Annotated in this window: 56 protein-coding genes, 3 tRNA genes and 1 pseudogene (2 of these 60 running past the window's edge); 26 read left to right on the top strand and 34 right to left on the bottom strand. The window is 72.1% G+C overall.

Features of this window, described 5'->3' with window-relative positions; translation table 11 throughout:
* Positions 1-146: the end of a YaaA family protein gene (locus tag CXH06_RS09480; protein ID WP_157975685.1), read on the top strand. Its footprint begins 634 nt before the window's first position; only the last 146 of its 780 coding nucleotides appear in the window; its start codon lies beyond the left edge, outside the window; it ends in the stop codon at positions 144-146.
* Positions 147-171: 25 nt separating this feature from the next.
* On the opposite strand, the gene CXH06_RS09475 is transcribed toward CXH06_RS09480, so the two are convergent.
* Genes CXH06_RS09475 through CXH06_RS09465 form a run of 3 tightly spaced genes read right to left on the bottom strand, consistent with a single transcriptional unit; the run spans position 172 to position 2761 of the window.
* Entirely contained in the window at positions 172-1035 is an 864-nt protein-coding gene (locus tag CXH06_RS09475; protein ID WP_114854933.1) for a Nif3-like dinuclear metal center hexameric protein, read from the bottom strand.
* Complete coding sequence (sufU, locus tag CXH06_RS09470; protein ID WP_114854932.1) at positions 1035-1487, bottom strand: Fe-S cluster assembly sulfur transfer protein SufU; 453 nt, start codon at positions 1485-1487, stop codon at positions 1035-1037. Before sufU ends, CXH06_RS09475 begins: the two co-directional genes overlap by 1 nt.
* The gene (locus CXH06_RS09465; protein ID WP_232820290.1) at positions 1484-2761 is read right to left on the bottom strand and encodes an aminotransferase class V-fold PLP-dependent enzyme; all 1278 of its coding nucleotides are present in this window, start codon (positions 2759-2761) and stop codon (positions 1484-1486) included. Before CXH06_RS09465 ends, sufU begins: the two co-directional genes overlap by 4 nt.
* Here CXH06_RS09465 and CXH06_RS18610 point away from each other — a divergent pair.
* The 3 genes from CXH06_RS18610 (at position 2754) to CXH06_RS09450 (ending at position 5744) form a co-directional block, all read left to right on the top strand.
* Positions 2754-3176: a hypothetical protein gene (locus CXH06_RS18610; protein ID WP_232820289.1), complete on the top strand. Its 423-nt coding sequence runs from the start codon at positions 2754-2756 to the stop codon at positions 3174-3176. The genes CXH06_RS09465 and CXH06_RS18610 overlap by 8 nt on opposite strands.
* A gap of 164 nt (positions 3177-3340) precedes the next feature.
* On the top strand, positions 3341-4978 hold the full coding sequence (locus tag CXH06_RS09455; protein ID WP_157975684.1) for a hypothetical protein: 1638 nt from the start codon (positions 3341-3343) through the stop codon (positions 4976-4978).
* A gap of 13 nt (positions 4979-4991) precedes the next feature.
* Positions 4992-5744, top strand: a complete 753-nt coding sequence (locus CXH06_RS09450; protein WP_114854930.1) for a VOC family protein — start codon at positions 4992-4994, stop codon at positions 5742-5744.
* 63 nt (positions 5745-5807) lie between these two features.
* On the opposite strand, the gene CXH06_RS09445 is transcribed toward CXH06_RS09450, so the two are convergent.
* Together CXH06_RS09445 and CXH06_RS09440 are read right to left on the bottom strand one after the other, a co-directional pair.
* A tRNA-Val gene (locus tag CXH06_RS09445) sits at positions 5808-5881 on the bottom strand.
* Positions 5882-5929: 48 nt separating this feature from the next.
* Entirely contained in the window at positions 5930-6349 is a 420-nt protein-coding gene (locus CXH06_RS09440) for a DUF3052 domain-containing protein (RefSeq protein WP_114854929.1), read from the bottom strand.
* 321 nt (positions 6350-6670) lie between these two features.
* Here CXH06_RS09440 and aceE point away from each other — a divergent pair, with 321 nt between their 5' ends.
* The 5 genes from aceE to CXH06_RS09415 all read left to right on the top strand — a co-directional run bounded on the left by aceE (position 6671) and on the right by CXH06_RS09415 (position 13187).
* Positions 6671-9415, top strand: a complete 2745-nt coding sequence (gene aceE / locus CXH06_RS09435; RefSeq protein WP_114854928.1) for a pyruvate dehydrogenase (acetyl-transferring), homodimeric type — start codon at positions 6671-6673, stop codon at positions 9413-9415.
* 114 nt (positions 9416-9529) lie between these two features.
* Positions 9530-10483, top strand: a complete 954-nt coding sequence (locus CXH06_RS09430) for an ACP S-malonyltransferase (RefSeq protein WP_114854927.1) — start codon at positions 9530-9532, stop codon at positions 10481-10483.
* Between the two features lies 1 nt (position 10484).
* Positions 10485-11486 carry a beta-ketoacyl-ACP synthase III gene (locus tag CXH06_RS09425; RefSeq protein ID WP_114854926.1) on the top strand — a complete coding sequence of 334 codons (1002 nt, stop codon included), beginning with the start codon at positions 10485-10487 and terminating at the stop codon, positions 11484-11486.
* A gap of 134 nt (positions 11487-11620) precedes the next feature.
* Complete coding sequence (locus tag CXH06_RS09420) at positions 11621-11869, top strand: acyl carrier protein (RefSeq protein WP_114854925.1); 249 nt, start codon at positions 11621-11623, stop codon at positions 11867-11869.
* Between the two features lie 76 nt (positions 11870-11945).
* On the top strand, positions 11946-13187 hold the full coding sequence (locus CXH06_RS09415; protein WP_114854924.1) for a beta-ketoacyl synthase: 1242 nt from the start codon (positions 11946-11948) through the stop codon (positions 13185-13187).
* 121 nt (positions 13188-13308) lie between these two features.
* Here CXH06_RS09415 and CXH06_RS09410 read toward each other — a convergent pair whose 3' ends face one another.
* The 5 genes from CXH06_RS09410 to CXH06_RS09390 all read right to left on the bottom strand — a co-directional run bounded on the left by CXH06_RS09410 (position 13309) and on the right by CXH06_RS09390 (position 16256).
* The gene (locus CXH06_RS09410; RefSeq protein ID WP_114854923.1) at positions 13309-13800 is read right to left on the bottom strand and encodes a DUF3145 domain-containing protein; all 492 of its coding nucleotides are present in this window, start codon (positions 13798-13800) and stop codon (positions 13309-13311) included.
* Between the two features lie 90 nt (positions 13801-13890).
* A complete protein-coding gene (locus CXH06_RS09405; protein ID WP_114854922.1) occupies positions 13891-14382 on the bottom strand; it encodes a peptide deformylase in 492 nt (163 codons plus the stop codon).
* On the bottom strand, positions 14379-14861 hold the full coding sequence (locus CXH06_RS09400) for an OsmC family protein (RefSeq protein WP_114854921.1): 483 nt from the start codon (positions 14859-14861) through the stop codon (positions 14379-14381). Before CXH06_RS09400 ends, CXH06_RS09405 begins: the two co-directional genes overlap by 4 nt.
* A gap of 93 nt (positions 14862-14954) precedes the next feature.
* Positions 14955-15026, bottom strand: a tRNA-Asn gene (locus CXH06_RS09395).
* Positions 15027-15104: 78 nt separating this feature from the next.
* A complete protein-coding gene (locus CXH06_RS09390; RefSeq protein ID WP_114854920.1) occupies positions 15105-16256 on the bottom strand; it encodes a LacI family DNA-binding transcriptional regulator in 1152 nt (383 codons plus the stop codon).
* A gap of 180 nt (positions 16257-16436) precedes the next feature.
* Between CXH06_RS09390 and CXH06_RS09385 the strand changes: the two genes are divergently transcribed.
* Positions 16437-16510, top strand: a tRNA-Ile gene (locus CXH06_RS09385).
* A gap of 99 nt (positions 16511-16609) precedes the next feature.
* On the opposite strand, the gene CXH06_RS09380 is transcribed toward CXH06_RS09385, so the two are convergent.
* Positions 16610-16885: a stress protein gene (locus tag CXH06_RS09380; RefSeq protein WP_114854919.1), complete on the bottom strand. Its 276-nt coding sequence runs from the start codon at positions 16883-16885 to the stop codon at positions 16610-16612.
* 288 nt (positions 16886-17173) lie between these two features.
* On the opposite strand from CXH06_RS09380, the gene CXH06_RS09375 reads away from it, so the two are divergent.
* Positions 17174-17668: an ABC transporter substrate-binding protein gene (locus CXH06_RS09375; RefSeq protein ID WP_114854918.1), complete on the top strand. Its 495-nt coding sequence runs from the start codon at positions 17174-17176 to the stop codon at positions 17666-17668.
* Positions 17665-18669 carry a cation diffusion facilitator family transporter gene (locus CXH06_RS09370; protein WP_114854917.1) on the top strand — a complete coding sequence of 335 codons (1005 nt, stop codon included), beginning with the start codon at positions 17665-17667 and terminating at the stop codon, positions 18667-18669. The genes CXH06_RS09375 and CXH06_RS09370 overlap by 4 nt, the downstream gene beginning before the upstream one ends.
* A 6-nt stretch (positions 18670-18675) precedes the next feature.
* Here CXH06_RS09370 and CXH06_RS09365 read toward each other — a convergent pair whose 3' ends face one another.
* The 4 genes from CXH06_RS09365 to CXH06_RS09350 all read right to left on the bottom strand — a co-directional run bounded on the left by CXH06_RS09365 (position 18676) and on the right by CXH06_RS09350 (position 21577).
* Positions 18676-20169: an FAD-dependent oxidoreductase gene (locus CXH06_RS09365; RefSeq protein ID WP_114854916.1), complete on the bottom strand. Its 1494-nt coding sequence runs from the start codon at positions 20167-20169 to the stop codon at positions 18676-18678.
* A 13-nt stretch (positions 20170-20182) separates the two neighbouring features.
* Positions 20183-20431, bottom strand: coding sequence for a hypothetical protein (locus CXH06_RS09360; RefSeq protein ID WP_114854915.1), 249 nt, complete (start codon positions 20429-20431; stop codon positions 20183-20185).
* A gap of 40 nt (positions 20432-20471) precedes the next feature.
* A complete protein-coding gene (locus CXH06_RS09355; RefSeq protein ID WP_255411433.1) occupies positions 20472-21194 on the bottom strand; it encodes a TetR/AcrR family transcriptional regulator in 723 nt (240 codons plus the stop codon).
* Positions 21195-21274: 80 nt separating this feature from the next.
* A complete protein-coding gene (locus tag CXH06_RS09350) occupies positions 21275-21577 on the bottom strand; it encodes a hypothetical protein (protein ID WP_114854913.1) in 303 nt (100 codons plus the stop codon).
* 314 nt (positions 21578-21891) lie between these two features.
* Between CXH06_RS09350 and CXH06_RS09345 the strand changes: the two genes are divergently transcribed.
* Positions 21892-22617 carry a GAF and ANTAR domain-containing protein gene (locus CXH06_RS09345; protein WP_114854912.1) on the top strand — a complete coding sequence of 242 codons (726 nt, stop codon included), beginning with the start codon at positions 21892-21894 and terminating at the stop codon, positions 22615-22617.
* A gap of 13 nt (positions 22618-22630) precedes the next feature.
* Here CXH06_RS09345 and CXH06_RS09340 read toward each other — a convergent pair whose 3' ends face one another.
* Together CXH06_RS09340 and CXH06_RS09335 are read right to left on the bottom strand one after the other, a co-directional pair.
* Positions 22631-23836, bottom strand: coding sequence for an alcohol dehydrogenase catalytic domain-containing protein (locus CXH06_RS09340; protein WP_114854911.1), 1206 nt, complete (start codon positions 23834-23836; stop codon positions 22631-22633).
* 49 nt (positions 23837-23885) lie between these two features.
* Positions 23886-26105, bottom strand: a complete 2220-nt coding sequence (locus CXH06_RS09335) for a catalase (RefSeq protein WP_114854910.1) — start codon at positions 26103-26105, stop codon at positions 23886-23888.
* 342 nt (positions 26106-26447) lie between these two features.
* Here CXH06_RS09335 and CXH06_RS09330 point away from each other — a divergent pair, with 342 nt between their 5' ends.
* The 3 genes from CXH06_RS09330 (at position 26448) to CXH06_RS09320 (ending at position 27884) form a co-directional block, all read left to right on the top strand.
* Positions 26448-26684: a hypothetical protein gene (locus tag CXH06_RS09330; RefSeq protein WP_114854909.1), complete on the top strand. Its 237-nt coding sequence runs from the start codon at positions 26448-26450 to the stop codon at positions 26682-26684.
* Entirely contained in the window at positions 26681-26923 is a 243-nt protein-coding gene (locus CXH06_RS09325) for a hypothetical protein (RefSeq protein WP_114854908.1), read from the top strand. Before CXH06_RS09330 ends, CXH06_RS09325 begins: the two co-directional genes overlap by 4 nt.
* Before the next feature lie 145 nt (positions 26924-27068).
* Positions 27069-27884 (top strand): CHAD domain-containing protein, encoded by an 816-nt coding sequence (locus CXH06_RS09320; protein WP_114854907.1) that lies wholly within the window; start codon positions 27069-27071, stop codon positions 27882-27884.
* Between the two features lie 20 nt (positions 27885-27904).
* Here CXH06_RS09320 and CXH06_RS09315 read toward each other — a convergent pair whose 3' ends face one another.
* Positions 27905-28582, bottom strand: a complete 678-nt coding sequence (locus CXH06_RS09315; protein ID WP_232820287.1) for a response regulator transcription factor — start codon at positions 28580-28582, stop codon at positions 27905-27907.
* A complete protein-coding gene (locus CXH06_RS09310) occupies positions 28566-29744 on the bottom strand; it encodes a sensor histidine kinase (RefSeq protein WP_114854906.1) in 1179 nt (392 codons plus the stop codon). The genes CXH06_RS09315 and CXH06_RS09310 overlap by 17 nt, the downstream gene beginning before the upstream one ends.
* 232 nt (positions 29745-29976) lie before the next feature.
* Here CXH06_RS09310 and CXH06_RS18605 point away from each other — a divergent pair.
* Positions 29977-30435 (top strand): annotated as a pseudogene (locus tag CXH06_RS18605) (DedA family protein); the annotation flags it as partial.
* Positions 30436-30574: 139 nt separating this feature from the next.
* On the opposite strand, the gene dnaG reads toward CXH06_RS18605, so the two are convergent.
* Genes dnaG through dusB form a run of 3 tightly spaced genes read right to left on the bottom strand, consistent with a single transcriptional unit; the run spans position 30575 to position 35139 of the window.
* Entirely contained in the window at positions 30575-32551 is a 1977-nt protein-coding gene (dnaG, locus tag CXH06_RS09300; RefSeq protein ID WP_114854905.1) for a DNA primase, read from the bottom strand.
* A gap of 4 nt (positions 32552-32555) precedes the next feature.
* Positions 32556-33896 (bottom strand): deoxyguanosinetriphosphate triphosphohydrolase, encoded by a 1341-nt coding sequence (locus CXH06_RS09295; protein WP_114854904.1) that lies wholly within the window; start codon positions 33894-33896, stop codon positions 32556-32558.
* Between the two features lie 4 nt (positions 33897-33900).
* On the bottom strand, positions 33901-35139 hold the full coding sequence (dusB, locus tag CXH06_RS09290; protein ID WP_114854903.1) for a tRNA dihydrouridine synthase DusB: 1239 nt from the start codon (positions 35137-35139) through the stop codon (positions 33901-33903).
* 162 nt (positions 35140-35301) lie between these two features.
* Here dusB and CXH06_RS09285 point away from each other — a divergent pair, with 162 nt between their 5' ends.
* Positions 35302-35709, top strand: coding sequence for a helix-turn-helix domain-containing protein (locus CXH06_RS09285; protein WP_114854902.1), 408 nt, complete (start codon positions 35302-35304; stop codon positions 35707-35709).
* Here the strand turns inward: CXH06_RS09285 and CXH06_RS09280 are convergent.
* From CXH06_RS09280 to CXH06_RS09265, 4 genes are all read right to left on the bottom strand, one after another.
* Positions 35687-36289: a ClpP family protease gene (locus CXH06_RS09280; RefSeq protein ID WP_114854901.1), complete on the bottom strand. Its 603-nt coding sequence runs from the start codon at positions 36287-36289 to the stop codon at positions 35687-35689. The two genes, CXH06_RS09285 and CXH06_RS09280, sit on opposite strands and share 23 nt — an antisense overlap.
* Positions 36286-36924: a ClpP family protease gene (locus CXH06_RS09275; protein WP_114854900.1), complete on the bottom strand. Its 639-nt coding sequence runs from the start codon at positions 36922-36924 to the stop codon at positions 36286-36288. Before CXH06_RS09275 ends, CXH06_RS09280 begins: the two co-directional genes overlap by 4 nt.
* 75 nt (positions 36925-36999) lie before the next feature.
* Positions 37000-38046 (bottom strand): DUF4037 domain-containing protein, encoded by a 1047-nt coding sequence (locus CXH06_RS09270; protein WP_114854956.1) that lies wholly within the window; start codon positions 38044-38046, stop codon positions 37000-37002.
* A 51-nt stretch (positions 38047-38097) separates the two neighbouring features.
* Positions 38098-39489, bottom strand: a complete 1392-nt coding sequence (locus CXH06_RS09265; RefSeq protein ID WP_114854899.1) for a glycine--tRNA ligase — start codon at positions 39487-39489, stop codon at positions 38098-38100.
* Between the two features lie 174 nt (positions 39490-39663).
* Here CXH06_RS09265 and CXH06_RS09260 point away from each other — a divergent pair, with 174 nt between their 5' ends.
* The 5 genes from CXH06_RS09260 to CXH06_RS09240 are packed head-to-tail and all read left to right on the top strand — an operon-like array spanning position 39664 to position 43250.
* The gene (locus CXH06_RS09260; RefSeq protein WP_157975683.1) at positions 39664-40620 is read left to right on the top strand and encodes a metal ABC transporter substrate-binding protein; all 957 of its coding nucleotides are present in this window, start codon (positions 39664-39666) and stop codon (positions 40618-40620) included.
* Entirely contained in the window at positions 40617-41378 is a 762-nt protein-coding gene (locus CXH06_RS09255; protein WP_114854897.1) for a metal ABC transporter ATP-binding protein, read from the top strand. The genes CXH06_RS09260 and CXH06_RS09255 overlap by 4 nt, the downstream gene beginning before the upstream one ends.
* The gene (locus tag CXH06_RS09250; protein ID WP_114854896.1) at positions 41375-42280 is read left to right on the top strand and encodes a metal ABC transporter permease; all 906 of its coding nucleotides are present in this window, start codon (positions 41375-41377) and stop codon (positions 42278-42280) included. Before CXH06_RS09255 ends, CXH06_RS09250 begins: the two co-directional genes overlap by 4 nt.
* A 14-nt stretch (positions 42281-42294) precedes the next feature.
* A complete protein-coding gene (locus CXH06_RS09245) occupies positions 42295-42732 on the top strand; it encodes a Fur family transcriptional regulator (protein WP_114854895.1) in 438 nt (145 codons plus the stop codon).
* Positions 42729-43250 (top strand): DedA family protein, encoded by a 522-nt coding sequence (locus tag CXH06_RS09240; protein ID WP_114854894.1) that lies wholly within the window; start codon positions 42729-42731, stop codon positions 43248-43250. The genes CXH06_RS09245 and CXH06_RS09240 overlap by 4 nt, the downstream gene beginning before the upstream one ends.
* On the opposite strand, the gene CXH06_RS09235 is transcribed toward CXH06_RS09240, so the two are convergent.
* The 4 genes from CXH06_RS09235 to CXH06_RS09220 form a co-directional block, all read right to left on the bottom strand.
* Positions 43251-44036, bottom strand: coding sequence for an isoprenyl transferase (locus CXH06_RS09235; protein ID WP_114854893.1), 786 nt, complete (start codon positions 44034-44036; stop codon positions 43251-43253).
* 44 nt (positions 44037-44080) lie between these two features.
* Entirely contained in the window at positions 44081-44815 is a 735-nt protein-coding gene (recO, locus tag CXH06_RS09230) for a DNA repair protein RecO (protein ID WP_114854892.1), read from the bottom strand.
* Positions 44816-44907: 92 nt separating this feature from the next.
* Positions 44908-45675, bottom strand: a complete 768-nt coding sequence (locus CXH06_RS09225; RefSeq protein ID WP_114854891.1) for a methyltransferase domain-containing protein — start codon at positions 45673-45675, stop codon at positions 44908-44910.
* A gap of 43 nt (positions 45676-45718) precedes the next feature.
* Entirely contained in the window at positions 45719-46666 is a 948-nt protein-coding gene (locus CXH06_RS09220) for a LysR family transcriptional regulator (RefSeq protein ID WP_114854890.1), read from the bottom strand.
* A gap of 90 nt (positions 46667-46756) precedes the next feature.
* Here CXH06_RS09220 and CXH06_RS09215 point away from each other — a divergent pair, with 90 nt between their 5' ends.
* From CXH06_RS09215 to CXH06_RS09205, 3 genes are all read left to right on the top strand, one after another.
* Positions 46757-47803 carry a DMT family transporter gene (locus CXH06_RS09215; protein WP_114854889.1) on the top strand — a complete coding sequence of 349 codons (1047 nt, stop codon included), beginning with the start codon at positions 46757-46759 and terminating at the stop codon, positions 47801-47803.
* A 233-nt stretch (positions 47804-48036) separates the two neighbouring features.
* A complete protein-coding gene (locus tag CXH06_RS09210) occupies positions 48037-49422 on the top strand; it encodes a hemolysin family protein (protein ID WP_114854888.1) in 1386 nt (461 codons plus the stop codon).
* Positions 49419-50441 (top strand): hemolysin family protein, encoded by a 1023-nt coding sequence (locus CXH06_RS09205; RefSeq protein WP_114854887.1) that lies wholly within the window; start codon positions 49419-49421, stop codon positions 50439-50441. The genes CXH06_RS09210 and CXH06_RS09205 overlap by 4 nt, the downstream gene beginning before the upstream one ends.
* A 27-nt stretch (positions 50442-50468) precedes the next feature.
* Here CXH06_RS09205 and CXH06_RS09200 read toward each other — a convergent pair whose 3' ends face one another.
* From CXH06_RS09200 to era, 4 genes are all read right to left on the bottom strand, one after another.
* Positions 50469-51044 (bottom strand): hypothetical protein, encoded by a 576-nt coding sequence (locus CXH06_RS09200; RefSeq protein ID WP_114854886.1) that lies wholly within the window; start codon positions 51042-51044, stop codon positions 50469-50471.
* A 107-nt stretch (positions 51045-51151) separates the two neighbouring features.
* Complete coding sequence (leuA, locus tag CXH06_RS09195; RefSeq protein ID WP_157975687.1) at positions 51152-52861, bottom strand: 2-isopropylmalate synthase; 1710 nt, start codon at positions 52859-52861, stop codon at positions 51152-51154.
* A 293-nt stretch (positions 52862-53154) separates the two neighbouring features.
* Positions 53155-53436, bottom strand: coding sequence for a hypothetical protein (locus tag CXH06_RS09190; RefSeq protein ID WP_157975682.1), 282 nt, complete (start codon positions 53434-53436; stop codon positions 53155-53157).
* Between the two features lie 82 nt (positions 53437-53518).
* Positions 53519-54318, bottom strand: the 3' portion of a protein-coding gene (era, locus tag CXH06_RS09185; protein ID WP_114854883.1) for a GTPase Era. 169 nt of this gene lie beyond the right edge of the window; 800 of the gene's 969 nt are visible here — the last part of the coding sequence; its start codon lies beyond the right edge, outside the window; the stop codon is at positions 53519-53521.

Below are 54318 nucleotides of genomic sequence, written 5' to 3'. Positions count from 1 at the left end.
GCCTGGTGACCAGGGCGCTGCTGGCCGCCGACACCGTGCCGTCCACGCCGGACGAGGTGGTCGATGTGGCACGGGCCGGACTGCCGGAGGGTCTGCGCGTCGAGCTCGAGGACGACGCGCTGGTCGTCATCGATCCCGTGGACTGACCGGCCGGCACGGCGTCCGGGTCGATCAGCCGGCGCGACCGTTCCAGGGATCGCTGCGATGGGTGCTGCGCAGCACCTCGAGCTCGGGCATCGTCTCGTGCAGCAGCTGCTGCGCCAGCGGCAGCCAGAGCGCCTCGCTCGCCGCGTGCGGGACGTCGATCAGGGCCGGCACCCGCGACGGATCGGCCGCGGACTCCAGGTGCTCGAGGGCCGGGTGATGACGCAGGTCGGAGGTGATGTAGGCGTCCACGCCGGCAGCGCTCGCCGCGCCGAGGAAGGAGTCCCCGGCGCCGGGGCACACGGCGAGGGTGCGCACCATCCGGTCCGGGTCGCCGGTGTGGAGGATGCCGCGAGCGGTGGCAGGGACCAGGTGGGACAGGGCCTCGGTCAGATCGCCGATCGTCGTCGGCGCCGGCAGGGTGCCGACGGCTCCGAGCCCGATCCGGCGGGATCCGTGGGCGGCGGCCGTTCCGTCGGACTCCGACGCCCCGGGCACCAGCGGCGCCACGCCCTGGAGGTCCAGCAGGTCGATCCAGGCGCCAACGGTGCCGCGGGAGGAGCGGTCCACGTTGGTGTGCCCGCCCCACAGCGCGGTGCCGTGACGCAGCAGGGCCGTGACCACCGCTCCCTTGCCGTCGTCGGCCGGAAGGAAGCTCGCCCCGCGCAGCAGCAGCGGATGGTGGGTGATGACCAGCTGGGCGTCGCGCTCGACAGCTTCCCGGGCCACCGCCACGGTGGGATCCACGGCCAGCAGCACCCGGTGCACCTCCGCGGCCCGCTCCCCCAGCACCAGCCCGACGCGATCCCAGGGCTCCGCCCAGGCGAGCGGGTAGGTCTCCTCGAGGACGCCGGTGACGGCGCCGACGGTGGGGTGTTCGCTGCGGGACATCACGCCCCCAGCGTACGGGCCTCGACGAGCGCGGCCTGATAGGCCTTCCAGGGCATCAGCACGCACTTCACGCGCGCGGGGAACTTCGCGGCGCCCAGCAGCGCCACCCCGTCCCCGAGCAGCTCCTCGTCCCCCGCGAGGCGGCCGCGGGAGCGCATCGCCGCCTCGAGGTGGTCGCTGACCGGCTGGATCTCGTGCACGGGACGCCCGATCAGCAGGTCCGCCATGATCGAGGCGCTCGCCCGGCTCATCGCACAGCCGACGGCCTCGTAGGAGACGTCCTGGACGAGCTCGTCGGCCCCGAGTCGGAGACGGAGGGTGATCTCGTCGCCGCAGGTGGGATTGACGTGGTGGACCTCGGCGTCGAAGGGCTCGCGGAGCCCCGCGTGCAGCGGTCGCTTGTCGTGCTCCATGACGATCTCGGTGTACAGCGAGGACAGGGGGTTGCTCATGAGAGGGATCCGAAGAAGTCGATGGTGCGGGCGACGCCGGCGATCAGGGCGTCGACCTCGGAGGGCGTGGTGTGCACGGAGAAGCTGGCGCGGGTGGTGCCGTGCAGGCCGAACCGGCGGTGCAGCGGCCAGGCGCAGTGGTGCCCCACCCGCACCTCGATGCCCAGGGAGTCGAGCACCTGGCCGACGTCGTGCGGATGCCGCCCGGCGAGATCGAAGGAGACCGCGCCGCGGCGCTCGGGCCCGTCGGCCGGGCCGATCACCCGCACGCCGTCGATCGCGGTCAGACCGCGCAGGGCCCGGCGGGTCAGCTCCTGCTCGTGCGCGGCGACCGCGTCCATCCCCAGTGCCGTGAGGTAGTCGCAGGCGGCGGCGAGGCCGACGGCCTGGGAGATCGGTGGGGTGCCGGCCTCGAAGCGCGCGGGCGGCTCCGCGTACGTGCTGCGGTCCATGTGGACCGTCTCGATCATCGAGCCACCGGTGAGGAAGGGCGGCATCGCCGCGAGATGCTCGTACCGTCCCCAGAGGATCCCGATGCCGGTGGGACCGTACATCTTGTGCCCGGACACGGCCGCGAAGTCGACGCCGAGCGCGGCGACGTCGACGCTCATGTGCGGGGCGGACTGCGCCATGTCGAGCACCGTCAGCGCTCCGACGGATCGCGCGGCCTCGACCAGGCGCTCCACCGGGGTGACGGTGCCCAGCACATTGGACTGGTGGGTGAGGGCGATGACCCGGGTGCGATCGGTGACCAGGGAGTCGAGGTCCGTCAGGTCGAGCGTGAAGTCCTCGGCGACGGGGATCCAGCGCAGCGTGGCGCCGGTGCGGCGGGCGAGCTCCTGCCAGGGCACGAGATTGGCATGATGCTCCATCTCGGTCACGAGGATCTCGTCGCCCGCCCGGACGCGCAGGTGGTCCGGGACGGTCTCGTCCCCGCTGCCCAGGGAGTGGGCGACGAGGTTGAGCGCCTCGGTGGTGCTCCGGGTGATGACGACCTCGTCCGGCGAGGGTGCGCCGAGGAAGGCGGCGATCGTCTCCCGCGCGTCCTCGTAGGCATCGGTGGCAGCGGAGGCCAGGCGGTGGGCACCGCGCTTGACGGCGGCGTTGTCCCGGGTGAGGAAGGCGACCTCGGCGTCGATGACCTGGCGAGGCCGCTGGGAGGTGGCGCCGCCGTCGAGGTAGATCAGGGGCGTCTCGGGATCGAGGCGGCGTTCCAGGATCGGGAAGTCCGCCCGGATCGCCTCGAGGTCGAACGGACTGCGGGGGGTGCTCACCGGCGCGGCTCCTTCTGCGCACGGGACCGCGGCGCCGTCGGTGGGGCGATCGGGCCGTGCAGGACGGTTCTCCCAGTATAGGAACCATCCCGGCGCACCGACCGGCCATGAGATCCTGGCCTCAGTCATCGCGGCGGAGTTCCGCCCCCTGCCCCCTCGAGGAGGACTCGTCATCGAGACCCTGATCCTGGCCGCCCTCGTGGTGGCCGTCCTGACCTCGCTCGTCCTGCTCATCGGCCAGATGCTCGTGCGTCGCCGCCGCGACCGCGAGGAGGCCGAGCGCACCGGGCACTCGCCCGAGGAGATGCGCACCCCCGAGCAGCAGGCCCGTGACCGGCAGACGGCCGTGATCTGGGGCTGTGCGATCGTTCTGGTGCCGGCCTTCCTGGCGGCCGCGTACCTGCTCACGCGCTGAGGCACCGGGCGGTGGACGATCCTGGGCCGCCACGGCTCTTTACCACGATCCCAGAGGCGGCTACGATCGCGGGGCCTGCCGATCCGCACGGAGATCCCCTCGGCAGTCGGGACACCGCCTTGAGCTCCCCCCCCCGTGGCGACACCGTCGTGCACCGCGGGGCCATGCCCCCGACACTGGAGAAGGTCACCATCGCAACCCCGGACAGCCGCCGTTCCGAGCAGCCCCCGCCACCACCGCTGCGCCGCCGCGCCGTGATGAAGGGTGTCGTGTGGACGGCGCCCGCCGCGGCGTTCTCGGTCGCAGCTCCGGCCCTGGCGGCTTCGGGCGCCACGCCCACACTGGAGTTCGAAGTCCCCTCGTTCGAGATGGCGAGCTGCGGAACCCTCGAGGAGGTCGTCATCCACGCGACGACCGACGGCTCCCAGCACGTGCCGCCGGGGACGGTCATCACTATCACCCTGCCGGAGGGCTTCGAGTTCGTCGATGGCTCCACCTCCCCGCTCGAGTTGACGGTGGAGGCCGAGGGGATGGTCGTGCTTCCTGCCGTCCGGGCCCCGCTCTCCTCCGATGGCGCCGTGGTGGAGGCCCGCAGCGGCTCGCTGCTGGCCACTGCCGAGATCGCTCTGGGCCCGCCTGTCGGGACCCGGCTCTACGCCGGGAACGTGAGCTTCGTCCCGCACTTCCTCGCCCTGCCGGAAACGGGCCTACCGTCGGGTTACCGCTTCGAGAGCATCCATGCGACCGACGGCGCCGTCTTCGTCACGCTCGGCGACGGGACCTTGTGGGTGGCGCGCGAGAACCCGACCACCGGAACGGCCACCGGGCCGGTGACCTGGTACAGCACCGGCCTCGTCGCCGACGCCGCCGAGACTCTCATCTCCTCCAGTCCCAACGTCTACGACAGCCTCCTCCTGGTCGACGGAGCGCTCCACACCGTCACGGTCAGCGGCACCTGGACCACGACGCCCACCACCTCTCCCCTCGCGAACCCTCCCGGCGGCGCGCCCGTGCAAATCGGGGTGAGCAACGGCGTCGGCACCTTCTACGCCGAGACCGCGGACGGGCGCCTGTGGTCGACCCCGCGCTCCGGCGGCTCACGGGGGACGTGGTCGCAGATCACCGGGTTCCCCACGCCGCTGACGGACTGGTTCATCCAGCGCGGGAACGGCTCGGAGGTCGTCTGGGTGATCGGCGCCGACGGCGCGCTCTACTCGAACAACGCCACGACGGGAGCACGCCCCTCCGTGCTCACGAACCGCCGGCATGCGTCCGCGGCCTGGGTCGCGCCACTCTCGCACTTCGCGAAGAACCATGCGGACTCGGCCATGGGCGGCAGTGGAGCAGCCTTCGTGGACGCGGGCGGCAACATGTTCCACTCCAGCGGGGCGCAGAACCGGGACTTCAGCGGAGTGCTCGCCGGGCAGTTGGGCGATCTGGAGCTGCTGCGCACCGTCGATTCCCTCGGCGCGACGACGAACACCATCATCCACGTCGTCGACGGCGGACGGCTCTACGCCGCGGACCTCACCAACAGCGTGCCCTTCGCCGACATCACCCCGCCGCAGAGCCTGCTCCAGGGCGCCACGATCGTGGACGCGCATTCGACCGGGTCCGGTCTCAGCGGCAGAACCTTCGCGATCGACTCGAACTCCGTCGTCTGGGTGAGCAACCGGTACGTCTCCGGCACGCCGCGCTGGAGCCGCGCCGACGGGCTCCCCGCCCGCCTCGACGCGGACGGCATCGTCCAGGACGGCAAGTTCACCTACGTGCTCGGGGGCCCCGACAGCTGCCCGAGCTGAGTGAGTGACGCCCGTGACCCGGCCCGACTGGATGACCCTGTTCCTGGACACACCGATCGCCCGGTGGCGGGCAGCCGTCCGGTTCTGGGCGGCGATCACCGGAACCGCGGTCTCGCCGAGTCGCGGTGAGAACGGCCAGTTCGTCACCCTGCGCCCGCCGCACGGCGACGCCTGGTTGAAGCTCCAGGCCATCGACGCCCCCGCACCCCGGATGCACCTCGACCTGGACGCCGCTGACCGTCCGGGCGCGATCGCCGCCAGCCGCAACCTCGGCGCCACACGCGCCTGGACCTATCACGACGTCGCCGTCATGCGTTCACCCGGGGGCGTCCTGTTCTGTCACACCCTGGGCGAGGAGGGGCATCGGCCCCGGATGCAGCGGGACGGGCTCGCCCTGGTGGCCGACCAGGTCCGCCTCGCCGTCCCCGCGCGGTTCTGGGAGGTCGAGCTCGAGTTCTGGCGCGGCGTGACCGGTCTGCCGATGACGCTCGGCGCACGTGGTGAGAGCGCAGTCCTCCGCGATGACGATCCCACCGGTCCGCCGCGGATCCTGCTGCAGCGCCGGCTCGGTGACGCACCGCGCGTCCGGGCGAACCTGGACGTCCTGGTGCGCGATCTGCGATCGGAGATCCAGCGCCACGAACGTCTGGGCGCCCGCCGGCTCGCGGACGACGGGCGGCGGATCCGCCTGATGGCGCCTTCCGGGCACGTCTATCGCCTCACGGCGGGGGATCCGAGCAGCGCCCTCGTCGCGGACTCTCTGTGAACGCGCGAAAGCCCCTCCCCCGGGCCGTCCTGCTGCCCGGTGGGAGGGGCTCTCGAGTACCGGTGGGTCGTGAGGGGCTCGAACCCCCGACCTTCTGGGTGTAAACCAGACGCTCTGACCAGCTGAGCTAACGACCCTGGCGGGGATTCCCCCTGCTGCGCCCGGGCGTGGGCGCAGCGCTGAGATCAGCCGGCGCGGCTGGCCAGGCGCGTGCCCGTCCAGTCCGGGGCCAGGCTCACAGAGCTCAGCACGCGCAGGCCCGCGGTGCCGGCGCACTCCTGGATCTCACCGGGGAGCACATGGCCGTCGCGTCCGGCCTTCGGGGTGACGATCCAGACCGGGGCGCCCGGGGCCAGCGCGCGGAGCGTGTCCACCATGGCGTCGGTGAGGTCACCGTCGCCGTCGCGCCACCACAGCACCACGGCATCGACGATCTCCTGCGTGTCCTCGTCCTCGAGCTCCTCACCGATGAGGTCCTCGATCGCGTCGCGGAGGTCGAGATCGACGTCGTCGTCATAGCCGATCTCCTGCACGATCTGACCCGAAGTGAGGTTCAGCACCTCTTTGAGGGTGCTGGACGAAGGGGCGTCGGCCGACGGTGACAAGAAAGGGCTCCTCAGGGGTGGGGTCGAAAACGTTCGCGCGAGGCCTGGAGGTGCCCGAACGGGCCCAGGGCCGGGCTGCGCGCGGCCGATTCTATGTCACGCGCCACCTTCGTGCACGTCGGGACCTCCGTCCCGCCCCCGGGGCGCCGGGCGCATCCGGGAAACAGGTGTCCTGCGTGTCACATCAGGGGGCCGGTCACGGCGATCCCAGAGCCTCAGGGCGACGGTAGGCTTGCTCGCACCGAGGCCGACGGAGCCGGGCCCACCGGCGTTCCTCAGCTCCCAGGCCGGTCCATCGCCTCCCGTAGAGAGAAGGACAGTGTGACTTCGCACGAGACCCCTCGTCCCATCGGCATCAACCTGCCGAGCCATGCGCAGGACCCGGACCCGGAGGAGACCCGGGAGTGGTTGGAGTCGTTCGACGGCCTCGTCGAGCACCGCGGTCCGGAGCGGGCGTCCGAGGTCGTCCAGAGCCTCGTCCAGCACGCCCGCGACGAGGATCTCGATCTGCCGGACACGCTGATGACGGACTACGTCAACACGATCTCCGTGCAGAACCAGCCCGAGTACCCCGGTGACGTGGAGCTCGAGAAGGAGCTGCGCAACATCAACCGCTGGAACGCGGCGATGGTGGTCCATCGCGCCCAGCGGCCGGGGGTGTCCGTGGGCGGCCACCTCTCGAGCTACGCCTCCATCGCCACGATGTACGAGGTGGGCTTCAACCACTTCTTCCGCGGCCACGATCATCCCGGCGGCGGCGACCACGTCTTCTTCCAGGGGCACGCCTCCCCCGGCATCTATGCGCGCGCGTACATGATGGGTCGGCTCTCGGAGCAGGATCTCGACGGCTTCCGCCAGGAGTTCTCCAGCGAGCACGGCATGCCCTCCTATCCGCACCCGCGCGCGATGGAGGATTTCTGGGAGTTCCCCACGGTCTCGATGGGGATCGGCCCGGTCGCCGCGATCGAGCAGGCCTCCTTCGACCGCTACCTCCACAACCGCGATCTCAAGGACACCAGCGACCAGCACACCTGGGCCTTCCTCGGGGACGGCGAGATGGACGAGGTCGAGTCCCGCGGCGCGCTGCACATCGCCGCCAAGGAGCACCTGGACAACCTCACCTTCGTCGTCAACTGCAATCTGCAGCGGCTCGACGGCCCCGTGCGCGGCAACGGCAAGATCATCCAGGAGCTGGAGGCGCAGTTCCGCGGCGCGGGCTGGAACGTCATCAAGCTCATCTGGGGCTCCGGATGGGATCCGCTGCTCGAGGCCTCGAATGACGGTGCGCTCATCGACCTGATGAACGCCACCCCGGACGGCGACTACCAGACCTACCGGGCGGAGTCCGGCGCTTTCATCCGTGACAACTTCTTCGGCCGCGACCCGCGCACCAAGGCGCTCGTCGAGGATCTCAGCGACGACGACATCTGGTGGAAGCTCAACCGGGGCGGCCATGACGCGAAGAAGATCCACGCCGCGTTCAAGGCCGCCACCGAGCACAAGGGCGCGCCGACCGTCATCCTCGCCCAGACCGTCAAGGGCTACCGCCTGGGCAAGAACTTCGCGGGCCGCAATGCGACCCACCAGATGAAGAAGTTCACGCTCGAGGACCTCAAGGCGCTGCGCGACACCCTGCGCATCCCGGTCTCCGACGAGCAGCTCGAGTCCGGCAGCGTCTACGACGCCCCGTTCTACCTGCCCGAGCCCGATGCCCCGGTGATGAAGTACCTCAAGGAGCATCGCTCGGCCCTCGGCGGCCCCGTCCCCTCCCGCCGCACCGAGCACAAGCCGCTCCAGCTGCCGGGCGACAAGGCCTACGAGGTCACCCGTCGCGGATCGGGCAAGCAGGAGATCGCCACCACGATGGCCCTGGTGCGACTGCTCAAGGACCTCATGCGCGACAAGGAGACCGGTCGGCGCTGGGTGCCGATCGTCCCCGACGAGGCGCGGACCTTCGGCATGGACTCGCTGTTCCCGACGGCGAAGATCTACAACCCCGACGGCCAGAACTACCTCTCGGTGGATCGGGACCTGCTGCTGGCCTACAAGGAGTCCACCTCCGGCCAGATCAAGCACATGGGCATCAACGAGATCAGCTCGACCGCGGCGTTCACCGCGGCGGGCACCTCGTACGCCACCCATGACTTCCCGATGATCCCGTTCTACATCTTCTACTCGATGTTCGGGTTCCAGCGCACCGGCGACTTCTTCTGGGCAGCCGGCGACCAGATGGCCAAGGGCTTCGTGATCGGTGCGACCGCCGGCAAGACCACCCTCGCCGGCGAGGGCCTGCAGCACATGGACGGCCACTCGCCGATCCTGGCCTACACCAACCCCGGCACGGTCATCTACGACCCGGCCTACGGCTACGAGCTCGGGCACATCATCCGCGACGGCCTGCAGCGCATGTACGGCGAGGACGACCGCCTGCAGGAGGTCTTCTACTACATCACCGTCTACAACGAGCCGCTGGTGCAGCCGGCGGAGCCGGAGGGCCTGGACGTCGAGGGGCTGCTCAAGGGCATGTACGTCGTCGAGCCCGCGCCCGAGGGCGAGGGCCCCGAGACCCAGCTGCTGGCCTCCGGCGTGGGCGTTCCGTGGGCGCGGCACGCCCGCGAGCTGCTCGCCGAGGACTGGGGCGTGCGCTCCACCGTGTGGTCGGTGACCTCGTGGACGGAGATGCGCAAGGACGCCCTGGAGGCGGAGAAGCACAACCTCCTGCACCCCGAGGAGCCCCGCACCCCGTGGATCTCCGAGCGCCTCGACGGCGTCGAGGGACCGTTCATCGCGACCTCCGACTACGACTTCCTGGTCCCGGACATGATCCGCGAGTGGATCCCCGGTCGCTACGGCGTGCTCGGGGCCGACGGCTGGGGCTTCTCCGACACCCGCCCCGCCGCGCGGCGCCACCTGAAGATCGACGCGCACTCCATGGTCGTCAAGGCGCTGCAGCTGCTCGCCAAGGACGGCAAGGTCGACCCGTCGGTGGTGCGTCAGGCCATCGACAAGTACGAGCTGACCGACGTCAACGCGGGCCAGTCCGGCTCCTTCGGCGGCGAGTCCTGATCACGGACACCGGGCCGCTCGCCGTTCGCGGCGGCGGCCCGGTGGTCTCCCTCTGCACGGCCCGTCTCCCACCGCGAGCGGGCCGTCCCTCATCCTCACTCCCTGGAGGTACCTGTGCTCGCGTTCGTCTGCCCCGGCCAAGGGGCGCAGAAGCCCGGATTCCTGAGTCCCTGGCGTGAGCTGCCCGGGGTCGACGAGGCGCTGTCCTCCCTCTCCGAGGCCGCCGGCGTCGACCTGCTGCACCACGGCACCGCATCCGATGCCGAGACCATCCGCGACACCGCGGTCGCCCAGCCGCTGCTGGTGGCGGCGGGGATCGTGGCCGCCGGCCGGCTGCGTGCCGAGGGTGAGCCGGCGCTCCCCGCCCCGGACGTCCTGGCGGGGCACAGCGTGGGCGAGCTGACCGCCGCGGCGCTGGCCCGTGTGCTCACCGACGAGGACGCGATGCGCCTGGTCGCCGTGCGCTCCGGAGCGATGGCCGCGGCGGCCGCCGCGGAGCCCACCTCGATGGCCGCGGTCGTCGGCGGCACCCGCGAGGGCGTGCTCGCCGCGATCGTGCGCCACGGCCTGCATCCCGCGAACATCAATTCCGCCGCCCAGGTCGTCGCCGCCGGCACCGCCGAGCAGATCGCGGCGCTGGGCGAGGACGCGCCGGCGCGCGCCCGTGTGATCCCGCTGCAGGTCGCCGGCGCCTTCCACACCCCGTACATGGCCGGTGCCCGCGAGGAGCTCGCCGCCTTCGCGCCGACCCTCCCCGTCGCCGATCCCGCGGTCCCGCTGGTCTCGAACGCCGGCGGCGAGGTCGTCACCTCCGGTGCCCGCTATCTCGAGCTCATCGTCGATCAGGTGGCCTCGCCCGTGGACTGGCAGGCCTGCATGGAGACCTTCCGTGCACGTGGTGTCACCGCGCTGATCGAGGTCGCCCCCGCCGGCACCCTCACCGGACTGGCCAAGCGCGATCTCAAGGGCATCGCCCTGGCGAACCTCAACACCCCCGACGATCTCGACGCCGCCCGCGCCCTCATGCGCGAGCACGCCGGCACCAGCCCCACCGACCAGGAGCACTGACATGGCCGTCTCCCTCAGCACCACGGCACCGGTCGCCGGCTCCCAGGTCCTCGCCTACGGCGCGGCCCGCGGTGATCTGGTGGTCCCGAACGATGATCTGGTGGGTCCGATCGACTCCTCCGACGAGTGGATCCGGCAGCGCACCGGCATCGTCACGCGCACTCGCGCCAGTGCCGAGGTGGGCGTCAAGGACCTCTCCCTCGCCGCGGCCCGGGAGGCGATCGAGACCTCGGGGATCGACCTCGAGACCCTCGACGCCATCATCGTCTCGACGATCACCTTCCCCTACGCGACTCCGTCGCTCGCGACCCTGCTGGCCGGCGAGCTGGGCCGGCCGGACGTCATCGCCTACGACATCTCCGCCGCCTGCGCCGGCTTCGCCTACGGCATCGGGCAGGCCGATGCGCTGATCCGCTCGGGGTCGGCCCGCAACGTGCTGGTGATCGGCGCGGAGAAGCTCTCCGACTTCGTCTCCCCCACCGACCGCTCGATCTCCTTCCTGCTGGGCGACGGGGCGGGCGCCGCCGTCGTCGGCCCCAGCGACACCCCGCGCATCGGCCCCACCGTGTGGGGCAGCGCCGGCGACAACTGGAACACCATCCGCATGACCGGCTCCTCCCTCGACTTCCGCGACGGCAAGATCGGCTGGCCCACTCTCGAGCAGGACGGCCGCACGGTGTTCCGTTGGGCGGTGTGGCACACCGCCCAGAAGGTCCGCGAGATGCTCGAGCGCTCGGGGCTCACCGTCGAGGACGTCGACGTGTTCGTCCCCCACCAGGCGAACATGCGCATCATCGACGAGCTCGCCAAGCAGCTGAAGCTGCCGGAGGACGTCGTCATCGGTCGTGACATCGCCGACACCGGCAACACCTCCGCGGCCTCGATCCCGCTGGCCACCCACCGCCTCCTCGCCGAGGGCGCCGCGCGCAGCGGCGATGTGCTGGTCCAGTTCGGCTTCGGCGCCGGCCTCGCCTACGCCGGTCAGGTGCTCATCCTGCCCTGATCCCTGCGCGGGACCGCGGGTGGACTGTCACCCGCATCACGGCGCAGGGATGACATCCTCTTCCCTGCCCGGAACACGGCGATCTCGCGGGTAGTCTGTGAGCGCCATCCAACCCATTGATCGAAGGAGCACCCATGGCACACACCGAGAACGAGATCCTCGAGGGCCTCGCAGAGATCGTCAACGAGGAGACCGGTGTCGCCACCGAGGACGTCAAGCTGGAGAAGTCCTTCACCGACGACCTCGACATCGACTCCATCTCCATGATGACCATCGTGGTCAACGCCGAGGAGAAGTTCGACGTCCGCATCCCCGATGAAGAGGTCAAGAACCTCGCGACCGTCGGCGACGCCGTCCGGTTCATCCAGGGCGCTCAGAACTGAGCCCCGCCTGACGCCCGGGACTCCGCCGTCCCGGGCGTCGCCGTCGTCCCACGCCCACCCCGACCCGGAGGTCCGCATGTCCGCTCCCCGCTCCCGAGTCGCCGTGACCGGCCTCGGCACCGTCAACCCCCTCGGCGGTGATGTCGGCTCGACCTGGGAGGCAGCCCTGGCCGGCACCTCCACGGCGCGCACGCTGGAGAACGACTGGAAGGAGCAGTACGGTCTGTCCGTCGACTTCGCCTGCCAGCTCGCTCCCGGCGCTCTCGAGCCCCTCTCGCGCCCCGAGGCGAAGAAGCTGGACCCCTCCGGCCAGTACTCGATGGTCGCGGCCCGCGAGGCCTGGGCCGACGCCGGCGCACCCGAGGTCGAGCCCACCCGCCTCGGCGTCGTGGTCGGCACCGGCATCGGCGGCATCTGGACCACGCTGGACCAGTGGGACGTGGTGCGCGAGCGCGGCGCGCGACGGGTCAATCCGTTCACCGTGCCGATGCTCATGGCGAACTCCTCGAGCGCGCAGATCTCCATGGAGCTGGGTGCCCGGGCCGGTGCGCACACCCCGGTCTCGGCCTGCGCCTCGGGCGCCGAGGCCGTCTCGCTGGGGATGGGGATGATCCGCGACGGTCGCGCCGACGTGGTCGTCGTCGGCGGGACGGAGGCGTGCATCCACCCGATGACGCTCGCCGCCTTCGCGAACATCCGGGCGCTCTCCGGCCGGGTCGACGATCCCGAGCACGCCTCGCGCCCGTACGACGTCGACCGCGACGGCTTCGTGCTCGGCGAGGGCGCGGCCATCCTGGTGCTCGAGAGCGAGGAGCACGCCGCGGCCCGTGGGGCGCGGGTGTATGCCTACGCCGCCGGTCGCGGCATGGCCTCCGACGCCCACCACATCTCGGCTCCCTCGGCCGAGGGGCAGGCCCGGGCCATCCGCGAGTCCCTCGAGGACGCCGGGCTCGCCGCGGGGGACGTCGCCCACGTCAACTCCCACGGCACCTCGACCCCGCTCGGCGACATCGGCGAGCTCAATGCGGTCTCCGATGCCCTGGGCGGCGTCACCGACCAGCTGGTGGTGACCTCTACGAAGTCCATGACCGGGCACCTGATGGGCGGTGCCGGAGCGCTCGAGTCGATCTTCGCGACGCTCGCCGCGCATCACCGCACGGCCCCGCCGACGATCAACATCGAGACCCTCGATCCCGAGACCCCGATGGCGATCGCGCAGAACACCCCGGTGTCGCTCCCCGAGGGGGACTTCGCCGTGCTGAACAACGCCTTCGGCTTCGGCGGCCACGACATCGCGGTGGCCTTCACCACCGCCTGACGCACCTCCGCGAGTACGGTGCGGTCCTGAACCAGAATCCCCACTGATCCGGTTCAGGACTGCACCGTTCTCGTCGGCGGACCGGTGACGGACGGGCGCGGGCGTCGTCTGTGCAGAGGTCTCAGCTGACGCGGTGCAGCCAGCGCATCGGCACGCCGGCTCCGGCGTGGCGATAGATCTCCAGCTCCTCGTCCCACGGCTCGCCGAGGGCGATGCCGAGCTCGCGCCGGAGTGCTCGTGGATCGTTCCCCGCCCGCTCCATGCAGCCGCGCACGTGGTCCTCGGTGAGCACCGTGTTGCCGGCGTGGTCCGTCGCAGCGTGATGGATGCCGAGCTCCGGGGTGCAGCTCCAGCGCGCCCCGTCCACGGTCGCGGTCGCTTCCTGGGTGACCTCGAAGCGCACCTCGTGCATGCCCCGCAGCGCGCTCACCAGCTGGGCGCCGGTGTCCTCGCGTCCTCGCCAGGTCATCTCGGCGCGCTGGAGGCCGCGCTCCACCGGCTGCTCCTCCCACCGGATGCGGGCGGGCATCCCGAGGACGCCGCTGGCGGCCCATTCGAGGTGCGGCGTGAGGGCTCGCGGAGCAGAGTGAACGTACAGTACGCCCTGGGTCATCTCGATCCTTCCGGTCTCCGATGCGTCTTCCCCAACGAATCGGTGCCGTGAATGGTTCGGAGGACTTCAGGGATCCTGCCGTGGCCGAGCTTAGAGGGTCTCCCGGATCTGGCGCAACGCCTGCTTCCGCACCGAACGCTCCAGGCCGTCGATGTAGAGCTCCCCGTCGAGGTGTCCCACCTCGTGCTGGATGAGCCGTGCGACGATCCCCTCCCCCGCGAGCTCCACGTCCTCGCCCTCGAGGTTCGTCCCCACGCAGCGGGCGTAGGCGGAGCGGGTGCGCGGGAAGAACAGCTGGGGCACCGACAGGCAGCCCTCGTCGTCGTGCTGCAGCTCCTCGGAGAGCTCGACGATGACGGGGTTGAGGATGTAGCCCACCTCGCCGGTCTCCACCAGGTGCCAGGAGAAGGCCCGCTGGGCGACGCCGATCTGGTTGGCGGCGACGCCGGCCCGCCCGTCGTCGTCGACGGTGTCCAGCAGGTCCCGCACCAGGGAGCGGGTTCCCTCGGTGATCTTCGTGATGGGATCGCAGGGGGTGCGCAGCACAGGATCGCCGACGATCCGGATGGGGCGGACGGTCACGCCGAGGTCTCCTCGTCCTGCTCGTCGCCCTCGGCGCCGAGGATCTGATGGGTGACCTCCACGCCGGAGGCGATGCTCCGCTCGACCGTGCAGCCGGCGGCGACGGCGCGGCCGAAGACCTTCACCACGGTGGCGATCTCCTGGGCGCTCAGGCCCTCGAGCGGGATCTGCACCTGCTCGGCGATGGTGAGGTAGCGGTTCTCGGACTCGTCGGAGAGGCCATGGGCCCACAGCCGCATCGGGAAGTCCTCTCCGAGCCGACGGGCGAGGTTCACGTCGCTGCTCATGCCGGCGCAGCCGATCAGCGCGAGCTTCAGCAGCTCGCCGGGGCTGACCTCGCCGTCGCCGTGTCCGATGGGGATCTCGACCCCGCGCTGGGTGCGGCCCATCAGGGTGCGGTGCCCGGTGCGATCCGCCCAGACGCTGCCGGGGCCGACCTCCTCCGGGAGCTCGAAGTGGTCATCGGGGAGGGCGGGCATCGTCCTACTCCTTCATGAGCAGAGTGGGGAACCTGAGCGGAGGGTGGAAACGACGCAGCCCCGGAGTGATCCGGGGCTGCGCTCCTTCTGGGGCTCCCGCAGTTGGATTCGAACCAACAACCCTTCGATTAACAGTCGAATGCTCTGCCGTTGAGCTATGCGGGATCAACCTGGACTACTTTAGCAGGCCCCTCCGGCCCTCCGCATCTCGAACGGGCCCCTCACCGGGGACTATGACGAAGGTTACCTCGCGAGGGCTTCGTGGTGCGCAGGGTCCGTCCCGGCGGCGGTCGCCCGGTCGGCCGCGGGGTCCGTCGACCCGCGGACCACGAGCTCGGGTTCGATCACCCGGGCCTCGACCTCTGCCGGCGAGCCCGGGTGCTCCGGCGTTCCCGCCGGAACGTGCCGACCGCCCTCCCCGATGAGCTCGAGCAGGCGCGTGGCGGCGAGCCGGCCGTACTCGACGGCGGAGCGGCCGACGGCGGTGATCCGTGGTCGATGGGTCCGGGCCAGCGGAGAGTCCTCGTAGCTGGCCACGGCGATGTCCTCCCCGACCCGCCATCCGGCCTCCTGCAGCACGCGGGCGCCCGCCAGCGCCATCTCGTCGGTGTCGAAGAGGAGTGCCGAGGGCGGTTCCCTCCGCGCGAGCAGCTCCGCCGTGACGGCCTCCGCGCCCCGGGTGCCGAAGCCGGCGTGGTCCAGCGTCCCCGTGACGGCACGCGCGGTGCACCGCTCCCGGAAGGCGCGGTCGCGCAGGGCGATGTGGAGCAGCTCCGCGTCGCCGGCGACACGGGCGAGACGGCGATGTCCACGGTCCGCGAGATGATCCACCAGCAAGCGCGTGGCGTGGGCGTCGTCGACGTAGACCGCGGGCAGCGCCCCGTGGTGACCGGGCCCTCCCACCACCAGAGCGGGCTGGCCGAGGTCCTCGAGGGCGGGGATGCGCGGATCGTCCACCCGCAGATCCACGACCACCACGCCGTCGACCTTCCGCTGGGCGAACCATCGCCGGGTGGTCTCGACCTCCGCGTCGGGAGAGTCGACGATCTTCATCTGCAGGGAGTAGTCCCGGGCGCTGAGCACCTCCTGCAGCCCGGCGACGAAGGCCCCGAAGAAGGCGTCGCTGCCCAGCTGTTCCGCGGGACGGGCCAGCACCATCCCGGCGGTGAGGACCGGCGCTCCGGCGAGTGCCCGGGCTGCCGGGGACGGCTCCCACTCGAGCTCCCGCGCGATGGAGAGGATGCGGGTGCGGGTGGCGTCGGAGACTCCTGGTCGGCCGTTGACCGCGAGCGAGACGGCCGCGGCGGTGACCCCGGCACGCTCGGCGATGTCGACGATCGTCACGCGCTGCCCACGCCCGCGCCCCCGGGGCCGGTCCTGCCTGCTCGTGGTCATGGTCCGACCTCCTCGCACGAGGGCGAGCGCCTCTCGCCCGTGGTGTTGCATGACAACAGTAGCGAATCCGTCCACGCGACCCCCGCGCCCGGCAGGTCCACGGCCTCGCGAGCCGTGGCATCAGTCCAGGTCACAGGGCGCCACCGTGGTAGATTCGTCGAGGTCCTGCGCGCAGGGCACGGCCCAGTAGCTCAGCCGGTCAGAGCAGCGGACTCATAATCCGTCGGTCGCGGGTTCAAGCCCCGCCTGGGCTACGCATCCGGTGCCGCGAGACAGCGGACGGGGAGAGGAGCGCGTTCGCCTCCCCTCCCCGTCGACGCCTCGCGATCGAGCGGACGCCCGACTCCCGCGAGCTAGGCGGAGCCGCCTCGACGCCCGGCCTCGCGCGGATCGGCCGAGTTCTGCTCACCGAAGCTCCCCGAGCTCTCCCGGCCGCCCTCGCGACCGGCGTCCACGGGATCGGCGGCGTTCTCCTGCCCGAAGCTGCCCGAGCTCTCCCGGCCCGCCTCGCGCGGATCGGCCGAGTTCTCCGCACCGAAGCTTCCCGAGCTGGCCTGGCCGCCCTGCTGCGCCTGCTGCTCCGTGTCGTCCCGGTTCCCGAACTGCCCGGGGTTGTTCTGATCAGCCATGATGGGTCTCCTTTCCTCATCCGCCGGCCTGTGCCGGCCGAGCACCGTGCCCGTGACCGGAACGTTATGACCCTCGCGGCGCGGCCCTCAAGGGATGAACCGATCGGAAGGTGAGACCGTGCGGCGGCCGCGGCACGGCCGTCCGTGCACGTCTGCTCGGACCTTCGCCGGGTGCAGGCGTGCCCTCGCGACGGCCGGAGCGGCCCTGTGCCGACGTCGTGCTGTCCCCCGGCACCGGGACGGGCATAGTCTCGGGCCACACGTCCCGACAGCACTCGGAGGGCCGTCATGAGTCCCAGCACTTCCCGGCGAGGCGTCCTCGTCCTGGCCGGATCCCTCATCGCCCTCGGCGTCACCGGATGCGGCGCCGGCATCCCGCGCGATGCCCAGGGCACGCTGCGGCGCGCCACCGGCGGCACGCTCCGGGTGGGCGCCTCGCAGAACCCGCCATGGGTCGACATCACCGCCGACGGTGCGGTCGACGGCTCCGAGGCGGAGCTGATCGAGGGCTTCGCCGCCACGATCGACGCCCGCATCGAGTGGATCCCCGGCGCCGAGAGCGTCCTCGCCCGCACCATGGAGGACGACGGCCTGGATGTCATCATCGGTGGACTGACCAGCGACACACCGTTCTCCGCCCAGATCTCTCCGACCAGACCGTATGCGACCGTTCAGGCTCCCGACGGCTCGACGCTGAAGAGGGTGCTCGGCGTCCGGCCCGGCGAGAACGCCCTCCAGGTCGCGCTCGAGCGGTACCTCGCCCGGGCCTCGGGGGACCTGTGAGCGCGCGCGGGGAGCCCGCTCCCGAGTTCGCTGCGCACTCGGGGCGCGACGCCCTGCCCGAGGAGCAGAGGTCGCTGCTGTCCCGGGCGATCCGGCTCGAATGGATCTCGATCGCCTGCACAGCGGTGACGGTGACGATGGTGGCCTCGCTCGCCGGCCAGTCCCAGGCGATGAAGGCCGCCTGGATCGAGGACGCGCTCGCTCTCCTCCCGCCGATCGCCTTCCTCGTCGCCACCCGGCGTATCCGCCGGGGACCGACCCGCGACTACCCCTATGGGCACCATCGGTCGATCGGCGTCGCGCATCTGGTCGCCGCCGTGGCGCTGCTGAACATGGGAGTCTTCCTCCTCGTGGACTCCACGATCAGCCTGGTGACCGTGGAGCGTCCCCCGGTGGGCCTCACCGTCCTGTTCGGGCAGGCGGTGTGGTCCGGATGGCTGATGATCGCTGTGCTCGTGATCGCCTGCATCCCACCGGTGATCCTGGGCCGGCTCAAGCTCGCGCTCGCCGAGCCGCTGCACGACAAGGTGCTGTACGCCGACTCCGACATGAACAAGGCGGACTGGTCCTCCTCGCTCGCGAGCATCGCCGGGATCATGGGCATCGGGCTGGGCCTGTGGTGGGCGGACGCGGTCGCGGCGCTCCTCATCGCGCTCTCCATCTCCCGTGACGGGGTGAAGAATCTCCGCGCGGCGATCCGTGGTCTCACCGATGGCGTCGCCCGCACCTTCGACGAGGAGGAGCCGCATCCGCTGATCGCCCGGCTCGAGCAGCGGGCCCAGGAGGCGCCGTGGGTCCTCGATGCCGCGGGCCGTGTCCGCGACGAGGGCCACGTGTTCCACGTCGAGATGTTCGTGGTCCCCGCGTCCGGCGAGGTGGTCACCGGTGCGATGTGCGAGGACCTGCGTGCGTCGCTGCACGACCTGGACTGGAAGGTGCACGACGTCGTCATCGCCCCGGTCGCCGAGCTCCCGGAGCATCAGGCCTTCCACCGGGGCTGAGCCGGCTCACAGCGGTTCGGTCCCCAGGTCCTTCACCGCCGGGCCCTCGAGGAGCGCGCCCTCGGCCGAGAAGCGGGACCCGTGCAGCGGGCAGTCCCAGGTGTGCTCGGCATCGTTCCAGCGCAGCACACCGGCCAGGTGAGTGCACACCCCGGAGACCGCGCAGGTGCGACCGTCGACGGTCGAGACGGCCACCGGTCGGGCGCCCCGTCGGCCGACGACCCCCTCGCCTTCTGAGGGCGGCCGGGACGGGAGCGGCCGCAGTGCGGCCCCCGCCCAGCCCGTCATCGCCTCGCGACCCGCCGCGGCCGTGAGCGCCGCCATCGCCGCGACCGCGGGGAGCCCTCCGCCTGCGGACCGCAGGGCCCCGAGCCACGACGGCGGCCGGTCCTCGATCGTCCCGGTGACGGCCAGGGCGCCGACGACGGCAGAGGTCATCCCCCACTTCGCGTATCCCGTGGACGCCAGGATCCTCCCGCCGCTGCCGGGCAGCGCACCGATCAGAGGCAGTCCGCTCGCGGACTCGTAGTCCTGAGCCGCCCACCAGTGGGTGCGCTCGATCCCCGGGACGAGGGAGCGCGCCCACGTGTCGAGCTCCTGGACCGCCGCTGCGGGCTCCGCGCGCCCGGTCACGTGGTCGTTGCCGCCCACGAGCAGGAGCTCCTCGTCGCCGTATCGCGCCGAGCGCAGGCTGCGCACCGGAGCATCGACCGAGACATGCATCCCGCGGGGCACCCACCCGCTCTCCGGCACCCGGTAGGCGAGGGCGTACGAGCGGTGCGGCACCATCCGCAGGGCGTGCCCGCCGCGCCCCAGAACCGGGACGCCGGTGGCCAGGACGAGACGGTCCGCGTGCACGGTCCCCCGGGTCGTGGAGACGGTCAGGGGATCCCGGCCGGCCACGTCCGTCAGCCGGGCCCCGTCAACGATCATCCCGCCGCGCTCTCGCAGCTCCTGTGCCAGGGCGAGAAGCACCTCCATCGGATCGAACTGGGCCTGCTCGGCGAGGCTCAGCGCCCCGGCGACGGGGAACGGCAGCTCGGTGGAGTCCTCCCACCGCGCGGGCAGCCCCAGCGCACGGGCGGTCTCCTGCTCGGCCCGCAGGCGTCGCGCACCGGCCTCGCCCACGGCGTAGCTGACGGCGTCCCGGCGCTGCACCTCGACCCGGTGCGTCCGGCAGAGCTCCAGCAGCCAGTCCTGCGCCGCACGGCTCGCCGTGAGATACGCCGCCGCCGTGCCGAGCGCATGTCGCCGCCGGATCTCGGAGAGCCGCGCGCCCTGCAGGAGGCTCAGCTTCGCCGTCGTGTTGCCGGTGGCGACGGCGCCGACGGTGCGCGCCTCGAGAACGATCACGCGCCGGCCGGTGCGGGCGAGCGCGACGGCGGTGGCGAGGCCCGTGAGCCCGCCGCCGGCGACCGCCACGTCGACGGAGGCGCGCCCCGGGAGGGCATCGGTGGGCATCTGCGAGCCCTCGTGCATATCGAGCCAGAGCGAGCTCATGGCGGGTCCCTCCTCACTCGCCGCTCTCCGCGGCATGACGCGCGTGGCGCTGCTCCGCCAGCAGTCGGCGCGCGGCGGTCGCGTCCTCGTCATCGACGACCTCCTCGATGCGGGCGCCGATCAGAGCACCGCATGCACAGGCGACGATGTACGCCTCGTGGCCGCGCCAGGAGCCGTCTGCGGCCGGGCCCTCGGACAGGCGGCGGCGGATCCCGTGCGCACCGGCGGAGGTCGGTCCCGGTGCCGGCGCCCCCGCGGTCATGGCCGGTGCTCCGTGGAGGCTCCGACGGCGCCCCGGGCCGTCACGGGGCCCCCACGGCAGAGCCGCTCACGAGCGTGGAGGCGGGAGCCGAGGGTGCCCGATAGGACTGGAGCAGCTTGTGCAGGTCGGCGACCGGGGCATCGTCGTGGGCGCGGCCCTGCATGGTGCGGACCGTCCCCTCCCGGCAGGCGTGGCTGAGGACGAGGGCGAGCATCGACCGGCCGGCGAAAGCCGGGTCGATGTCCTCGCGCAGCGTGCCGTGCCGCCGCATCGCCCGGAAGCACTGCTCCAGGACGTGCTCGTGCACCCGGTGCAGCCGGGCGAGCCGGAACCGTCCGGGATGCTCCCTGCTGACCGCCTCGGCGTCGAGGGTCGCGAACAGTCGGATCGACGGCGAGCAGGGGTCCCAGGTCGTGGCGAGCGCCTCCAGGAGCGCCTCGCTGCTGAGGCACAGCTCGTCGACATGGTCCAGGACCCCCTGCGCACGCTCCTCCAGCCGCTCGATCACGGCGATTAGCAGGTCCGCCTTCGTGGGGAAGTGATGCAGCATCCCCGGGTGGGAGATCCCGATGTGCTGTGCGATCTTGCGCAGGCTCGACCCGAAGTACCCGTGCTCGGCGAACATCTCGGACGCGCCGTCGAGGATCGCCTCCCGACGAGAGGGGCGCGCGGGCCGCGGAGTCGTGGTGACCGGCGCTCTCCCGCGAGCAGAGGCCGCGCCCGGCCTCCGCCGGGACGAGACCAGCGAGAAGGGCGGCGTCACAGGCTCCGTGGCAGGTCCCGTCTCCTCACGGGTGGCTGCCTCGGCGTCAGGACGAGGGGTCGTGATGTGGATTCGATCGGTCACGGTCGATCTCCTTCCTCGACAGGAGTGACCGCCAGGCAGGACGGCAGGCGGTCGGGAACCACGAGCTCCACCGGCTCGATGAGCAGCTCGTCCTCGAGCCGGTCGGTGTCCTTGCGGAGCAGGAGCAGTCCTGTGGAGTCGATGTGATCGGCTCCGGACAGGTCGATGGTGATGCGGAACTGCGCCATGGCACGTGCTCGGCGCATCAGCGGCAGCAGGTCGGGATAGCTCTGCTCGGTCACGCACCCGGCGACCAGCAGTCGCAGCTCGGAGGTGACGGCATCAGCTCGGACGGTCACGGCGATTCGATGAGACAAGTCGGCTCTACCTCTGCACACGCGAAGGGAGTCGGGCCTGCTGCTAGACCGCACCGTTATCGTACTGTGACTCACGCCTCGCGTCCAGGAACCTGCCCGGACCGCCGACCGCAGGGACGACCACAGGCGCGGAGATGGGGTGTGACATCATCAGGGCTCCAGGCGTCGTCACCGGCCTCAGAGGGACAGGGATCCGCGCAACCACCTGCGCCGATCCTGGATTCTGATCCGTCCGACCATGCCGATCACGGGCGCCTCACTGTGCTGCCCCTCCCCTGCCGGACAGCGAGGACGCCATGGACCATCCACCGACCGACCCGGCCGCGGAGGGCCGCCTGGCGATGATCACCCGGGAGCTGATGTCCCAGCCGTTCGAGGAGATCACCCCGGAACGGGTGGTGGAGCTGGCCGTGGCGCACGTGCCCGGCTGCTCCCTGGCGAGCATCAGCCTCCGCAGCGCCGGGCGCAGGGCGGAGACCCCCGCCGCCAACGACGCACTGGCCGAGGCCCTCGATCACTGGCAGTACGACTCCGGCGACGGGCCCTGCCTGAACACGCTGGATGACGGCAACGTGCGACTGTCGGACGATCTCGCCGCCGAGACGCGGTGGCCCGCGTGGTCCCCCCGCGCCGCGGCGGCCGGCATCGCCTCCGTCCTCAGCATCCGCCTCGCGACGCCCGAACGAGTCCTGGGGAGCCTCAACCTGTACGCCCGGAAGGTCGCCGCGTTCTCCGACGACTCCATCGACATCGGTGCGGCCTATGCCCGCATCGCCTCCGGTGTGCTGTTCGCCGCCGAGCAGAACGGCGGACTGCGCACCGCGCTCGAGAGCCGCAACGTCATCGGCATCGCCCAGGGCCTGCTGATGGGTCAGTACGGGCTGACGCGTGATCAGTCCTTCGAGGTCCTGCGCCGCCTCTCGCAGGAGAACCACACCAAGCTCCGCGATCTCGCCGCGCAGATCGTCGCGCAGAACGATCGGCTCAACGCCGGCGACGACGCCAGGACCCTCACCCCGTAGCCGGAGTCCATGCTCATCCCTCGCGCCGGGGCGTCGGAGGGATCGTCGGGTCCAGGACGACCTTGATGCAGCCGTCCTGCTTGCGCTGGAAGAGGTCGTAGCCCGCCGCGGCGTCCTCGAGCGGCAGCCGATGCGTGACGAGGTCTCCCACCCCGAGCGGATCCGCGGGGTCCTCGACCAGCGGCAGGAGGTCATCGGTCCAGGCGCGCACGTTGCACTGGCCCATGCGCAGCTGGATCTGCTTGTCGAACATCCTCAGCAGCGGCATCGGGCTGGCCGCGCCGCCATAGACCCCCGCCAGGGAGAGGGTGCCGCCGCGGCGGACGACGTCGATCGCGGTGTGCAGGGCGGCGAGACGATCCACCCCGGCGTGCTCCATCAGCGGCCGGGCGAGGCCGTCGGGGAGCGTCCCGGCGATCTTCTGCGCGAGTCCGGCGACCGGGCTGTCCTGAGCCTCCATCCCGACGGCGTCCACGACCGCGTCCGGTCCGCGCCCCTGGGTCCGCTCGCGGATCGTCCCGGCGACGTCCTCGTCCAGATCGAGCACCTCGATGCCGTGGCGCTCGGCCATGGCACGGCGCTCGGGGACCGGATCCACGGCGATGACCCGGGACCCTCGGTGCCGGCCCACGCGGGCGCACAGCTGGCCGACGGGCCCGAGTCCGAGCACCGTGAGCGTCCCGCCCTCGGGGACGTCCGCGTACCGGACCGCCTGCCAGGCGGTGGGGAGGATGTCGCTGAGGAAGAGGTAGTTCTCCTCGGGCAGATCCTTCGCCACCCGCATGAGCCCGTAGTCCGCGCAGGGCACACGCAGGTACTCGGCCTGCCCGCCCGGGAGCTGCCCGTAGAGCGCCGAGTAGCCGAGCAGGGCGGCCCCCGTGCCGTGCTCGGTGACCTGGGTGGTCTCGCACTGGGACTGCAGTCCCACGCTGCACATCGCGCAGGAGCCGCAGGAGACGGTGAACGGGACGACCACCCGGTCACCGGCCCGGACGGCGGTGACCCCCGCCCCGACCTCCTCGACGACGCCCATCGGCTCGTGGCCGATCACGTCGCCCGGGGTCATGAAGGGTCCGAGCACCTCGTACAGGTGGAGGTCGGAGCCGCAGATCGCGGTCGAGGTCACGCGGATGACGGCGTCGGTGGGTTCGAGGATCCCGGGATCGGGCACCTCTTCGACACTCACTGTCCGGACGCCCTGCCAGGTCACGGCTCTCATGGTCCTGCCTTCCTGTCAAGTGCTCTCGCGGATCCGTCCACCGTCGTCCTCACGACCGGGCGGGGAAGCGGTCCCACACGCGATGGCTCCGCAGCAGTGTGGAGACCTCGGCGAGCACGGCCGCCGGATCGTCGCCGGCCACGATCCCGGGTGCCTCCGGAACGGTGCGGGAGCGGAGCGCCTCGTGGCCCGCTCCCCAGGCGCCGATCATCTTCGCGTGCCGCCAGCACTCGTCGACCAGCATGCCGACCCGCGGCTCGGTCGTCGGCGCTCCGGGCGTTCCGGCCGTCGGGTCGATCGAGGGGGACGAGTCCGGCGCCGTCAGCGGGTTCCCTCCCAGCAGGAGAGCGTCCAGCTCGACTGACGCCGCCGTGGCGAAGGTGCGGTCGACCGGCAGCCCGGCGACCTCGCCGCCGCGCGGCGCGATCAGCACCGGCGTCATCGAGGAGGCGACGATCGCCTCATGGAGCTCGACCAGGCCGGGGTTCTCCTCCTCGGGATCCACCACGATCCCGAGGCGGCGGCCGTCGACCGGCCACTCACCGCCGAGCTGCGAGAGCGGGCCGCTGGCCTCCACCTCGCCGTCGGACGTCTCCGCACCGTCGGACGCCGGGGCCGGGGCCGGCATGCCCAGCGCCTCGGCGACCCGCGCGCACAGCTCCCCGTCGATGGCGGCCAGGCAGTGCAGCTGCCGCTCCCGGATCACGGGCTCGTAGCATTTTCCCAGCTCGAAGGCGTAGGCGTCGACGATGTGGTCCTTCTCCACCGGGCTCATGCTGCGCCAGAACAGCCGGGGCTGGCTGACATGGTCCTCGAAGCTCGCCGGGAGCCGCCGCTCCTTGACCCCCTCGGGCACCTGCACGGGAAGGTCCGTGACGGCGCCGTCGGACTCGCCGGCCAGGAAGGGGCATCCGCCGTCCAGCGAGTTCGGCCGGTAGGGCGCGACGCCGGCATGGTCGGCCTGCTGACCGTATCCGTCGCGCAGCATGTCGTTGACCGGGGCGTGGGGCCGGTTGATCGGCAGCTGGGCGAAGTTCGGCCCGCCGAGCCGCGTGATCTGGGTGTCCACGTACGAGAACAGGCGGACCTGCAGGAGGGGATCGTCGGTGACGTCGATCCCGGGGACCAGATGGCCCGGATGGAAGGCCACCTGCTCCGTCTCCGCGAAGTAGTTGCGAGGGTTCCGGTCCAGCGTGAGCCGACCGATCGGCTGCACCGGCGCGAGCTCCTCGGGGACGAACTTCGTGGGGTCGAGCAGGTCAATGCCCTCGAAGGTCTGCTCCGCGGTGTCCGGGAACACCTGAATCCCCAGCTCCCAGCTCGGATGGGCCCCGGACTCGATCGCATCCGCGAGGTCCCGGCGGTGGAAGTCGGGGTCCGCACCGCCGAGGAGCTGGGCCTCCTCCCAGGTCAGCGAGTGCACTCCGAGCTGGGGCTTCCAGTGGAACTTCACCAGCGAGGTCTCCCCCTGCGCGTTCGACAGCCGGAACGTGTGGACGCCGAACCCCTCCATCATCCGGTACGAGCGGGGGATGCCGCGGTCGCCCATGAACCACAGGGTGTGGTGCTGGGCCTCGGTGTGCAGGGAGACGAAGTCCCAGAACGTGTCGTGGGCGCTCTGCGCCTGCGGGATCTCGCGGTCCGGGTGCGGCTTCACGGCATGGACCACATCGGGGAACTTGATGCCGTCCTGGATGAAGAAGACGGGGATGTTGTTCGCGACGAGGTCGAAGGTCCCCTCCTCGGTGTAGAACTTCGTCGCGAAGCCGCGGGTGTCGCGGGCGGTGTCCATCGAGCCGCGGGAGCCGACGACGGTGGAGAACCGCGTGAAGACCTCCGTGCGCTTCCCTCGGGCGAGGAATCCCGCTCGGCAGACCGTGTCCGCCGTGCCGTAGCCCTCGAACACGCCGTGCGCCGCCGCGCCGCGGGCGTGCACGACCCGCTCCGGGATCCGCTCGTGGTCGAAGTGCGTGATCTTCTCCCGCAGATGATGGTCCTGCAGCAGCACCGGCCCGCGGCGGCCGGCGGTGAGCGAGTGGTCGGTGTCCCGCAGCCGCGCTCCCTGTGAGGTGGTCAGGTGCTCACCCTGCTGGGCGGTGGTGGTCGGGTCGGCGCCCGGTGCCGCGCCGGTCGGGGTGCGGGGACGGGTGCTCTGCTGATCCGCCGGCGGCGGGAGCGGGCCCGTCGGGACCGTCGGCTCCTCGAACGAGGGGGGCCGGGTGCCGGGGCGACCGGGGGGTGGGGTGGGCGGGGTCGTGCTGGGTGACATGACGTGCTCCTTCCGCTGGCCGGGGGCGCCGCCAACGTAACGCCGCCGCACCAGCACGGGGAAGGAATGCTTCCGTCCGGTAGGCCGGCCGCACGAGCGGGCGAACAGAACGTGCTCGGGACGCGGACCAGCACTCCTCCCGGGCGCCACCATCCGATCGGTCGATCGTGCGCCGGCCTGCACAGACGGCCGCGGTCCGTTGACAGCCCACCGCAGGCGCCGTCGAATGAGGAGTGCGGAGCCGGTCCACTGCTGCTGAACGACGTCACGCGGACGCCGTCCGTCCGCAGCGGACGGGGCCGGTCCGCAGGACCGCGAAGGACACCCAGAGAGGAGCCGACCATGGCGAACACGGGAGAGACCGGAGAGGTCACCGGCACCGTCGATGCGAACTACAACCTGATCTGGTTCACCGAGAAGTGCCTGTCCAACGCACTCCGCCTGGAGACGTACCGGGCCGATGCCGAGCGCGCCGGCGACGACGAGCTCGTGGACCTGTTCACCCGGGCGCAGCACGAGAGCGTCAAGGGCGGCGAACAGGCCAAGGCCCTGCTCGCCCGGCGTCTCGGGACACCATGACCACCGCAGCGACCTGCGACGTCTGCGGCAACGAGTACCACACCCCGCTCAGCATCTCCCAGGGCGACCGGGTCGGCGTCTTCGACAGCTTCGAATGCGCCGCCCAGGCGATGGCTCCGGTCTGCGCGCACTGCGGATGCCGGATCCTCGGCCACGGCGTCGAGCAGGAGGCCTCCGTGTACTGCTGCGCGAACTGCGCCCGCCATGGCGCGGAGAACGGGGTGAGGAGCCGGCGCTGATCGCAGGAGCCGGATCTCCGGTCAGCACCTCGACCCGACGCCCCCGCCTCGGATCCCCGGATCCTCGGCGGGGGCGTCTGCCCTTGCGGGATGCCCCTCGCGCTCCGCGCGGTGGGAGGATGGAGCGGGGCGAGGGAGGTGCGCGATGACCGTCGAGGAGCTTCCGACGGAGTATGTGGCCCAGCATGCGGCGCGCGCCCTGGCCGGTCTGCGGCAGCTGACCCTCCCGCCGCCGACCAGCGACCCGCCCAGCGCGGACCTGGTCCATGACACGCGGACCTCGCTGCGGCGACTGCGCGCCGTGGTCCGCGCCTCCCCGGATGCCCTCGAGGAGCCCGAGGCCGCGGCGCGGATGCTGCGCGCTGCGGCGGGGCCGCTCGGCGCGGTGCGCGATGCCGACGTCCTCGCCGAGACCCTCCTCCCCGCGCTCGACGACGTCTCGCTCCCGCGCGCGGTCGCCACGGCCGTGCGCGCCGATCTCGAGGACGCCGTGGCGCTGGAGCGGGAGGAGGCTCTGGCAGCGCTTGTGGCCGCGCAGAACTCACTGTCGGAGGCGGCGCAGCTGCTCGAGCGCTGGTCCGATGACCCGCCGGTCCCGCGCCCGCCGTTCCCCGCCCGACTCCTGGCGTCCCTCCGCTCCGAGGTCCGCGCGCGGATCAGTGCGGCGCAGGGCGAGGCGGCAGCCCTCCACGGCGCCCGGAAGGCGGCCAAGCGGTGGCGCTACACCGCCGAGTGGCTCGAGCCGATCGAGCCCTCGGCCGCACAGCATCTCGAGCAGGCCCGGGACCTGCAGGATCTCCTCGGAGGCGTCCAGGACGCCGTGGTCGCCGCGTCCTTCCTGCGCCGATGGGCCGTGCACGGCGCCGGCGGCCCGGCCGGCCGGGCCGCCGCGGGAGCGCTCGCGGCCCGCCAGGAGCAGCGTCGCACGGAGCTCACCGCTCGGGCCCAGGGCATGCTCTGAGCCGACGGCGCGGCGCGGGCTCAGGCGTCGTCGAGATAGCGCAGCACGGCCTGCACACGGCGGCTGGTGCCCTCGTCCCCGGGCAGCTCGAGCTTGTCGAAGACGGCGCTGACCGCCTTCTCCACGGTGGAGAGCGAGAGGAACAGGCGCTCGGCGATCCCCCGGTTGGACAGGCCCTCCGCCATCGCCTCGAGCACCTCGATCTCGCGCGGCGTCAGACGGGTGACCGCCCGCTTCTGCTCCGGAGCGCGCAGCAGCGCCCGCACCACCGCCGGGTCGATGACCGTGCCGCCGTCCGCCACCCGGTGCACCGCGTCGAGGAAGCCGTCGATCTCGGTGATGCGGTCCTTGAGCAGGTAACCGATGCCGGCGGACTCGGAGGCGAGCAGATCGCTCGCGTACTCGCGCGCCACGTGCTGGGAGAGCACCAGCACCCCGATGCCCGGATGCTCGCGCTTGATCCGCAGCGCGGCGAGGAGGCCCTCGTTCGTGTGCGTGGGAGGCATGCGCACGTCCACCACGGCGAGCCGCGGACGATGCCGGGCGACCTCCGCCAGCAGGGCCTCGCCGTCTCCGACCGAGGCGAGCACCTCGATGCCCTCGTCCTCGAGCAGGCTGCGCACGCCCTCGCGCAGGAGCACCGCGTCGTCGGCGAGCACGACGGTCAGCGGCGCGGTGCTCTCAGGTGTCTCGGTCAACAGGGATCTCCGCGGTGATGAGGGTGGGCCCGCCGCGCGGGCTGTGCACGCTCACGCTACCGTCCAGCGCGGCGACGCGGCGGGCGAGACCCTGCAGGCCACCGCCGGCCGGGTCGGCGCCTCCGGCACCGTCGTCGTGGACGCTCAGATGCAGGGTCCGGCGACCGCGCAGCTCCTCGGTCCGCAGCACCACGCGGATGCTGCGCGCCTCGGCGTGCTTGAGGACGTTGGTGACCGCCTCCCGGGCGACGAAGTAGGCCGCGGACTCGACCGCCTTGGGCAGCGCGCCGTCGATCCGGACGTCGACGTCCACGGGGATCGGGCTGGTCTCCGCGACGAGGTCGAGAGCCGCGACCAGGCCGTGCTCGTCCAGGGCGTTGGGGTAGATCCGCCAGGCCACCTGGCGCACCTCCTCGATGAGCGACTGGGACTGCGCATGCGCCTGGGCGAGCAGCTCCGCGGCCCGCTCGGGATCGCTCGCCCGGCGGGCCCGGGCCAGGGTCACCGACAGCGAGACCACGTTCTGCTGGACGCCGTCGTGCAGGTCCCGCTCGATGCGTCGGCGCTCGTCGTCGATGGCGAGCACCACGCCGCGTCGCGTGGTCAGCAGGGTGCCGATGCGGGCCTCGAGGGCGTCCTCGCGGGTCACGGTGGTCCACAGGCCCAGCACCTTCGTCTGCGCCCACACCGCCAGCTCGGCGAAGACCGCGGCGGAGAGCAGACAGGCCGGGCCGAAGATCAGCAGCACCGCCATGGCCGGGCCGCTGATCGCCCAGAGATCGAACTGGAACACCACCGGCGAGATGTAGAAGGACTGGAGGAAGCTGCCCAGCACCACCGCCCCGACCAGGACCAGCAGATAGCACATCAGGTAGCCGAGCACGCCGGAGATCAGCCCGTGCAGCAGGGAGCGCCGGCCGCCGAGAACCGACTCGCCGCCGTCGAGCCGCAGGCTGTAGAGGCGGTGCAGGCGCCGCATCTCCCAGGTCCGGATACGGAGGAAAGGCCTCCGCAGCCGCAGCGGCAGCAGCAGGGCGCTCAGCGCGAGCAGCGGTCCCAGCACCAGCCCCAGCGCGGTCCCGGCCACCTGCCGGGCGGCACGCCGGGCGAGGCGGAGCGGTTCGCGCGGCAGCTCGATGCCGGAGAGATCGGGCAGGCGCATGGGTGGGCTCCGAGGGCTGGGGGCGGTGCGGCGGGGGCACGGGCGTGCGGTCGCTGCACGCTATCAACGGCGTGGTGCGCACAGCAGGGGGCGCACCCCCGGACCGAGATGCGGTTTCCTGCGGGGTGGCGGTGCAGGGATCTGCCGCGGGGCGAGGGCCAGCACGGTTCTGTCTCGGTTCCGGTCTCCCTAGCGTGGCAGGAGTCGTCCTCCCCCACCGTTCGGAGACCCCATGGATGCCGTTCTGCAGCTGGCCCAGAGCCTGATGAGCTCCCCCTGGCTCTACGCCCTCGTGCTGGGCCTGGCACTGCTGGACGCCGTGCTGCCGATCGTGCCCGGGGAGACCGTCGTCATCTCGGCAGCCGCCTACGCCGTCACCGGGGAGCCGGTCGCGCTGCTGGTCCTGCTGGCCGCCTGGGCAGGGGCGCTGATCGGCGACATCACCGCGCACCATCTGGGCCGTGGCGCCGGTCCCCTGGCCCGCTGGCTCCGTCGTCGCCGCTGGGCCGATTCCCTGCTGGGTTTGGCGGAGCAGGAGCTGCGCACCCGGGGCGGCATGCTGCTGATCTCCGCGCGCTTCGTCCCCGGCGGCCGCACCGCCACTACGCTCGCCTCGGGCGTGATCGGCTATCCGCGAGCGCGCTTCGTGGGCTTCGCCGCGATCGCCGGTCTCCTGTGGGCGACGTACAGCGTGGGCATCGGTGTGATCGGCGGGCTCGCCTTCCACGAGCAGCCGCTGCTGGGAGTGGCGCTCGGCATCGGTCTCGCGCTCGTCCTCGGGGCCTCGCTGGAGGCCGTCCGCGCGATGCGCGCCCGACGGCGCGCCCGGGTCAGTCCCCCGGCGTCCGCAGCGAGCGGCGCTTCTCCTGCACCTGCACGAGCCGGGAGAGGATCTCCTGGTAGCGCTCCGCATCCGCGGGGTCGGTGCGCTGCAGCCGCTGCTTCAGCACCGAGTACTCACGGGTGATCGACAGCTCCGAGAGCCGGTCCAGCAGCGAGGCGGCCAGGCGGGCCAGGTGCTCCTCCGTCCGCGCCGGGAGATCCAGGTTCGCGATCTCCACGATCAGCGGACGGATGGTCTCGCCCGCGATCTCCAGGACCTGCTCGAGGTAGCGGGCAGGGTGGAGCTCGCCGGCCACGGCATCGAGCAGCGTCCCCGCGGCGAGCATCACGTCCCACACGCTCTGCAGCGAGGGCACGTGGAAGGAGTCGTCCGGGAGCGAGGCCACCTTCTGCACGTCCAGCAGCTGCGGCGCCTGCAGCATCACCGCCAGCGTCTGGGTCTCCACCTGGCCCACCGGGTCGCGCGGGCTGACCACGTCGGCCAGGCGCGGCAGCGGGAGGGCGGGCGGCTCCTCCCCCACGGCGCCCGGTGCGGCGGGCCGCTGGCTGTGCAGCGGCTCCTCGCCGCGCTGCCCCTCGCGGCGGTCCTGCCGGGCCGCGTCGTGGACGGCGCGCAGCACGGTGCGCTCGTCCATCCCCAGCCAGCCCGACAGCCGCCGTGCGTACTCGGGCCGCATCGCGCGGTCGCGGATCCGGGCGACCACCGGCGCGGCCATCCGCAGCGCGGTCACCTGTCCCTCGACGGTGTCGAGATCCACCTGGGCGATCGCGGAGCGGATCGCGAACTCGAACATGGGCGTGCGGGAGTCGATGAGGTCCCGCACGGCCTGATCGCCCTGGGCGATCCGCAGCTCGCAGGGATCCATGCCGCCGCCCTCGACGGCGACGTAGGTCTGGGCGACGAAGCGCTGGTCCTCCTCGAAGGCGCGCAGCGCGGCCTTCTGGCCGGCCGCGTCGCCGTCGAAGGTGAAGATGACCTCGCCGCCCAGGCCGCGGCCGTCGGTGTTCAGGCGCAGACCGGCCGAGGGGTTCGAATCCCCCATCACGCGCCGGACGATCTTCACGTGGTCGGCGCCGAAGGCGGTGCCGCAGGAGGCGACGGCGGTGGTGACCCCGGCCAGGTGCGCGGCCATCACGTCGGTGTATCCCTCGACCACCACCACCCGGTGCTGCGTGGAGATCGCCTTGCGGGCGATGTCCAGGCCGTAGAGCACCGACGACTTGTGATAGATCGCGGTCTCCGGGGTGTTGAGGTACTTCGGGCCCTTGTCGGACTCCAGCAGGCGGCGCGCGCCGAAGCCGATCGTGGCGCCGGTGATGTCGCGGATGGGCCAGACCAGGCGCCCGCGGAAGCGGTCGTAGACCCCGCGCTGTCCCTCGGAGACCAGCCCGCTGGCCACCAGCTCCGCCTCGGTGAAGCCGCGGGAGCGCAGCTCCGAGGTGATCGCGTCCCACCCCTCGGGCGCGAAGCCGACGCCGAAGTGCTCGGCGGCCGCCTGGTCGAAGCCGCGCTCGGTGAGGAAGCGACGGCCCACCTCCGCCGCCGGGGTGCCCAGCTGCTCGCGATAGAACTCCTCGGCGATCGCGTGCGCGTCCAGGAGGCGGCGCCGCGTGCCGGGATCCGGCCGGTCGCCTCCCCGGGAGCCCGAGGAGGACTCCTCGTACTGCAGCTGCACGCCGTAGCGGCCGGCGAGCATCTCCACCGCCTCCACGAAGCTGAGGTGGTTGATCTTCTGGACGAAGGAGATGACGTCCCCGCCCTCGCCGCAGCCGAAGCAGTGCCAGTGACCCAGCTGGGGCCGGATGTTGAAGGAGGGGGTCTTCTCGTCGTGGAAGGGGCACAGCCCCTTCATCGACCCGATGCCCGCGGTGCGCAGGGTGACGTGCTCGGACACCACCTCGTCCAGGCGGGCGCGCTCCCGCACGAGGTCGACGTCGGCGCGGCGGATCAGTCCCTGGGCCACCCGATCAGAGCTCCGATCCGAGGCCGGGCAGGGGCGTGTCCGCCGCGGTGATGTGGGTGATGTCGCGGTCGAACAGCACCTCGTGCAGACGACGCGCGGTGACGTCGGTGTAGGAGGCGATCTGGTCGATGACCACGCGGCGCCGGGCGGTGTCGTCCGCGGCGGCGCGCCAGAGCTCGGCGAACAGGGGGCTGAGGTACTGCGTGCCGGTGTTCCACAGGCGCGAGTAGAGGTCGCGGATGACCTCCTCCTGGGCCTCGTAGACGGGCTGCTGGGTGGCCGAGGACATGACGTACGCGGCGGCCAGCCCCTTGAGCACGGCGATCTCCAGATGGGTGCTCTCGGGGACCACCACGTCCCCGGCGTAGCGGGACAGCGGCCCCTCGCCCTGCGCCTCCCGGGTGGCGCGCACGGCGGAGCGGGTGAAGCGGCCGATGAGCTGGCTGGTCATGTCCTTCAGCCCGGCGGCCGCGCGGAAGGTGCCGCTGAAGCCGCTCATCCAGTAGGGCTCGGCCTCGAGCCGGGTGAGCGCCTCGTCGAGCGCGTCGAGTGACTCGTGGGGCATGTACCAGTCCTGGACGACGAACAGCGCGGCCGAGCGCTCCATGGGGTCCTGCAGCCGTCGCAGGTCCAGGGCCCGGCCGGTGACGGCGTCCTCGATGTCGTGCACGGAGTAGGCGATGTCGTCGGCCAGGTCCATCACCTGCGCCTCGAAGCACTTGCGCCCGGGCACGGAGCCCTCGCGCGCCCAGCGGTAGACCTCGAGGTCGTCGGCATAGGCGCCGAACTTCGGGGAATCAGGATCGGGGCCCTCGCCGCGGGCCCAGGGGTACTTGATCGCGGCGTCGACGCAGGCGCGGGTGAGGTTCAGGCCGTAGGGACGGTCGTCCCCCACGATCTTCGGCTCGAGCCGGGTGAGCAGGCGGAGCGTCTGCGCATTGCCCTCGAAGCCGCCGAAGTCCTCGGCGATCCGGTCGAGGACCTTCTCGCCGTTGTGGCCGAAGGGCGGGTGGCCGAGATCGTGGGAGAGGCAGGCGGCGTCGACGATGTCGGGGTCGCAGCCCAGCTCCGTCCCGATGTCGCGGCCCACCTGGGCGACCTCGAGGGAATGCGTGAGGCGGGTGCGCACGAAGTCGTCCGCGCCCGCGCCGAGCACCTGGGTCTTGGCGCCCAGGCGCCGCAGGGCCGAGGAATGCAGCACCCGGGCGCGGTCGCGCTGGAAGGGCGTGCGGGTCTGCGACTTCGGCGGCTCCTGCACCCAGCGCTCGAGATCCGGCGCGGTGTACCCCGCCGGCGGGGGCGCGAGGGCGGTGCCGGCGGCGATCGAGGACCCGGTGGTGGACATGGGCTCAGCCTCCCGAGGTGTCGAGCTCGGCCTCGTGGAGGCGGGCGGCGTGCTCCGCGGTCAGCTCCCGCGAGGTCATCCAGCCCTCGGGGACCACGGCCCTCTTCGGGGTGCCGGCGCGACCGCGCGGCCCCTCGACCGCGGCTCCCGGATAGGGACTGGCGAGGTCCAGCTCGGCGATCTTGGCGTCGAGGTCGGCGAGCGACTCCATCGTGGCCAGACGGTGGCGCATCTCGCCGCCGACGGGGTACCCCTTGAAGTACCAGGCGACGTGCTTGCGCAGGTCACGCAGCGCGCGCCCCTCGTCCTCGAAGAACTCCACCAGCAGCTCGGCATGGCGCCGCAGGATTGCGGCGACCTCCCCCAGGGTGGGCCGGACGCGGTCCGGGCGTCCGGCGAAGCCCGCCGCGAGATCGGCGAACAGCCAGGGCCGTCCCTGGCAGCCGCGGCCCACCACCACCCCGTCGCAGCCGGTCTGCTCCATCATCTCCAGCGCGTCCTCGGCGGACCAGATGTCGCCGTTGCCGAGCACGGGGATGTCGGTGACGAGCTCCTTGAGATCGGTGATCGCGTCCCAGCGGGCGGTGCCGGAGTAGTGCTGGACGACGGTCCTGCCGTGCAGGGCGATCGCCGCGGCACCGACCTCCTGGGCGATCAGCCCGGCGTCGCGATAGGTGACGTGGTCCTCGTCGATCCCGATGCGGGTCTTGACGGTGACCGGCACCTCGGGGCCGGCGGCCTCGACCGCCGCGCTCACGATCCGGGTGAACAGCTCGCTCTTCCACGGCAGCACCCCGCCGCCGCCCCGACGCGTCACCTTGGGGACCGGGCAGCCGAAGTTCAGGTCGATGTGGTCGACCAGGTCGCGCTCGCGCAGCATCTCCACGGCGCGGCGCACGGTGGCCGGCTCGACGCCGTACAGCTGCACGGAGCGCGGCGTCTCGCGCTCGCCCATGGTCACCAGGCGCCAGGACTCCCGGTGGTCCTCGACCAGGGCCCGGGTGGTGACCATCTCGGAGACGTACAGGCCGCCGTCGTCCGCGCTGTGGAGGGCGCCGAACTCCCGGCACAGCAGGCGGAAGGCCATATTGGTGATCCCGGCCATCGGCGCGAGCACCACGGGCGTGTCGATCGTGTGCGGCCCGATCGTGAGGGTGCGACGAGCGGCTCCGCCGGGGGCCGAGGCGGAGCGGTCGCCCGGACGGGGCGGAGCGGCGGTGAGCGGGGCGTCGAGGGTGGTCATCGTCCGTGATTGTCCCATCCGGGTGCGTCAGGCGGGAGTGCACGGCGGGGTGATGTGCATCGGAACGGTGCGGGGAGGGCGCGTCGGCGCCGGGACGCGTCCCGGCTTCCGCTCACAGCGGAGTGCGCCGCGATCGGGATCGGGCGCACGTAGTCTCGGCCCATGGACGGACACCGGGAGGCCGCCGAGCTCGAGCCGCTGCTGCGCGAGCTGCTCGGCGCCGTGCTGCGCGCCGAGCGCCGACGCCAGGCCCGCACGCTCTCCCAGGTCGCCGGCGCGGCCGGGATCAGCATGCAGCACCTCAGCGACGTCGAGCGCGGGCGCAAGGATCCGTCCTCCGAGCTGCTGGCCGCGATCGCCGGAGCTCTGGGTCTCCGCGTGCCCGACCTCCTGCTGCGGATCGCCGACGGCGCCGCGGAGGACCGGGCGGCCTCCGCCCGCCCTGCCGTCGTCGGCCGTCCCGCGGTCCTCGAGCTGCACGGCGCCGCCGGTCCCGGAGCGCACCGCGGACGGCGGGCGCCGTCCGGCGCCGGCGGGACCGCCGGGGTCACCCTGCTGCGGGCCGCCTGACCAGGATCTCGTCGGCCAGCCCGTAGTCGATCGTCGCCTGGGCGTCCAGCACCTGCTCGCGCTCGAGGTCCTGGCGGACCCGCTCGAGCGACTGCCCGCTGTGCCGGGCCAGGAGCGCCTCGAGGGCGCGACGGATCCGCTCCACCTCCTCGGTGGCGAGGATCAGGTCCGGGATCGCGCCGCGCCCCTGCGCCTGCAGCGGATGGAGCACCACCCGGGTGTGCGGCAGCACCGAACGCAGGCCCGGCGTGCCCGCGGCCAGCAGCACCACGGGCGCCGCGACCACCTGCCCCACGCAGGTCACCGCGACCGGTGAGCGCACGTAGGCCAGGGTGTCGTAGATGGCCAGCACCGCCTGGGCGTCGCCGCCGGAGGAGTTGAGGTAGAGGTGGAGGGGGACGCCGGTCGACTCGTTCTCGAGGTGCAGGATCTGGGCGATGACGGTGTTCGCCACAACGTCGTCGATCGGCGTGCCGACATAGATGATGCGGTCGCTGAGCAGGCGGGAGTAGACATCGGCGCTGCGCTCCGCGCCGCCGCGGGTGCGCTCGAGGACGCTGGGGACGGGGTAGCTGCTCATCGTCCACCTCCCTGCCCGAGCGCCACCGGCCGGGACATGGTGGGGATCGCGGGGAGGATCTGGTCCAGGGACTCGACCACGGCGTCGCAGAAGCCGTACTCGACAGCACCGTGCGCCTCCCACACGCGGTCCCGCTCGGAATCGCGGGCGATGGTCTCGATGCTCTGCCCGGTCCGCTCGGCGGTCAGGGCGATCAGCAGGTCGCGGCCACGACGCAGGTCCTCGGCCTGCAGCTCGATGTCCGCGGCGCTGCCGCCGAAGCCGGCGGACCCCTGATGCATGAGCACCCTCCCGTGCGGCAGGATCAGGCGCTTGCCCGGGGTGCCGTGGGTGAGCAGGAACTGGCCCGCGCTGTAGGCCATGCCGAGGGCGACGGTGCGCACGTCGCAGGGCACGAGGTCGATGAGGTCGCCGATGGCGAGCATGGCCGGGACCAGACCGCCCGGGGAGTTGATGAGCAGGGTGATGTCGGTGGCGGGATCCTCGGCGGCGAGCAGCAGGAGCTGGGCGGAGAGCTGGGCGCCGTTGTCCTGGTCCAGCTCGCGGTCCAGCAGGAGCACGCGATGGTGGAGCAGGCGGGTGGCGGTGAGGGTGCCGAGCCCGTCGGCGGTCGGTGGGGTGGTGTGGGTGGTCATGGCTCCAGCGTGGACGCTCGCGCTGGGCCGGGTGCCGTTCTCCGTCCTGCGCTGATCAGCCCTCGGCGGAGCGTCTCAGCCCACCAGCCGGCGGCGTGCCGTCGGGTCGACCAGCACGGTGACGTTGTCGCTGATCTGCTCCGCCGTGCCGACGCCGGGAGGGAGGTCCCGGACGGCCGGATCCGCGATCGCCGCGGCGAGCTGCTCGGGCAGCCCGCGCAGGCCCAGGTGGGGACGGTCGAAGAAGGCCTCGGTGGCCGGCAGGAGGGTGGGCAGGCCCGCCTCTCCCTGGACCGTGGCCAGCAGCTCGGCAAGGTCGCCCAGGGCGGCCTGCCGCCTCCGCCAGTCGCGCGAGCCCAGCACGTCCAGGGCTGCGGCGCGCACCGCTCCCCCGCCGGGCAGCTCTGCCGCCGAGCGCGCGAGCCACTTGCCGTACGGCGGCCAGCGCCGGTGCAGCAGATGAGCGAGGTGGAACAGGGTGCGCACGTGGCGGGCGGCGATCAGCGCGGAGCCGTCCTCGTCCCCGCGCAGGCCCGCACGGCCCACGTCCGGCAGCTCCTGGCCCACGCGGTGCCAGTCCGCCGCGATCGCGTAGAGCCAGAGGTCGTGGGGGTACCAGGCCAGACGCTCCCGCAGCGCGGTGAGGACGCCGGGACCGTCGTGGAAGACGGGCCCCGCCGTCACCTCGAGCAGGGCCTGCCCCGTGAGCGAGCGCCAGTCCTCGAGGCTCAGCCGCCCCGTCGGCCCCAGCGCCCCGGAGGCGTCCAGGCCCAGCCGGGAGGCGGCGAAGTCCGCCGCGGAGGCGACCTCGACCCGGTGCCGCACCACGGGGTCCCAGGTGGTCGCGAAGCGGGTGGGCAGATCCCGCCATCGCGCGGGCAGCTCCGCGGCCAGGAGCTGATCGACCTCCGCGGCGCCGCCGTCCTCGACGAGGAGGGTGAGGCGCAGGCCCCAGTCGTGGTCGCGGGACTGGGCGTCGTCGTAGCCGAGCACGTCGGAGCCGGAGCCGAGCCTCGCCGCGGCGTGCTCGACGCCGGGAGCGCGGCGCCCCAGCAGGGGCGCCACGACCTGCTCGTAGTAGGCGCCCGAGAGGGCGGCCCCCGCGGGGAGTGCGCCGGTCATGAGGTCTCCGAGCACCGCTCCGTGCCCGCCGGGGCACAGGACGGGGCGGTGTCAGGCACCGATCAGTCGCGCCGCGAGATAGGACTCGACCTGGTCCAGCGCCACCCGCTCCTGCGCCATGGAGTCGCGCTCGCGGATGGTGACGGCCTGGTCCTCGAGGGTCTCGAAGTCCACGGTCAGGCAGAACGGGGTGCCGATCTCGTCCTGCCGGCGGTAGCGGCGGCCGATGGCCTGGGAGACGTCCATGTCGACGTTCCAGTGCCGGCGCAGCCGGTCCGCGAGCTCCGTGGCCCGGGGCACGAGGTCCTCGCTCTTGGACAGCGGCAGGACCGCCGCCTTGATCGGGGCCAGGCGCGGGTCCAGGCGCAGCACCGTGCGCTTGTCGACGCCGCCCTTGGTGTTGGGCGCCTCGTCCTCGTGATAGGCGTCCACCAGGAACGCCATCATCGAGCGGGTCAGGCCGAAGGAGGGCTCGATGACGTAGGGGGTGTAGCGCTCGTCGGCGGCCTGGTCGTAGTACTGCATCTTCGAGCCCGAGGCGTCGGTATGGCTGGAGAGGTCGAAGTCGGTGCGGTTGGCGATGCCCATCAGCTCGCCCCACTCGCTGCCCTGGAAGCCGAAGCGATACTCGAGATCGATGGTGCCGGCGCTGTAGTGGGCCCGCTCGTCCTCGGGGACGTCGAAGCGGCGCAGGTTCTCCGCGGACAGGCCCAGGTCGATGAACCAGTTCCAGCAGGCCTCCACCCAGGCGCGGAAGTGCTCCTCGGCCTCCGCGGGCGGGGTGAAGTACTCGATCTCCATCTGCTCGAACTCGCGCGTGCGGAAGATGAAGTTGCCGGGCGTGATCTCGTTGCGGAACGCCTTGCCGACCTGGCCGATGCCGAAGGGGGGCTTCTGCCGGGTGGCGCCGACGACGTTGAGGAAGTTCACGAAGATGCCCTGCGCGGTCTCGGGCCGCAGGAAATGCATGCCCTTCGCACTCTCGACCGGACCGAGGTAGGTCTTGACCAGGCCGGAGAACTGCTGGGGCTCGGTGAACTCGCCGCGCGTGCCGCAGTTGGGGCAGGGCACCTCGGCCAGGCCGCCCTCGGGCTCGCGGCCCTTCTTGCTCACGAAGGCCTCGAAGAGGTGGTCCTCGCGGAAGCGGTTGTGGCAGCTCTTGCACTCCACCAACGGATCGGTGAAGGTCGCGACGTGGCCCGAGGCCTCCCACACCGCCTTCGGGAGGATGATCGAGGAGTCCAGGCCCACCATGTCGCCGCGGGACTGCACGAAGGTGCGCCACCACTGCTTCTTGATGTTCTCCTTGAGCTCGACGCCCAGGGGCCCGTAGTCCCACGCGGAGCGCGTGCCGCCGTAGATCTCGCCGGCCGGGAACACGAAGCCGCGCTTCTTGGCGAGGGCGATGACGTTGTCCAGCGTGCTGGCGGGGGCCTTGGCCACGGGGGGACTCCTGGAGACGGGGGATCGGGACCCGCCCAGCATAGCCACGCGCGCACGGACGCGCTCCGGGGCGAGGCCCGCCCCGGGGGCGGTCTGTGACGGTGCGCACGGGCAGGTCCTCCCGGGGCCCCGACGACTTGCCCACCCCTCCGCTCCGTGGTGAGAATGATTGTCATGACGCACCTCGCTCCGCTCCGCCGCCGCTCCCTCCTCTCCCTCGCCGGGCTCGGCGCGGGCGCCGCGCTGCTCGCGGCCTGCGGCGGCGAGGAAGGATCCGGCGGAGGCGATGCCGGGATCGAGGTGGTGACCTCGAACTATCCGTTGAGCTACCTGGTGACCCGGATCGGCGGAGAGCGCGTCTCCCTCACCGACCTCGCCACCCCCGGGGCCGACGCCCACGGTCTCGAGCTGTCCGTCCAGCAGGTGATGGCGGTGCAGGAGGCGGGTCTGGTCCTGCAGATCCCCGGCTACCAGACCGCGCTGGACGACGCGATCGCCTCCGGACCGGGGGACAACGTGCTGGACGTCTCCTCGGTGGTCGCGATGATCTCCGCGGACGGCCACTCCCATGAGCACGAGGCCTCCGACGGCGGCGGCGAGGACGAGCACGCGCACGGCGGCGACGATCCGCACCTCTGGCACGATCCGCAGCGGATGGCGGAGATCGGCGATGCGCTCGCGGCCCGCCTGGGCGAGATCGACCCCGACGGCGCCGAGGCCTTCACGGCCGCTGCGGCGGAGGTGCGCACCGACCTCGAGGCCCTCGATGCCGAGCTCGCCGAGGAGTTCGGTGCGGTCGACGGGGAGCGCACCTTCATCACCAGCCACGCCGCCTACGCATATCTTGCCGAGCGCTACACGCTGCACCAGGTGGGCATCGCGGGCGTCGACCCCGAGAGCGAGCCCTCGCCCCAGCGCCTGCTCGAGCTCGAGAAGGTCATCACCGAGGAGGGCGTGACCACGATCTTCTTCGAGACCACCGCCTCCCCGAAGGTCGCCCAGACCCTCGCGGAGAACGTCGGCATCCGCAGCGAGGAGCTCGACAACCTCGAGACCCAGCTCTCGGAGGACGCCGACTATCCTGCGGTCATGCGAGAGAACGCCCGCAAGCTGGTGGAGAGCTGGTCATGAGCGGCTCGACGCCCGTCGTCGAGGTCCGGCGGGCATGCGTCCAGCGCTCCGGCACCCGCATCCTCCATGACGTCGACCTCGAGATCCGCTCCGGGGAGATGGTCGCCCTCCTGGGCGCCAACGGCTCCGGCAAGTCCACGCTGCTGCGCGCCGTGGTGGGCGTGCTGCCTCTCGAGTCCGGCACCGCCCGCCTCTTCGGCCAGGACGTGCACCGCCCGGGCCCCCACGACCGGATCGGCTACGTCCCCCAGGACTCGCCGGAGGCCGGCTCGATCCCCGCCACCGCGCGCGAGACGGTCGCCAGCGGGCTCCTCACCTCCCGCTCCTGGTGGCCCCGCCACCGCGACCCGCGGGTGCAGCGGGCGCTCGACGCCGTGGGCCTGCCCGACCTGGGCGGGCGTCCGATCACCCGCATGTCCGGCGGGCAGCGTCGCCGGGTGATGCTGGCCCGAGCCCTGGTCCGCGACCCCGAGTTCCTGGTCCTGGACGAGCCTTTCTCCGGCGTGGATCTGGCCACTCAGCAGCTTCTGGCCGGCACCTTCCGCGATCTCTCCGCCCGCGGCACCACGCTCCTGGTGGTGCTGCACGAGACCGGCATGCTCGAGCGGGACATCTCGCGCGCGGTGGTCCTCGACCACGGGAGCGTGGTCCACGACGGCCAGGCGCGCGACCGGCCGCCGCTGGATCCCGGACACGAGCACCCGCTCGACAGCCTCCCACCCCACGAATGCCTCGGACAGGAGATCCATCCGGCATGATCTCCCCCCTCGACATCCTCACCTCGGACCTGCTGCGCTACCCGCTGATCATCGCGGTGCTCATCGGGCTGACCGCCCCCGTGGTCGGCACCTATCTGGTGCAGAAGCGCCTGGCCCTGCTCGGCGACGGGCTCGGGCACGTCGCCCTGACCGGCGTCGCCGTCGGCTGGCTGGTCGGCGCATGGGTCTCCGCGACCCCGGCGGACCTGCTCGCGATCCCCGGCGCTCTGGCCGCCTCACTGATCGGGGCGATCGCGATCGAGTACGTCCGCGAGATCGGCCACACCAGCCGCGACGTGGCGCTCGCGATCCTGTTCTACGGCGGCATCGCCGGCGGCGTGGTCATCATCCAGCTGGCCGGCGGCACCTCCCAGAACCTCATGGGCTACCTCTTCGGCTCGCTGTCCACCGTCACCCGACCCGATCTCGTCATCGCGCTCGTACTCGCCCTCGTGGTGCTGGGCATCGGCCTGGGCCTGTCCGGCCTGCTCGCCGCCGTCACCGGGGACGAGGAGTTCGCCCGTGCCTCCGGGCTGCCAGTGCGCACGGTGAACGTGCTCATCGCGGTGATGGCCGCGCTGACCGTCACCCTCTCGATGAGGATCGTCGGCGCCCTCATGGTCTCCGCCCTCATGATCGTGCCGGTGGCCGCCGCGCAGCAGCTCGTGGTGGGCTTCGCGCGCACCATGCGCACGGCCATGGTGATCGCCGTCCTCTGCGCACTGGGCGGGCTGCTGATCACGGTCTACGTCGACCTGCCGCCCGGCGGCGTGATCGTGCTGGCCACCATCGCGGTGTACGTCGTCGCGCTCGCCGTGAAGGCCGTGCTGTCCTCGCGCTCCGCCCCGGCCGGCCGCACGGAGGACAGCACGGAGCGCACCGCGCACGCCTCCCCTCGATGAGGGACAATGGCCCGATGCAACGGAACACCCGCCAGCGCACCGCGATCCTCGAGACGCTCTCGCGGCAGGACGATTTCCGCAGCGCCCAGCAGATCCACGAGCAGATGCGGGCCGACGGCGAGACCGTCGGCCTCGCGACCGTGTACCGCACCCTGCAGTCGCTCTCGCAGGCGGGCCGGCTCGATGTCCTGGTCGCCGGCGACGGAGAGTCCCTGTACCGCCAGTGCGCCGACACCGGGCACCATCATCACCTGGTGTGCCGCGAGTGCGGACGCACGGTCGAGTTCCTGGCCCCGAAGCTGGAGAGCGCGATGACGGCGATCGCGGGCGAGCACGGCTTCACCGATCTCGACCACACCCTCGAGGTGTTCGGCCTGTGCGCCGAGCACTCCGCGGCCCGCGACGCCGGGGACGCCGGAGGCTCGGCGGAGGACGAGGCCCGGCCGCGATGATGCAGTGGGTCCAGGATCTGCCGCTACTGCCCGCGGTGGCGTTCCTGTACGTCGTGATCTGGTGCCGTGCCGGCGGCACCTACCTGCTGGGGCGCGGCGCGCGGCGCGCCGTCCATCGCGGACGGGTCGCGAGGATGCTCGAATCCCCGGGCGTGCAGCGCGCCACCGAGCTGATCAACCGGTGGGGAGCGCCCGTGGTGGCGCTGAGCTTCCTGACCATCGGCTTCCAGACCGCGGCCAATGCGGCGGCGGGCCTCACCGCGATGCCCGCCCGGCGCTACCTCCCGGCTCTCGCGATCGGCGGCCTGGCCTGGGCACTCGTCTACGCCACAGTGGGCCTGCTGGCCGTGCGGGCCTGGCTCGAGCTGTTCCTGGTCTCGCCCTGGGCGGCCGTGGCGGCCGGTGTGCTCGCCGTGATGGCGATCCTCCTGCTGCTGCGGCGCCGTCGCCGCCACCGGGAGATGGAGCGGGGCGAGCGCTCCGGGTCCCCGGAGCCCTCGCGCATCGTGGAGAGCTGATCAGCCCTCCGAGTCCTGGTCCGGGACATCGATCGCGCCGCCGTAGCGCCGGTCCCGCCGCGCGTACTCCACGATCGCCCGCCACAGCACGCGCCGATCCACGTCCGGCCACAGCTCCTCGACGAAGACCAGCTCGGCGTAGGCGGCCTGCCACAGCAGGAAGTTCGAGGTGCGCTGCTCCCCGCTGGTGCGCAGGAACAGATCCACCTCCGGCATGTCGGGGTCCTGGAGGTGACGGGCGAAGCTCTTCTCGGTGATGCCCCGGCCGCTGATCCGTCCCGCGCGGGCCTCCGCGGCGATCTCGCGCACGGCATCGATGATCTCGGCCCGGCCGCCGTAGTTCACGCACATGTACAGCGTCATGCGGGTGTTGTGCCGGGTGAGGTGCTCGGCCTCCTTCAGCTCCCGGATCACGCTGCCCCACAGCCGCTGCTCGCGGCCGATCCAGCGGATGCGCACACCCCAGGAGTTCAGGGTGTCGCGCTGGCGGCGCAGCACGGAGCGGGAGAAGCCCATGAGGAAGCGCACCTCGTCCGGGGAGCGCTTCCAGTTCTCGGTGGAGAAGGCATAGGCGGACAGGTGCGTCACGCCGATCTGCAGGGCACCGGCGACGACGTCGAGCAGCGCCGCCTCCCCGGCCTCGTGTCCGGCGGTGCGCGGCAGCCCCTGCCGGTTCGCCCAGCGCCCGTTGCCGTCCATCACCACGGCCACATGGGCCGGGACGGTGGCGGCGGGCAGCTGCGGCGGGCGCGCGCCGCTGGGGTGCTCGAAGGGCTCGGTGGGCATGGATTCTCCTCGGGGGCGGAGGGCCGGTGATCGATGGTCGGCGTTCAGCGCTCGACGTAGTGCAGCGAGCGCACCGAGCGCTCCAGATGCCAGGTCATGGTGTCGGCGATGAGACGACCGGCCTCCTGCATGACCGTCTCGTCGGCGGTGACCACATTGTCCCAGTCGCCGGCCAGCAGGAAGATCAGGTGCTCGACCGTGGCCTGCCGCACGGCCGTCGCACCGGGGCGCCGGCACGGGGTGCACACCAGTCCGCCGGCGCGCACGTCCATGGCGTGGTGCGGGCCCGCGGCGCCGCAGGTGGCGCAGACCCGCAGCTCGGGCGCCCAGCCGGAGATCGCCAGGGTGCGCAGCAGGAAGGAGTCCAGGACCAGGGTGGGGGCGATGCGCCCCTCCCCCATCGCGCGCAGCGCACCCACCAGCATGAGGAAGCCGCGCTGACTGGGGTCCACGACCTCGTCGGTGAGACGGTCGGTGGTCTCGAGCATCGCGCTCGCGGCCGCGAACCGCGAGTAGTCCGCCACGATCGCGCCGGCGAAGGCCTCGATGGTGACCACCTGGGTGACGGTGTGCAGGCTCCGACCGGCGTGCATCTGCACATCGACGAGGGTAAAGGGCTCGAGCCGGGCGCCGAAGCGGCTGCCGGTGCGACGCACGCCCTTGGCGACGGCGCGCACCTTGCCGTGACGGCGGGTGAGCAGCGTGATGATGCGGTCGGCCTCGCCCAGGGGGTGGGTGCGCAGGACGATCGCATGGTCGCGGTAGAGCTTCTGCTGCATGGTGCTCCGAGACTACTGCGGGGGCGGACCCGGGGGCGGGCGCCGGGCCGGCGGACGGCGCAGCTCACAGGGCGCGCTGCCGACGGGCGCGCTCAGCACGGGCGCCGGCCGACGGCGAAGACCCGCCGGAACGGCAGCACGACACCGTGCTCCGTCTCCGGGTAGGCGGCGCGCAGGCGCGCGCGGAAGGTGCGCTCGAACCCGGGCCGCAGCGTCTCCGGCAGGGCCTGGAGGGTGGGCCGCGCCCCGGTGCCGCTCACCCAGGCGAAGACCGGGTCCGGTCCCGTGAGCACGTGGAGATAGGTGGTCTCCCATGCCTCGACCTCGAGCCCCAGGTCCTGCAGGGCGCCCAGATAGGTGCCGGCGTCATGGGCGTCGGGATGATCGACGCCGCGCAGGTGCTCCGCGTAAGGGGCGCGGGCGGCGAGCTCACGACGGATCGCGTGGCTGGGCTCGTCGAAGTTCCCGGGGACCTGCATCGCGAACCAGCCGCCGGGGGCGAGCATCGCGACCAGGCGGGGCAGCAGCTGGAGGTGTCCGGGCACCCACTGCAGGGCCGCGTTCGTGACCAGCACGTCCACGGGCGCGGACGGCTCCCACCGGCGCAGGTCGCCGCGCACGGCGGTGATGCCCTCGACCTGTCCGGCGCGGGCGACCATCTCCGGGCTCGAGTCGACGGCCAGCACCTGCGCCTCCGGCCAGCGCGCGGCGAGCAGGGCGGTGAGCGTCCCGGGGCCGGCCCCGAGGTCCACCACGTGCGCGGGATCCACGGCGCGGATCCGGGCGGTGAGATCCGCGAAGGGGCGGCCCCTCTCCTCCCCGAATCGCAGGTACTGCTCCGGACTCCAGGTGTGCTCCATGGGTGCTCCTCGCCTCGCACAGGTATCTTGAGATCAAGATACCTCAGGGCTCCCGTCCCCGGATGCCGCCCCCGAGCGTGTCCAGACCCTGGAGATCGGTGAGGGCCGCGGCCGCCTCGCGGAGCGCGGCCCGGAAGGCGAGCAGCGCGGGGTGTCCGGCGGCGCCGGCGCGGGCCGCCGTGTACAGCGTGCGGTGGGGATCCCCCGGCAGGCGCAGCGGCCGTGTCCCTCCGAGATGCTCCGAGGCGATGATGCCGGGGACCACGGCCACGGCGTGCCCGGAGCGGACCAGGTGGACCTGCAGAAGCGGATCCTGGGTGCCGAAGCGCACGTGCGGCTCCACTCCCGCCGCGCGCAGGTAGGTGCGCTCCCAGACCCCGGTGCGGGTGGGCTCCGGGTCCAGCGCCCAGGGGGCGTCGGCGAGCTCGGCGAGGGAGCGGGCGCCGGCCCAGGGGCCGTGGTCCGGGAGCACCAGCAGCAGCGGATCCTGCAGCACGCCCTCCCGGTCGGTGCCGCGGCGCACCACCTGCTGGCCGCCCGGGTAGTCCTCGCCGAGGATGACGTCGAAGGCGTGGGCGAGGAGCCCCTCGTAGGCGTCCTCGACCTCCTGCTGCGCCATCTCCAGGCGGAGGTCCGGGTGCCGCTGCGCCAGCACGCTGACGGTCGCGGGCGCGAGCGCGATCATCGGGGTCTGGAAGGACGCGACCCGCAGCACCCCGCCCACCTCACCCTGGGCGTGGGCGAGCTCCGCCTCCGCGGTCTCGAGCAGGCCCAGCATCTCCTCGGCGCGGCGGGCGAGCTGCACCCCCGCGTCGGTGAGCGCCACCCGCCGTCCGGACTGCTCGAAGAGGGTGACCTTGGTCTCCCGCTCCAGGTGGGAGAGCTGCTGGGAGACTGCCGACGGGGACAGCGAGTGGGTTCGGGCGACGGCCGACATCGTCTCCAGCCTGTGGAGTTCGTGCAGCAGGAAGAGGCGGTGCAGGTTCAGCATGGAGGCTCCTCCGTTCGTGAAGTTCTGCTTCACGATACTGGTCGAGAACATTCGCTGGACCAGGCAGTACTCACCGTGCACAGTGGAGGCGTGACCGCCTCCGCCTCCCCCGCTCCGCCCTCCCTCGCTCCGAGGCGCGGACCCGCCGGGGTCCCCCTGACCCCGGTGCTGTTCATCCTCGGCTCCTGCCTCTCGCTCCAGGTGGGCGCGGCGCTGGCGACCCAGCTGTTCCCGGCGCTCGGCTCCTGGGGCACCACCGCACTGCGTCTGGGCATCTCGGCCCTGGTGCTGATGGCCGTCGTCCGGCCGCGGCTGCACCGCTTCACCCGCGAGCAGTGGATCGCGGTGCTGCTGTTCGGCGGCGCGATCGGGGCGATGAACGGCTCCTTCTACGCGGCGATCGACCGGATCCCCCTGGGGACCGCCGTCGCGATCGAGTTCCTGGGCCCCCTGACGGTCTCCGCGGTGCTCTCCACGCGGCGCACGGACCTGCTGTGGGTGGCGATGGCGCTCGGCGGCGTGGGCCTGTTCGGGATCGAGTCCCTCACCGGGGCGGCGGAGCTGGATCTGGTCGGCGTGCTGTTCGCCCTGGTCGCCGCCGTCTTCTGGGGCCTGTACGTGCTCACCAGCGCCCGGGTGGGGCGCCTGGTGCCCGGTCAGGACGGCCTGGCGGTGGCGATGGTGGTCGGTGCGATGGTGGTGCTGCCGCTGGGAGCTCCCGGCGCGCTCGCCGGGCTGATGGACGTGCGACTGCTGGCCCTCGCCGTCGGCACCGCCCTGCTCGCCTCCGTGCTGCCATACACGCTCGAGCTCGCAGCGCTGCGCCGCCTGCCCCGCCACGTCTTCGGCATCCTGCTCAGCCTGGAGCCGGTGATCGCGCTGCTCGCCGGCGTGCTGCTCCTCGGGCAGCAGGCCACCGCCCTGAGAGTCCTCGCCGCGGTGCTCGTGGTCGGGGCCAGCGTGGGGATCACCCTCACGGCCCGGGGCACGGCGCCGGAGGAGCCGCAGCCCGTCGACGAGACGCCGGGGTGGGATCTGCCCACGCCCACCCACTCGACCCTCACCGGGGAGATGCCGGTGCTCACCGAGGAGGACCTCCGGACCGAGGAGCACGAGCCGCCCGGGACGGGCCGCTGACCGTCGCGGGGATCTGCAGATCGCCTGGGAGGCGACTCCTCCGCCCCCATATACTCATCGCGACACATCCGCCGTCGAGCCACGGAGCCACCGAGAACACCCATGAGCCGCGCTCTGCAGAACCCCGGGTCGTCCGACGACCCGGGGGACAGTTGCCCCTCACCCGTCCTCCCCTTCTCGACTCCGCGGACGCCCGCCGGTGATCGAGCCTCCGCATCGCCCGGGGGCCCGGCATGATCGCCGCGATCGGGCTCCTCGCGCTCGGCCTGGTCCTGATCGCCCTGATCATCGTGGCCAACGGGTACTTCGTGGCCCAGGAGTTCGCCTACATGTCGGTGGACCGCTCGCGCCTGCACGCGCAGGCGGACGCGGGAGATGCCGCCGCTGCCCGGGCGCTGAAGGTCACCCGCCGCACCTCGTTCATGCTCTCCGGGGCCCAGCTCGGGATCACGGTCACGGGTCTGCTGGTCGGCTACGTGGCCGAGCCCCTCGTCGGTGAGGCCCTGGGGACCCTGCTGGGCGGGGTGGGCATTCCCGCCGCACTGAGCATCTCCGTCGGCACGGTCCTCGCGCTCGCCCTGGCCACCGGGGTGCAGATGGTCGTCGGGGAGCTGTACCCCAAGAACCTCGCCCTCGCGATCCCCGAGCCGATGGCCAAGGCGCTGGCCCGCACCACCCTGATCTACCTGGCGGTCTTCGGCTGGCTGATCGTCGTGTTCGACGCGGCGGCCAACGGCCTGCTCCGACTGCTGCGGATCGAGCCGGTGCACGACGTCGACAGCACGGCGACGGCGGAGGACCTCGATCGCATCGTCGCCGACTCCCGCGACAGCGGCGACCTCCCGGAGGATCTCTCGATGCTGATCGACCGCGTCCTCGATTTCCCGCACGAGACCGTGGAGCACGCCATGATCCCGTGGACCCAGGTAGGCACGGTGGACGAGTCGGCGACGATCGGGGAGGCGCGCACGCTGATGGCGAGCGGACACACCCGGTACCCCGTGATCTCCCCGGATCAGCAGCCCGTCGGCGTCGTGCACCTGACGGATCTGCTGGACCCCGCCGTCCGGACCGGCGATCCGGTCACCTCGATCATGCGCGAGCCCCTGCTGCTGCCGACCTTGATGCCGCTGCCCGACGCCATGGAGACCCTCAGCAGCTCCCGCCACCAGCTCGCCTGCGTGCTCGACGAGTTCGGCGGCTTCGACGGGGTGATCACCCGCGAGGACCTGGCCGAGGAGCTCGTCGGCGAGCTCACCGACGAGCACGACCTGGAACCCCCGCGACTGATCGTCGCCGAGCAGGACGACGTCTGGCGGATGGCCGGTGACGTCCATGTCGACGAGCTGGAGCGGACCGTCGGCCACGACCTCCCCGAGGGGGACTACGAGACCGTCTCGGGCCTCGTCATCGCCGAGCTCGGCGACTTCCCCGAGGCCGGGCAGAGCGTGCTCGTGGATCTGCCCGCCGACCCCCGTGAGCTCGCCGCCGGCGAGGCGATCCCGCGACGCCTGCAGATCGACGTCACCGCCCTCACCCGCCACGTGCCCAGCGAGCTGCTCGTGCGCCTCGTCCACGCCGACGGGACCGACGACCACCCCGCGAAGGAGGACCGATGAGTGACCCCCTCGTGGTCATCGTCATCACGGTGGCCCTGATCGCGCTGAGCGCCCTGTTCGTCATCATCGAGTTCTCCCTGCTGGGAGCGCGCAGCCACCGCCTGGAGGCCGAGGCCGGCAGCAGCAGGTCCGCGCGCGCGGCGCTGCGCAGCATCAACGAGCTCACCGTCATGCTCGCCGGCGCCCAGCTGGGCATCACCGTCTGCACCTTCGCCCTGGGGGCGGTCACCAAGCCGGCGGTCGACGCCTGGCTGGCACCGGTGCTCACGGGCTGGGGGATCCCGTCAGCCCTCGCCGGCACCGCGGCCTTCGTGATGTCGCTGCTGATCGTCACCTTTCTCCACCTCGTGGTGGGTGAGATGGCGCCCAAGTCGTGGGCGATCGCCCACCCGGAGCTGTCGGCGAAGGCCACCGCCCTGCCGACGCGGGCCTACATCTGGCTGCTGCGCCCCGTGCTCCGGGGCGTCAACCAGATCGCCAATCGGCTCGTGTCCGCCAGCGGCGTCACCCCTGTCGAGCGCGCCGCGGTCGGCGGGCAGGACGCCGAGACCATCCGCCAGCTCGTCGAGCACTCCACCTCGACGGGGACCCTGGACGGTCGATTCCACCAGCAGCTCTCCGGTGTGCTGAGCCTGCAGGACCGCACCCTCGAGAGACTCATCGCCCCCGACGCCCGTCCCACCTCGGTCCCGTCCGGGGCCACCGTCGCCGAGCTGCAGGCGGCCGCCCACCGCAGCGGGCACCTCCGCGTCCTCATCGAGCGGACGGACGGTCGCGCACCCGGCGTGGTGCATGTGCGCGACACGCTGCTGGAGCCCGTCGAGCGCCCGGTCGAGGACCTGGCGCGGGATGCGCTGACGCTCCCGGCCGGGACCACCCTGCACGATGCGCTGACGCGCATCCGACGGTCCGGCGAGCAGCTCGTCGCCGTCCTGGACGAGGGCCGGTTCCTCGGCGTGGTCACCCTCTCCGACATCCTCGCCGAGGTCATGTCCACGCGCGAGGAGTCGCGAGCGTGACGGAGTGCGATCGGCGACGTCCCGCTCCTACGGCCGGGCGGCGGGCGGCGCCGGGGCGGAGGAGTCCCGCTCGGCCAGAGCGCGCAGTGTCCGTAGCTGCTTGCTCATCATGAGCAGATCTCCCCAGGCCAGCAGGTACCGGCGCAGCCGAGCGGCCGGCCCACCGCCGGCCGGCATCCACAGGTCGCCCCGCAGCAGCGCGTCCCCATCGCCCCTCGGGACGATCGCATAGCGCACCGTGATGGCTCCGAAGATCCAGGTGGGCGCTCCCGGCCGCATCGTCAGCGTCAGCGAGCGATCCGGCACGACGTCGACCAGCGAGAAGATGGTCATGAACCGCTGGCCCACCGCGAGCGCCGTCAGCGTCGGATCCGCGCGGCGCGGGCTTCGCCGGCCGACGTTGTCGATCCAGTCGTAGCTGTACGGGGCACGGCGCAGCTGGCACAGCCACAGGTACAGCACCCGGGGATCAGCGTCGCTCGCCACCGAACGGGCCGCCCGGCGCCGGGGCGCATCGTCCACGAGACCGTCGGGGACCTCGGCCCCCTCGACGCTCCCCCAGGTCCACGGAAGCGTCGCTGCGGACCTCGTCCTCCGGCGCATGCCGACCTCCCGAACCATTGCTGCAGCCAGTCCCCGCCACTGTAGCGGCGGGCCGCCGCGGCGTCGGTGCGGGAGGGGCTCCCCTGTTCCGCCGGCCCCGGCGGGCCTCAGATCCGCGAGCGGGCCTCGCGGTTCAGGGCCGAGATGATCGCCTCGAGGGAGGCACGGGTGATCGAGCCGTCGATGCCCACCCCCCAGAAGATCCTCTCGCCGATCTCGCATTCGATGTAGGAGGCGGCGAGCGAGTCGTCGCCCTCGGTCAGGGCGTGCTCGGCGTAGTCGAGGATCCGCACGTCGACCTTCCGCTCCGCGAGGCCCTTGACGAAGCCGTCGAGCGGGCCGTTGCCGATGCCCGTGACCGTGCGCTCCTCGCCGTCGACCACGAGCGTGACCGTGATGCGGTCGGCACCGTCCCCGGTGGACTCCTGATGGATGTCCCGCACGCTGAAGCGGCCCCAGCGGCGGTCCTCCTCGGTCGAGGGGAGGTACTCGTCGGTGAAGTCCTCCCAGAGCTGCTCGGGGCTGACCTCGCCGCCGCCGTCGTCCGTCTTCTGCTGGACGATGCCGGAGAACTCGATCTGGAGACGGCGGGGCAGGTCCAGCCCGTGCTCGGTGCGCAGCAGGTAGGCCATCCCGCCCTTGCCGGACTGGGAATTCACGCGGATCACGGCCTCGTAGGAGCGGCCCAGGTCCTTGGGGTCCACGGGCAGGTAGGGCACCCGCCAGACCAGGTCGTCGACGTCGACCCCGCACGCGGCGGCGTCGGTCTCCATGCGCTCCAGGCCCTTCTTGATGGCGTCCTGGTGGGAGCCGGAGAAGGCGGTGAACACGAGGTCGCCGCCGTAGGGGCTGCGCTCGGGCACCGGCATCTGGTTGCAGTGCTCGACGGTGCGTCGCACCTCGCCGAGATCCGAGAAGTCGATCTGCGGATCGATGCCCTGGCTGAACAGGTTCAGGCCCAGGGTCACCAGGTCCACGTTGCCGGTGCGCTCCCCGTTGCCGAACAGACACCCCTCGATGCGATCGGCGCCGGCCAGGTAGCCGAGCTCCGCGGCGGCGACGCCCGTGCCGCGGTCGTTGTGCGGGTGCAGGGAGAGCACCAGCGACTCGCGGCGGTCCAGGTTCCGGTGCATCCACTCGATCGAGTCGGCGTAGACGTTCGGGGTGGCCATCTCCACCGTCGCCGGCAGGTTGATGATCATCCTGTGCTCGGGCGTGGGCTTGATGACGTCGATGACGGCGTTGCACACCCGCAGCGCGTACTCGAGCTCGGTGCCGGTGTAGGACTCGGGCGAGTACTGGTAGGTGACCTCGGTGTCCGGGATCGTCTCCTCGTACTTCTTGCACAGCAGAGCGCCCTGCACGGCGATGTCGAGCACGGCGTCCTGGTCGGCGCGGAAGACGACGTCGCGCTGCACCACGGAGGTGGAGTTGTACAGATGCACCACCGCCTGCTTCGCGCCCTCGATCGCCTGATAGGTCCGCTCGATGAGGTGCTCGCGGGACTGGGTGAGGACCTGGATCGACACGTCCTCGGGGATGCGGTCCTCCTCGATGAGGGAGCGCACGAAGTCGAAGTCCGTGCGGGAGGCCGAGGGGAAGCCCACCTCGATCTCCTTGTAGCCCATCTGCACCAGCAGCTCGAACATGCGCAGCTTGCGCTCGGAGTTCATGGGGTCGATCAGCGCCTGGTTGCCGTCGCGCAGGTCCACCGCGCACCAGCGCGGTGCCCGGGTGATGCGCCGGGCGGGCCAGGTGCGATCGGGGAGCTCGACGGCGATCTGCTCATGGAAGGGCAGGTACTTGTGCACGGGCATGCCCGAGGGCTGCTGGGGCGCCGCGCCGGTGGTGCCGACGACGGGGAGCGCGGGGTCGAGCTCGGCGGCGAAGGGCGCGACGGCGGTGGTGCTGGGGTGAATCATGGTGGGGGATCCTTCTCGCTGGGGGTACCGGTCGCCGGAGCGCACATCAGCCGCGGCGGGTTCCCGGCGGTGTCAGGACCCGTCGCGGCGACGAAGCAGGAGCAGCGATCCACGCATGGAGATCACGCTAGCACCCTCCCGGCGAGGGGTCGGACGCGCTCAGCATGCGAACACCGGCGCCGGATCGCTCACGGCGCGGTGACGAGCAGCGTCGCCAGCCCCGCCCACACCAGGAGCGCGACCGCGAGCGCGAGGGCCGTCGTGCGGGCCCGTCGGGCGGACGGCGCGAGCAGGACGGCGCCGAGCGCCGTGAGCAGGCCCAGCGGCAGCGCGAGCACGGTCCCGAGGATCAGCACGTAGCCGTGCGGGTCGAAGGACCCTCCGCCGAACCGGGAGCCCACCACCATCAGGCACAGCAGGAGCCACGGGGCGCCGGCGCAGAGAGCCAGGACGGCGCCGACGATGCGCACGGCGATCTCAACGCCTCGCGGCGACGTCGCCGATCCCGGTGCCTCGGAGGGCACCGGGAGGGACACGCCGTCGTTCATCGGCTCAGAAGCCCAGGCGGCCCAGCTGCTTGGGATCGCGCTGCCAGTCCTTGGCCACCTTGACCCGCAGGTCCAGATGGACCTTGCGGCCCAGCAGCTGGTTGATCTCGGCGCGGGCCCGGGAGCCGACGTCCTTCAGCCGGGAGCCTCCACGACCGATGATGATGCCCTTCTGGCTGTCGCGCTCGACGAACAGCGTGGCACGGACCACCAGGCGGCCGGCGCCGGGCTCGACCTCGGCGAAGGGATCGCCGTCCGGATCGGTCTCCACGACCTCCTCGACCACCACCGCGATCGAGTGCGGCAGCTCCTCCCGCACGCCCTCGAGGGCGGCCTCGCGGATCAGCTCGGAGATCCGGTCGTCGCGGGACTCCTCGGTGAGCTGGTCGTCCGGGTACAGCTGCGGGCCGGCGGGAAGCTGCGCGGCGACGACGTCCATCAACACGTCGATCTGCTCGCCGGCGACGGCGGAGATCGGGACGATCTCGTCGAAGTCCATCATCTGGTCCACGCTCATGAGGTGCTCGGCGAGGGCGTCGCGGCCCACCAGATCGATCTTGGTGACGATCGCGACGACGCGGGGGCCGCGGCGGCCGGTGCGCATCTCGACGAGGTCCTGGGCGATGAAGCGGTCGCCCGGCCCGATCTTCTGATCCGCGGGCAGGCAGAAGCCCACCACGTCGACCTCGCCGAGGGTCTCGCGGACCAGGTCGTTGAGCCGCTCCCCGAGGAGGGTCCGGGGGCGGTGCACTCCGGGGGTGTCGACCAGGATGATCTGGGCGTCCTCCCGGGTGACGATGCCGC

Origin of the sequence: Brachybacterium sp. YJGR34, from assembly GCF_003347015.1 — a bacterium.
Classification (GTDB): domain Bacteria; phylum Actinomycetota; class Actinomycetes; order Actinomycetales; family Dermabacteraceae; genus Brachybacterium.
Note: the sequence above shows the minus strand (reverse complement) of the source record. Positions and strands in the feature narration are given on the sequence as shown.

Excerpts from the sequence above, each read along its gene's own strand:
- CXH06_RS09475 (WP_114854933.1), bottom strand. The coding sequence starts at position 1,035 with ATGTCCCGCAGCGAACACCCCACCGTCGGCGCCGTCACCGGCGTCCTC.
- sufU (WP_114854932.1), bottom strand. The coding sequence starts at position 1,487 with ATGAGCAACCCCCTGTCCTCGCTGTACACCGAGATCGTCATGGAGCAC.
- CXH06_RS09455 (WP_157975684.1), top strand. The coding sequence starts at position 3,341 with ATGCCCCCGACACTGGAGAAGGTCACCATCGCAACCCCGGACAGCCGC.
- CXH06_RS09425 (WP_114854926.1), top strand. The coding sequence starts at position 10,485 with ATGGCCGTCTCCCTCAGCACCACGGCACCGGTCGCCGGCTCCCAGGTC.
- CXH06_RS09420 (WP_114854925.1), top strand. The coding sequence starts at position 11,621 with ATGGCACACACCGAGAACGAGATCCTCGAGGGCCTCGCAGAGATCGTC.
- CXH06_RS09415 (WP_114854924.1), top strand. The coding sequence starts at position 11,946 with ATGTCCGCTCCCCGCTCCCGAGTCGCCGTGACCGGCCTCGGCACCGTC.
- CXH06_RS09410 (WP_114854923.1), bottom strand. The coding sequence starts at position 13,800 with ATGACCCAGGGCGTACTGTACGTTCACTCTGCTCCGCGAGCCCTCACG.
- CXH06_RS09400 (WP_114854921.1), bottom strand. The coding sequence starts at position 14,861 with ATGCCCGCCCTCCCCGATGACCACTTCGAGCTCCCGGAGGAGGTCGGC.
- CXH06_RS09390 (WP_114854920.1), bottom strand. The coding sequence starts at position 16,256 with ATGACCACGAGCAGGCAGGACCGGCCCCGGGGGCGCGGGCGTGGGCAG.
- CXH06_RS09380 (WP_114854919.1), bottom strand. The coding sequence starts at position 16,885 with ATGGCTGATCAGAACAACCCCGGGCAGTTCGGGAACCGGGACGACACG.
- CXH06_RS09375 (WP_114854918.1), top strand. The coding sequence starts at position 17,174 with ATGAGTCCCAGCACTTCCCGGCGAGGCGTCCTCGTCCTGGCCGGATCC.
- CXH06_RS09365 (WP_114854916.1), bottom strand. The coding sequence starts at position 20,169 with ATGAGCTCGCTCTGGCTCGATATGCACGAGGGCTCGCAGATGCCCACC.
- CXH06_RS09360 (WP_114854915.1), bottom strand. The coding sequence starts at position 20,431 with ATGACCGCGGGGGCGCCGGCACCGGGACCGACCTCCGCCGGTGCGCAC.
- CXH06_RS09345 (WP_114854912.1), top strand. The coding sequence starts at position 21,892 with ATGGACCATCCACCGACCGACCCGGCCGCGGAGGGCCGCCTGGCGATG.
- CXH06_RS09340 (WP_114854911.1), bottom strand. The coding sequence starts at position 23,836 with ATGAGAGCCGTGACCTGGCAGGGCGTCCGGACAGTGAGTGTCGAAGAG.
- CXH06_RS09335 (WP_114854910.1), bottom strand. The coding sequence starts at position 26,105 with ATGTCACCCAGCACGACCCCGCCCACCCCACCCCCCGGTCGCCCCGGC.
- CXH06_RS09330 (WP_114854909.1), top strand. The coding sequence starts at position 26,448 with ATGGCGAACACGGGAGAGACCGGAGAGGTCACCGGCACCGTCGATGCG.
- CXH06_RS09325 (WP_114854908.1), top strand. The coding sequence starts at position 26,681 with ATGACCACCGCAGCGACCTGCGACGTCTGCGGCAACGAGTACCACACC.
- CXH06_RS09320 (WP_114854907.1), top strand. The coding sequence starts at position 27,069 with ATGACCGTCGAGGAGCTTCCGACGGAGTATGTGGCCCAGCATGCGGCG.
- CXH06_RS09310 (WP_114854906.1), bottom strand. The coding sequence starts at position 29,744 with ATGCGCCTGCCCGATCTCTCCGGCATCGAGCTGCCGCGCGAACCGCTC.
- CXH06_RS09295 (WP_114854904.1), bottom strand. The coding sequence starts at position 33,896 with ATGTCCACCACCGGGTCCTCGATCGCCGCCGGCACCGCCCTCGCGCCC.
- dusB (WP_114854903.1), bottom strand. The coding sequence starts at position 35,139 with ATGACCACCCTCGACGCCCCGCTCACCGCCGCTCCGCCCCGTCCGGGC.
- CXH06_RS09285 (WP_114854902.1), top strand. The coding sequence starts at position 35,302 with ATGGACGGACACCGGGAGGCCGCCGAGCTCGAGCCGCTGCTGCGCGAG.
- CXH06_RS09280 (WP_114854901.1), bottom strand. The coding sequence starts at position 36,289 with ATGAGCAGCTACCCCGTCCCCAGCGTCCTCGAGCGCACCCGCGGCGGC.
- CXH06_RS09275 (WP_114854900.1), bottom strand. The coding sequence starts at position 36,924 with ATGACCACCCACACCACCCCACCGACCGCCGACGGGCTCGGCACCCTC.
- CXH06_RS09270 (WP_114854956.1), bottom strand. The coding sequence starts at position 38,046 with ATGACCGGCGCACTCCCCGCGGGGGCCGCCCTCTCGGGCGCCTACTAC.
- CXH06_RS09260 (WP_157975683.1), top strand. The coding sequence starts at position 39,664 with ATGACGCACCTCGCTCCGCTCCGCCGCCGCTCCCTCCTCTCCCTCGCC.
- CXH06_RS09255 (WP_114854897.1), top strand. The coding sequence starts at position 40,617 with ATGAGCGGCTCGACGCCCGTCGTCGAGGTCCGGCGGGCATGCGTCCAG.
- CXH06_RS09250 (WP_114854896.1), top strand. The coding sequence starts at position 41,375 with ATGATCTCCCCCCTCGACATCCTCACCTCGGACCTGCTGCGCTACCCG.
- CXH06_RS09245 (WP_114854895.1), top strand. The coding sequence starts at position 42,295 with ATGCAACGGAACACCCGCCAGCGCACCGCGATCCTCGAGACGCTCTCG.
- CXH06_RS09240 (WP_114854894.1), top strand. The coding sequence starts at position 42,729 with ATGATGCAGTGGGTCCAGGATCTGCCGCTACTGCCCGCGGTGGCGTTC.
- CXH06_RS09235 (WP_114854893.1), bottom strand. The coding sequence starts at position 44,036 with ATGCCCACCGAGCCCTTCGAGCACCCCAGCGGCGCGCGCCCGCCGCAG.
- recO (WP_114854892.1), bottom strand. The coding sequence starts at position 44,815 with ATGCAGCAGAAGCTCTACCGCGACCATGCGATCGTCCTGCGCACCCAC.
- CXH06_RS09225 (WP_114854891.1), bottom strand. The coding sequence starts at position 45,675 with ATGGAGCACACCTGGAGTCCGGAGCAGTACCTGCGATTCGGGGAGGAG.
- CXH06_RS09220 (WP_114854890.1), bottom strand. The coding sequence starts at position 46,666 with ATGCTGAACCTGCACCGCCTCTTCCTGCTGCACGAACTCCACAGGCTG.
- CXH06_RS09210 (WP_114854888.1), top strand. The coding sequence starts at position 48,037 with ATGATCGCCGCGATCGGGCTCCTCGCGCTCGGCCTGGTCCTGATCGCC.
- CXH06_RS09205 (WP_114854887.1), top strand. The coding sequence starts at position 49,419 with ATGAGTGACCCCCTCGTGGTCATCGTCATCACGGTGGCCCTGATCGCG.
- CXH06_RS09200 (WP_114854886.1), bottom strand. The coding sequence starts at position 51,044 with ATGCGCCGGAGGACGAGGTCCGCAGCGACGCTTCCGTGGACCTGGGGG.
- leuA (WP_157975687.1), bottom strand. The coding sequence starts at position 52,861 with ATGCCCGTGCACAAGTACCTGCCCTTCCATGAGCAGATCGCCGTCGAG.